Origin of the sequence: Roseiconus lacunae (assembly GCF_008312935.1) — a bacterium.
GTDB classification, from domain to species: Bacteria; Planctomycetota; Planctomycetia; order Pirellulales; family Pirellulaceae; genus Stieleria; species Stieleria lacunae.
The window spans coordinates 1-57,671 of sequence record NZ_VSZO01000001.1 but is presented as its reverse complement, the minus strand read 5'-3'; the positions used below and the strand labels follow the sequence as shown (position 1 = coordinate 57,671).

The window sequence follows — 57,671 nt, the reverse complement described above, 5'->3', positions numbered from 1 at the left end:
CCATTTCCAGCGACAGCTCAACCGTTTCCGTGACACTTGGGCTGCCTGCTTGTTCGGTTGCACGAACAATCGATTCGGCTTGGCGATTCACATCATCGCGACGGTTGACCCAAAAGTTCTGAAGCTGTTCAAGAACGACGATGAAACGTTGCTTTGGAAAATACGTTCCGGCCATCCACGGATCACCGTCGGGAGTGAGCCAAACGGAATTCGGCCAACCACCACGACTGGTCAACAGTTGCGTCGCCAACATGTATTGCTCGTCGATATCCGGCCGCTCTTCGCGATCGACCTTGATTGCGATGAAGTGCTCGTTAATGACCTTGGCAACATCCGGGTCTTCGAACGATTCTTTCTCCATCACATGGCACCAGTAGCACGTGGAGTATCCGACCGATAGAAAGATCGGCTTGTTCTCTTCTTTAGCTTTCGCGAATGCTTCTTCGCCCCACGGATACCAGTCGACCGGGTTGTGGGCGTGCTGCAACAGGTAGGGACTGGTTTCGCTGATCAGTCGATTCGTGTGCATGTGCGAATGCCCTTGTTCGGTACTCTGTTGGCCGAAACCTTGTGGTGAATTGTAGGCCAACGCGACAAACGCCACCGCGAGTGAGAAAATGACGCTTCGTTTTGGGTGGGCAACCAAATGAGACATACAAAACAGTGGGGTAGGAAGATGCTTGGGGAGCGCTTTGATGGGGATGGCCGGCGGCATTGAGCCGTTCATTGTAACGGCCCGAACATCATTCTGATTCTGTCCGCTTTCATCGTGTCATTTCTGACCTAAGCTGCATTTGCATCGTCCGCACAAAACCGGGCATCGGATCGGCTGTTCTAGCGCACTGATGGGAACTTGACGAAACGAACCCGATTTAGACTTGGCCTCCGATGGCGAATGAGCAGCTTTCTTGAGAGCCGACGACTCCGTTCTCCGGCTCGTGCGGTCGTGTGCCGTGCCGCCTGAGGGGCCACCCGCAGAAGCGGTCGATGGTGCCGTTGACGATGGTCCTTTGCCACGGCCCGGGACAGGCGTCACTGAAGCATCCCCCGAAGACTCGAGAGAAACAACAAGATGTCGTTAATTGCTGGTTACATGAAAGACAAAGGCACCGGGATTGGTGGTGGCTATGAAATCCGAACGGTGCCGTTTCTGAAGATGATTGGACTTACCCCTTCGAACGGAAAATTCATCATTCAGGGAACCCAGAAGCAGATCAAGGGGTGGCTGGGTGAGCACGGAAATCTGGTCGTTAAAACTGACGAGCACTTCGATACGTTCCATGTCACCGTGGGCAAATTGAGCTCGTCGAATGCCGCCAAGATCTACTTGGAAGAGTTCTTCAAAGGTTTCGTCCCCAATGGAGGCGCGATCGCCCGCGTCGCCAGCTTTTTCCGAAAGGATAACTGGGCATTGATTCTTCGGATTGGCGCGATCAACGCGCGGATTCCGCACAAGACCTTCCCTACCAACACACGCGTTTCGGAAGTTGTTTCCGCCGGTCGAGGCTTAAAATTGGCCAGCGATGTCGACGCCGTCGGAGTCGTCGGTGACGCCCTCGATGCCGCATCGTTGCTTGGCTAAATCGACGAGGAAACCAATCCCGATGAGGTGTTTTAGGGTTGTTTTTTCGGCAACGGCGATACTTCACCATAACTTGGCTTGTGGCCGAAAGCCGCTGTATGCTACCTGAACCGTTGGTGTGTCAGACACAGCGTCTTGGAAAGAGTCTCCCGTGTCGACCTGACGTCCAGTTCACGGTAATAGAATGCCCCATCGATCCGCTCGCCATTTACGAATCGCGACCGCGAAAGGTCTCGCGTTAGCGAATGGGCTACTGATCGCGGTAACGCTGGTGTCCGGCTGCGCGATGCCGACGGGGATCTTGAAATCGAGGTGGGCGATGGACGACGCCGACTACGCCGCTAAGTACTGCGACGGCGCCGAACGCTGGGACATCCCGGGAAAACTTAAGCAAGCGTTGGATGCTCGATTCCTTGACGGAGCAACCGGGATGTTTGCCTCCGGAGGCTACACCTACCGCCCCGACTCGGACCATAGTTTGATGTCGCTCGATGTAGGGGGGGAAGCCTACATGACGAGCTACTTGACCGGGCGTGCTTCGTTGATGGGAATGGTCAACGAAGACGATTGGTTTACCGGTGCCGATGTCGGGCTACGTGTGCAAACCCCCAGTCGACTCGCTCCCTTTGTCGGAACTGGCGTCTACGCGGGAGCGGCACGAGAAACCGTCGATGCTTCCGATGATGGTATCGACAACGACGATGACGGCTGGGTCGACGAAAACCGAGAAAAGAAAAAACGCTTTTCGGGGGCGTTCGCGGCGGTTTATCCCGAAGTCGGCGCCCACTTTTGGTGGACCCCTCGCATTCGCCTAACGAGCTACGGGCGATACATGATCGCGACAGAAGGCCGCGAGGCCGACGATTGGATGCTAGGCGTCGGACTCGCGGTATTTTCAAAAAACTAAATCGATGTTCGGGCAATTCTCGAATCAAGCCCGATCTTTAAGTTGATTTCGAAACCCTTGCGACTTTCGCCCGACAGCAATGAATTCGCGAGGTCATCGCCGACGATTTCGCGTTTGGCGGGAACCCACTGCACGAAATGCGACCTACGCCTCTGCGGCGGCTTCTTCTGTTTCAGCCTCGATCACGTTCTCAGCGAACGAGGCGTACGCTTGACCAATCTGCACGGCCATCGAATCCGGGAACGCGTGAAATTGCCCGTTCTGAAGTGCCTCGACGATCGCGTCAGCAACAAGGCTTGGCGGTTCTGCCATCTCATGCAACCCGGCGTCGGTTGCCATGTCAGTATCGATCGGCCCTGGGTGAACGCTAACGACGTCAACGCCTTCCGGTTTGAGCTGAGCGCGGAGACCTTGGGTGATCGAATAAGACGCTGCCTTCGATGCCGAGTACGTGGCAAAGTCGGGAAAGTTGGTTAGCGATGCCACCGAATTGAGCTGAACGAGCGCCGCACCTGCGTGACCAGTCCCGGCCGCGGCGTTGCGTTTAAGTACGGGGGCGAACGCTTGCGCGACACGAATCAGTCCGTAGACATTCACATTCATTTCAAACTGAAATGATTCGATCGCATCATCGGAAAGCGCACTTGCGGCCTTCAAGACCCCTGCGTTGTTGACCACCAGCGTCACGTCGGACGCCGAACCCGCAGCCGCTGCGATGGTTTCCGGGCGGGTCAAATCGATCTCCAGGGCAACCACTTTGTCGCCATGAGCCTGGCGTAGTGGCTCGACCGAAGAAACATCGCGGACGGCGGCATATACCTTGGCAGCCCCATTTGCGAGCAATGCTTCTAGAATTGCCTTGCCAATTCCGCGATTTGCACCCGTGACCAATGCGACTGAATCTTTGATTTGAAATGTCATTTCCTTGTTCCTTCGGCGAGTGATTACGTTTCTACAGGCAGGGTGTGCTTACCTGTTTTGCTTACCTGCTGTGGAGTACCGCACCGGTGCATCAACCTTTCAATACGAGAAAAGTTTTTCGCGATCAGCGCGTCTGAGAGCATGATTCGTCGATTGCGGCTCGTTAGCCGACGGGCATCAGTCCTGATACGGAAGATTTAGCCGTAGTCAATTGCAAGCGGCGTCGACGGCAAGCGGCTCAACCACTCAGACAAACGCCCTCAGTGCGAATCAAAATATCTATCGGTATGCAAATCCTAATTCAGGATGCAAATCGTGAGCCGAAGCGACCGATGGCGTCCGTCCGCAAGCCGGCACGCAGGGGTCTGCCGTCGGTTTCTAAGTAGATCCCGAAGCTGATACCAAATCCTCAGTCGCTGCCAAGGTCCACCGGTAATTACACCATCGATGGCGAAAAGGGTGAAGCTACGTCGCTTGATACCCCTGCAAAAACATGGACACCGTTTGCTTGATGAAGGTCGCTTGCTTGACATCCAGCGATGTTTTTTCGACGCCGCACAAGGCTGGCCAGAACCCGTATCCCATCAACATCCCGACCAACTGATCTGCGGCGACTTCGGGGCGGGGCACCTTCAAACGCTTGTCGCGGTGTGCGGCCCGTAGCCAATCGGCCAACATGGTATTTATCTGCTCGGTGTGTTCAGAAATGATCCGACTGTACTGGGGGACGATCATCAATCGTGAAAGCACCACACGAGCGAGATCCCTGTACCCCTCGTCCGTCAGGACACTCAAGATCTCTTCTGAAATCGATTTCAACTGCCGGGCGAGCGGCAATTCCGAGTCATAACGAAATTCCATTAGCTGATCCGCCCGTGACATCATCTCGTGGACCATCGCCTCGAACATTTGGTCCTTGCTGCCAAAGTGGTTGTAGACCGTGCGCTTCGATGCGCCGGCGGCTTCGGCAATGCGGTCCATGCTGGTGCTGTCGTAACCGGACGCACGAAACTCAGAGACCGCCGCAGCCAAGATGTCTGCTCGCTTGCGTTCGGAGTACTTCATCACCATCCAACCCGGCGGCTCGCCGCCATGTGTGACACGAATGCCCATCTGCCCAGGGCGAATCAAACGAAAAGGGCGATGCAATTGCCCATAACCAATAATTTACACTCAGGGGTTTACCTGCGCAATACCGAAAACTACACTCGGCAGTGTAACTTTTAGCTTGGCGGATGCCGTGCGTGCGAAAGCCCCTTGTCGTCAAGGCTGGAATCATAGCGGTCTGTTCGCATCCTGCGACGAAGAGAAATCGTAGATCACCTTTCCCACGAAAGAGTTGCGTTGGGTCGATAAAGCCAAACCGGCAAGGCACCAGAAGGTGTGTTGTCATCATTCCAGTCGTGCGCTTCATTCGTCTCTCAGCGACCTTTCCGAGCAACTTCTCATGACAAATTCGCTCGCGTTCATGAATCAAACCGGATTGCGATGGGCCTTTGTGGGCATCTTAGCGTTCTGTGGTTGCTCCAAAAGCGAACCGGATCTTCCGCCCAAATCGCCGCGTCCGGTGACAGCGATGGAAGTCACGAAGTTTGTCCCCGAAAACTCGTTCACCGTTTCTGGATCCGTTACTTCTTGGAAAACCGAGCAGATCGGATTCGAAGTCAGGGGACGAGTCATGTGGGTGCTCGAACCGGGAAGGAACATCGAAGGCCGAACGGTTGACGTCGATGGGACGATTATCCAGGAAGGCACCCCGTTGGCCGCCCTCGATCCTGAGCAATACGAGGTGGCCGTTGATTCTGCCCAAGCTTCGCTGGAAGCAGCTCAGTTGGATTCGCAAGTCATCGCCGAGCGAATTAGCGAATCCATCCCAGCGGATATTCGATCGGCCGAAGCGGATCTAAAACTTGCCAAGAACGAATTTGATCGTATCGCGCAGCTACGCAAGTCCAACGCTGCGTCGATCTCTGAATACGAAGATGCGGCGAACCGGATCGCGACAGAGGAAGCTCGGCTCGATCGACTCAAGGCATCGAGTAGCCAAGCGAAAGTCGAATTGAAAGCCGCCGAGGCTCGTGTCAAAGCAGCCAAGCAGACGCTACGTAACGCACAGCGAGACTTGGAAAACACCGTGCTCTATGGATCCTATCCCGGTCAGATCTCCGAAGTAGATGTGGTTCCCGGTAGCGTTGTTTCGGCGGGGGCTCCGGTGCTGACTTTGCAGATGATCAACCCCATTAAAGTGGAGATCGAGGTGTCAGCCGAGCAGTCGCGTTCACTGGAACGGCGACGGCAACTGAGTGTTTCATTTGTGATGCCCGACGGTGAACCGGCGGAACGAAACGCGATGGTCTACAACGTTTCCCCGAGTGCCGATCCTTCGACACGAACCTTCAGCGTGTCGCTATTGATTATGAATGAGCAATACCGTTCTCCCTTGTCCCAAATCCCCGGTGGCGAGGCCTACGCACGAACCGAAGACATTTGGCCGATGAAGCTTAACAAGATCATCGGCGCCCCCGAAAACATCTTGCTTGTCGAAGAAAACTCGATCGACCACGACGACAGCGGTGACTACGTTTGGGTTGCGACCAACGCCCGATTCGGTGAGCGGCTTCAAGAGGTCACCAAGGTTCGTAGGCACTACATCACCGTGCTAGATGCAAAGATTCCATTTCTCGGCAACTGGGTCTTTCGGCCGGTGATTTTCAACACGGTCGACTCGACTGATTCGCCCACCGTGAATCAGGAGTCATTAATCATTGGCGAATTGGAATTCCCCGCGGGCGATCGCAATCGATGGGATGGTGAGTCCGTGGTGGTCGACGGCGGTCCACACTGGATGCTACGTCCCGGTGACTTGGCAAACGCAAGCTTGTCCGATGGTAAGCCGAAACTGGGGTACTACATCCCGGTCGAAGCGATCTATCAAGAATCCGGTCGAACGTATGTGTTTGTTGTCGAGGATGGCCGGGCAAAGAAGACCGAGGTTCGAACCGAGCTTCCCGATAATCTTGACACCGGTTCGTTGGTACTGATCGAATCGACCGACCAAGGCGATTTTCCAGACGGAACCCAGATCGTAGTCGGCGGTGTCCATTTCTTGATGGATGGGGAACGCGTCAACGTGATCACGAGCGAACTGCCAGAGGAAACTCGTTCCATCGAAGTCGCCGCAACTGATCTTGCAGCGGGTGGAACGGCGAAGAATGACGAATCGGAGGTACCGCAATGAACCTCCCTCAGCTTGCCGTTCGTTACCGTCCGATTGTCTTCTCCGCCACACTATTGCTGATGGCTTGGGGCGTGATGACGTATTTCACGATTCCCAGACGCGAAGATCCCGAGTTTACGATCCGAGTGTGCGTGATTTCGACTTCATGGCCCGGTGCGCCGGCGGAAAAGGTCGAGGAACTGATCACCGACAAGCTCGAGCAGCAGGTCATCAGCATTGAAGAAGTTGACCACATTCGATCGACCACCCTGACCGGCCAATCGACGGTCTTTGTGGAACTCGATGATCGGGTACCTCCAGATGAAATCCAGTCCGTTTGGGACAAAGTTCGCACTCGTGTCGAATCCGTCCGAATGCCCGAAGATTCGATCAAACCGATCGTCAATGACGAATTCGGTGACACCGCGATCCTGGTCCTCGCCGTTCACCAGACCCCCGTTCACGGTCGCGACTCCGTACGCCCGGAAGACCAATACACTCTTCGCGAATTAGAAGAATTCGCCGAAGACATTCAAGACGACTTACGATTGCTTCCTGGGATCGCCAAAGTCGAGATGTTCGGCGTGCGCGACGAAGCCATCTTTATCGAAACCGATTTAGCCAATTGGGCGCAGCTGAACCTGACCACTCAGCAGCTCGAACAGCTTGCCACCGATCGCAACATCATTCAGCCCGGTGGTGAAATTGATACGCCAGCGGGCCACTTCTCCGTAAAACCGGCAGGTGAGTTCAACGCGATTAATGAGATCAATCAAATCGCCAGCGTCGTCAAGACGGACGAAGGTGGAAACAGCGTTTACCTAACTGACTTGGGGCTATCTGTCCGCCGCGCCTACGAAGATCCGGCAAAGTATTATTGTCGTTATGGGGATCCCGACCGGAGCACATCAGCGGTGACGCTGGGGGTGACCATGAAGTCGGGTTCCAACATCATCGATATCTGTGATTCCGTCAAACGGCGTCTCCAGGAACTGACCGATGTCGAAAAACGGCTCCCACCAGACATTGCGGTGACGCCGGTTAGTGATCAGTCGGAAAACGTCTCCGCCAAGATCAGCGAAGTCGTGCTCAACGTCATCGAAGCGGTTCTGATTGTTGTCGTCGTTGTCTTCCTTGTCGTCGGGATGCGGACCTCGTTTGTGATGGCTGCGAATATTCCGATCGTCGTGTTGATGTCGATCGGCTTCATTTCGATCTTCGGCGTCCAGCTCGAACAGATTTCTTTGGCCGCACTCATCATTTCACTGGGGCTACTGGTGGACAACGCGGTCCAGGTTTGCGACCAAGCTCGCACCAATCAAATCGCCGGGATGGCTCCGTTCCCGGCAGCCATCGAAGGAGCCAACACGCTTGCGATTCCCATGATGGTCGGAACGTTGACGACGATGGCGGCATTTGTTCCGATGCTGATCGCGCTCGAAGGCGGCGGTAAAGAATACGTCTACAGCCTACCCGTAACGGTCTCAACGACGCTGGCACTCAGTTGGCTGTTGGCGATGTCGCTGTGTGTAATCTTGGCGGGACTATTCATTCGGCCGCCCGAAAACGATCGACCGGCGTCTCCGGTCGTCAGACTGTTTTGGACATTTAGCGAGCGCATACCGCGTCTCGGTCGACGTCAGCGATGGGGGAAGGGATCGAGTGATGGCGGCGGTGAACGCAATCTGCTGTTCCGTGTTTACGAGCGTACGGGGATGGTCGCCCTGCGATTGAAATGGGGCACACTGGCAGCCACGCTCGGTCTATTCGGCTTCGTCATGTCGCTGCCGGTCAGCTCCGAATTCTTTCCCGATGCGAACCGGGATCAATTTGCGGTCAAAGTCCATTTGCCCGAAACGGCGACCATCGAACAAACCAATGAAGTCGCCAAACAGGTCGAAGAAATTATTCGCCGGCTTAGCCCGGTCGGTGCAGACGAACCGGTCTACGGCGGACATCATGAAAAACTTCGCGCGATGCGTACGCTTGTCGGTGGCGGTGGTTCACGTTGGCATCTGGCTTGGTCGCCCGAACCTCCGGCACGCAACTTTGCCGAAATCTTGGTCCGGACGACCGACGGCCGTTACACGGCGGAGTATGCACACCGGTTGCGGATGATTTGCGAACAAGGCGATCCAGAACGTCAGATCAATCCGGTCGTAGGTGCGAGAATCGTGCCGGTGAAACTCGCCCTCGGACCTCCCGCCGACCCGTTGGTCTTTCGTGTCATCGGAAGTGGCTTTGCCGATCCGGCGTTGCTGCGGCAAGCGGCCGACCGTTTGAAACGGATCGTCAATCAGCAGCCTGAAACTTGGAATGTGCACGACTCTTGGGGCGTCGATGGATATCAAGTGCTGGTCAACATCCAAAAAGATCGTGCTACCTTGTCCGGAGTCACAAACGCCCAAGTCGCCAAAACGCTGAACTCCTACTACTCCGGTTTACAGTTAACGACATTTCGCGAAGGCGATCACCAAGTCCCGATCTATTTCAAACTACGCCCCGACGCAACACGATCGATCAGTGAACTGCAAGAGTCCTTTGTCGAAGGCGACAACGGAAAAATCCCCTTGTCGTCACTGGCGGGCTTTCGCTTTTCGTGGGAGCCGGCTCGAATCGAACGTCGTGACATGAACCGCGTGATCAAAGTCTCGGCGCAAATGGCTCCGGGCGTGACCGGAAACGATGTGGTCAATCGCGTGTTGAGCCTTGAAGCTTTTCGGCGACTGGAGGCATCATTGCCGGTCGGTTTTAAGATTGAAACCGGGGGATCCTATGAAGAGAGTCAGGAGGCTGGCGGCCAAATGATGACGTCCTTTGCGATTTCGTTTCTACTGATCGTGATGTGCCTGATCGTTCAGTACAACGGATGGTCCAAGCCGTTGATGATCTTAGCGACCTTACCGCTCGCCCTGGCCGGTGCTTGGTTAGGCTTGTTCCTGTCCGGAAACTCTCTTGGTTTCATGCCCCAACTCGGAATTTTGGCCCTGTTTGGCATTGTACTTAACACGGCGATCATCTTTATCGAGTTTGCCGATATCCTGATTGCCGAAAGGGTGAAAAGTTCGGATGGAACCGGCGTGATCGCAGGCATCGACCGCGAGACGTTTCGCCGAAGCCTGCTGGATGCGGGGAAGCAGCGGATGCTGCCGATCTTTTTGACGACGGCGACGACAGTCGGAGGTTTAATTCCGTTGGCACTCAGTGGTGGACCGCTTTGGGCGGGACTCGCTTGGTGCATGATCGCGGGGCTGTTATTGACCACGCTGCTGACGCTCTATTTGGTTCCCGTCTTGTACGCCATCATCGTCGAGACCTTTGGTATCACTCCGGTGCCAGAATCAGTGATCGTCACCGCTGGTGACACCTAGCGGAATCGCGTCAGAGTCTTGTGCGGTGGACGTGTGTCCGAGAAAAAAGCTGGGATGAGGCGGCTTATTGTACGAGACGTTCTGCCAAACGAGGCTTAGTCGATACTGATGGTCTTGCAATAAAGTCGGCAGACGCTCTTCGGTCGGAATGGTTGTCGAGTAAAGGCGCAACGCATCACCCTCCGGTGAGACGAGGAAAAACTCTTCACGCCAATCCCCTAGCAGATCCCCGATCAAGTTCGGGCCACGAGGCGCTCCGCGTCCTTCTGGCGAATACAGCGACACCTCTCGCTCCCGCTCCCAGTCCCACTTGGTGATTCGTCCTCGCCGGCTGATCAACTCTCGCAAACGATCGCCGTCCCACCAGATCGCAAACTCCGAATTCCTCGGGGCTCGTCCGATCGATTGTCCCGATTGATCTCGCAGTCCTCCCGGACCTCCCCATGCTTCACAGCCTGAGTAGCGAGGATCGATATCGGCAACCAATCCCGATCCGACATCGCGACCGGGACTGTGACTCCAGAGGATCTCACCAGTTCGAGCATCTCGCATCGCCGCGCCCGGTGTTTGAAAACGTTCACTGCGTTCTTCGTTTTCTTGAACCGTAAACACTTCCAAGCCAGGGCGTTGCGGGTACCAGTCGCTGACATGCATCGCATCACCATGGCGTAGGCCTGTCGAATAAAGTCCGCTTCCGTCGTCGTCGACAACCATGGCTTGGTAAACGATTTCGTCACGACCATCCTGGTCAACATCTGCGACGGCCAGTGAATGACCGCCCATGCCCGAGTAAGGCGAGGCATCTCGATAGGGTGGCGCATTGATTCCCGAATCGAATACCCATCGCTGCGAAAGTCCTCCCGATTGCCAATCCCATGCCGCCATCACCGTGCGACCATAGACGCCGCGGCACATCACCAAGCTTGGATGCACGCCATCGAGATAGGCGACACAGGCCAAAAATCGATCGCAGCGATTTCCATAGTCGTCATTGCCCGCATTACCACCGATGCCTCCCCAGCCATCGATCGGCTCACGCCCGGGGACGTAGTCGACTGTTGCGACTGCTTTACCAGTCTTCCCATCGAACACCGTCAAAAATTCTGGCCCTCGAAGCACACGACCATACGAACGCGAGCGTCGGTCAAGATCACGATGGTCCTGTTCCGGATCTCCAATCGCGTCGCCGTTGCCATCGACGGTTCCGTCAGCTGTTTTACAAGCCACTTCGGCACAACCGTCTCCGTCCAGGTCGTAAACAAGGAACTGAGTGTAATGCTCACCTTCACGGATGTTGCGTCCCAAGTCGATCCGCCACAGGTGCTCACCATCAAGCTCAAATGCATCCAGAATCGGCGTACCGGTCAGACCGCTGTGTGAGTTGTCCCTGGGGGTGTTGATCTGATGCAGCACCAACTCGTACTGACCGTCGCCATCGAGGTCGCCGATCGACAAATCGCCGGCACGATATCCCTCGGCCAGACGTAGCGGAATCTCTAAGTATCCGTCCATCCATACCGATGCCGTGTCCGTCCCATCGGTCGGTGCGGCTTCACCGGCCGTCCGCACCGCATAGACGGTTCGGCTGCTGACCTCAGCGGAAGAGTCGACATAGTTCGTCCCGGCCGCGAGCGATTCGTCGCTGAGCTTCCGGAACGGGCCGTCACCCTCGCGACGATAGAGATCGAACGCGACATCCTCAGTATCGGTGCTCAATAGTCGCCAACTGACAAACGCACCGCCGGGCTGTCTGATCGCCACCAACCCGCGATCGATCCGTTCCATTGGGCGACCGGAGAAGAGATCCGCACCCCGCACCTGCGTTCCGCTTGCTTTAATCTGGGCACGCAGTGGCAACGGGAAAAACGCGACAACCATTGTCGCAATCGGAAGCAACGAGTGTTTTGCAAACATCAAAGTTTTTTCAAAGCGGCCAGGGCCGAAAAAGGGGAGGCAACGGGACGAAACTTGTCACGCAATAGACGTCGTGATTGCGCAACATGCCGCCCCCTTCACGTTACTTGAAGTTTATGCCCCGGGAAGGTGTAAGGCGGGGCGGGGCCGAAAGTACTCTCCCGGAGAACAAGGACTACCGAACACTCCCCAAACAGACTCGCTTCATGAATCGCAACACATTGACTTCTAGTGGCCTGCTTTTGCTCCGCGTCACCTTTGGATTGCTAATGCTCAACCACGGCTGGCAAAAACTCAGTGGATTTAGCGAAATGGCAGAAACCTTTCCTGATCCCTTGGGGATGGGGAACCAACTCAGCCTGATCGCGGCGATCGGCGCCGAATTGGGGTGTTCGCTACTCTTGATCGCGGGACTGGGAACACGCCTCGCCTCATTGCCGCTGGCGTTTACGATGGTGATTGCTCTGTTTGTCATCCATGGCGATGATCCCTGGCAAAAGAAAGAACTCGCGGCGTGCTACTTGGCGGTTTACGCGGTCATCCTGTTGACCGGACCGGGAAACTTTTCGATCGATGCGATCATCAAACGACGCTCGGATCGGCCGACGATCTCGCCCAAGCTGACGGAAGAAGCATGAGCGAGAGTTCGATCGATTAGCGGTACACTATTCGGCGTCTTCATCCCCCGTGTCTTCGTTGTCTTCGGCCGCGGTCACCGCAGCTAAGTCGGCTTCGTACTGGGCGAAGTCGTCGGCCGAAGCACCGTCGGTCGCGAGTGAGTTGCCTTCGCTATCGTCGCAACCGCAAAGTGTCCCGACGAGCAAGAATACGGAAAGGAAATGGAATGTGATTTTCATAGGTTTCATTGGAAAGCGTAGCGGATGATGGTGAATTAGGGGCCGCCGCGATTGTGACCGCGAGCGGCGAAAGCGGTGAACTATGATGGACGCGTCATTGATTGAGTTGCTCGTCAATCACTTCGTTGCTTGCTCGTGTGCCAAGCGCGCCCCAGAGCCCATAGGGACTTGGCGACCCTGGCATCGCTTCTCCGGTACCGTTCAGCCACACCATCGGAGCCCGTGCATCGCCCGCTTCGACCGAGTCCGTCATAAAGACGACCGCACCGTCCCCCATTAAAACGTGCGCCCCTCCCTGGTGACGACTCGATGGTGGTGCGACCAACGTCGTGCCCAACGCGTTGTAACGACCGCAGGCTTCGCGATTCGGCGGCAAGATCGTCGTGACGCCCGACATCAACGGATAGACACTCGCCCATCGGTGGCCGCGGGCAAAGTTACGGCGATTCTTTTGCTGAAATTCCGGTAGCCAAAAACGAGGGCGTTCAGGGTTGATGTATCCGTTGTCGGTACAAATCGAAGGATTGTCTCGCAAGGCAGCCAGCCCGAACGGTCCCGAGTTACCGCCGTTGGTGGCGACACCATTGCCACGAATGTCACCGTCTTGAAGTGCCGTAATAATCTCGCCCATTGCGATGGTGTTCGATAGACCGTCCAGCGTGTCGCGAAATTTTGAATCCTGAAACGGCTTGAAGAAACCACGGTGGGCAGCTCGCGCATGACGGGCGCGACCGTTGGTGATCGCGGTGCGGTCGTTGTTGTAAGGGGCGACGTGTAAGAGCCATATCGAATCACCCAGGCAGGCCGCATAGTTGGTTCGCCCCAAGGCAGGCAAGCCGATCCCGGGATCACTGGGACAGCGAAAGGTGGGGATCTCATTGACCCACGGAATGTATTGAATCTGATCCGGTGTCGGCCCCATCGGCGGCCAGGGTGGATCCTGCGTACCGCCGTCAGTCCGTGTCAAACTGGGATTGGCGATGTGATCCCACAACGCCTGCTGTTCGATAAACGGCACCATCGACACGAGCGCATTGAGGCGGAACCGATTGCCCATGGTCGACGTGCGGTACCAAGCGTCTGGCGGATTGGGCTGTGTCCCTGTGCCGTGCCGCGGTGCTTCCTTGTACGTCGAATGATAGTTGTGCATCGCCAAGCCGATCTGCTTGAAGTTGTTGCTACAACTCATTCGCCGCGCCGCTTCACGGGCTGCTTGGACTGCTGGGAGCAGCAATCCGACCAAAATTCCAATGATCGCGATCACCACCAGAAGCTCGACCAACGTAAAGCCACCCGTCCGTTTCGAACATTTCATTGCAATCTCCACCCCACAAATGAGTTCGGAATCGCATCAAGGCCACCAACGATCAAACATCAGCAAAGTTACCTCAACGGAACCGAAGGCACCGATCGAGCGTCACTAAGGGACGTCAGGGCAACCTGACACACCCTCGAGGCTATCACTGCCCCACCCGGCGAACAACCAAATTTCATGGCTCACACTAAGGAAACCGCACTGCAACTTGCCTCGCTTGCCTAAACAAGAACGTTGGTTCACCGAGGTTGCACCCGACCGGTGCTCATTGGTCCAGTGCTCGCACGAAAAGCGAATCCCAACGGCGGCTTGTAGCCCAATCGATCGCCGTCCACTCTCAGGTGTTCGATGGATGAAGGGCTAATGCGCCGTCCAGCCTCCGTCGACGGTGAGCATGCTTCCGGTCACGTAGCTTGACGCCGAGCTGGCGAGAAAGATCGCTGCGCCCTGGATCTCATTCAGTTCGCCCCATCGCTGAAGCGCAGTCGCACCGACGATGAACTGCTTCGCTTCTTCCGTTTCAGCGATCGGAAGATTCATCGGTGTGAGAAATGGTCCCGGGCAGATCGCATTGACCGTGATGTGATCGGCGGCGAGTTCGATCGCAAGGGCTCGGGTCAAGTTAACGACCGCGCCTTTGCTTGCCGCGTAAGGTGTCCGATTCGCCAAACCGACGAGGCCCAACGTGCTCGCCAAATTGATAATCCGCCCGCATCGCTGACGTTTCATGATCGGCGTCACGTGTTTGGCGCACAGCCACAACGCATCGACGTTGACTTGCTGAACTTTCCGAAAGTCATCGAGTGAAAGTTGATCGATCGGACCGCGGATATTGATCCCCGCATTGTTGATCAACGTATCGATACGACCAAATTCGGCATCGGCAAATTCGACCATCCGTGTTACGTCAGATTCGGAAGTCACGTCCGCAGCAATCCCGATCGACTTAACCGGGTATTCGTCGCTGATCTTAGCCGCCGCTGCCTGTGCTTCATCTTCATGTCGACTGACCAACAGAACGTTCGATCCGGCCGAGGCCAGACCGGCGGCAATCGCTTCACCAAGCCCCTTCGAACCGCCAGTGACGATGGCGACATTGTCGGTCAACTCAAATTGCGAAAGTCCTGGCCAGCGTGTCATCGCGTGTCCTTGCGGGTAGGGTTTTGAAGAGGCAATTTCAACTTCAGGTCGTGGGTTTTCGCGGCACTAAATTTTGTCGCCTTCGCGGCGTCCTCCGCCATCGTCACTCGGACGGCTGACGACGTTGTTCAAAAAGCTCTCGCCGCTGATCAGCTTACCGTTCAAAATGTCTTTTTCAGTGACCTTTGACAGAAAAATCGTATGCTGCCCGATCACACCACGGCCCTGATCGTAGACGATGTAGATCGCGTCGTCGTTCCCCAGCGTTGCAGACGGGTAGCTGATTTGCCCGTCGTCGCATAACAACAGCTTGTGCGGAAAAGTCTTGCCGTCGTCATCACTCAGATAAGCGGTCATCCGAGTCCGTACCGTTCGGTTCGTTTTCAGTTCGCGTTCGCGGCCGTTCTCGTCCGTATAAAGATAGACGCGCTTGCCGCCATCGTGCCTTAACTGGACATCGTTGGCGACCAACAAGACTCTCCCCGAAGGTAGCGTTTTAAGGATGCATTTGGTGTTGACCGAAAACTGCATCGGGTAGTAACCGCCCAGTTTCCAGGTCCGTCCACCGTCGAACGACTCTGCAAACTTCTGTCCGTTTTTGGCGCGGTAAAACGTAAACAAGCTCCCGTCTTTCCGAATGATTGGCATCTGTTCGGCAAATCCGGCATCGTTGTCGACGGGCAACTGCGAGACAAACATTGGCTCTCCGTCGGCGTCTTCTTTCAAAAACCGAATTCGCACTTGGTCAGGCTTTCCTACCAATTTGAAATCGTCCATCGATCGCATGATCGTCCCATCGGGAAAGATCAAAGGCTTCATGACGGACATGTTTTTATTGCCTAACAGCCGCGGCTCTGACCAAGCGGTATGCTCGTCTTCGGGATCAAGCATCGTGAACTCCCAAGCCGACGTTGCGAAGTCGTCTTTCCCCTTGAAGTCGATATTGCGAAGGGCGACGAAGCGGACGTTGCCTTTGGCGTCTTTCCATAACAACGGATCAGAAGCTCCGCCTCCGAGAAGATCACTCGGATCGAAAATGAAAACCTCTTTCCAAGTTTTACCACCGTCGGCTGACGTCGAGATGACCGAGAATTGATCTTGATGGAAGGGCGCACGTTCGGCTTGGATGTTTGAGCCGAACCAAGTCGCCCAAAGTCGACCGCCGTCGGAGACCTCGACCTGAGGGCAGCCCTGAAAGAGTCGCAGGTTGATACGGTGCTTGTGATAAGGCTTCTGCCCCTTGAAGTTAACCTTCGTCAATGAAGGCGGTGTCTTGCCTGTGATGCCATATGGAAATACCTGAGAGACGGCACTCGATGCGGGCATCGAGGTATCCCCCAAAACGGACTCCACCGTAACAGTCTGGGCGTCGACCTTCGGGGCAATGCAAATCAAACAACTGGCTCCGAAGACAAGCGAGAGCAAACAAGTGCCCGCGGGTCGGCTTAGGCCGGGTTGACTCTCAACGGATTGACTCAGTCTGGTCAGTTTCAATCGGCGTAGCGTCATGGAAGGACAGTCTCGGGGAGGGAGGGCTGGAGGGGGTGGTCAGTGCTAGATTCCTTGAAAGGATTGCGTTCGACCGGTTGGCCTATGGTAACAACTCCCACCCCATGGTGCGGATGACGTGCGATTCCTACCGGCCGCATTGTCCATCGACCACGAAGAAAAGAGGGGATGGAAAAAAATCATCACATGGTAAATTACTCAACGACCTGCGGACTCTGAGGCCCGCGGTTTGCGGCATCCCGTTCCGGAGACATCGTACGCCGAAGGCGTGGCAACTCTTGGAGCTTGTAATTGCCGTATGGTTCCTTTGATGAAGCAAACGGGAGATCCGTATGAATCTTCAAACGACCAGTTGCCCGTGATCACCAGCGCGTCAGGTTGACGTCTTGATCGCTTCAGAATCCACGTTCCCCATCAAAGCTAGGAAATTCCATGCGTCGTATTTTTGCATTGTTGTTCTTGATCGTTCCCGCGTTGCTCATCGGTTGTGGTTCCGGTGAATCAGAAGCAGTTGTCGACAGCGGCGATGCCGACGCGATTGCTGAATATGAACAAATGATCGCAGATGAGGAAAAGGCCGCATCGAAGGCGATGGAAGGCGCTCAGTGATTGCCCCAAAGAAGCGGTTTAGTCACCACTTCTTGGTCGTCCGCGATACTGCGCCGCCATCCCATTGAGTCACCACCCCATTACGTGGCGACCGTGGCGTAGCGATTTTTTGAATCAGCATTCTGATGAATCCAACAACCGCGTTGATTCGGCCTCGGACCAATGCTGACCCTGCAGCCGACAAATGAAAACAGCCCCTGAGAATTATCTCAGGGGCTGTTTTCGTTGAAAGATAGTCGCTAAATCGGGCCAGGTTTAACTGAACCTGATTTCGCAAAGACGCAACTTAGAGTGCTTCATCGATCACTTCTTTAGCGGCGCGGCTTCCCAAAGCCCCCCACAAGCCGAACGGGCTTTGCGATCCGGGAACGTTCTTGTTCGCGGCGGTGCCGTTGATAAATACAACCGGGTTGTTCTGGTTCCCAGCTTCGATGGAATCGGTGATGAAAGTCACCGCACCGTCACCCATCAAGACGTGAATACCGCCTTGGTGCCGGCTCGAGCCGCCTGCGATCGAAGGACCATTTGAATCGTGAGGAATACAAACGGGCTTGTTCGGCGGGTGGATGGTGAAAGCCATCGACTGCATCAATTGATCGTCGGCCCAGCGGAGTCCGCGACCTTTGGAGGCACCTTCCATGCTACCGCCCGTCCAGAACAGGGGACGCTCCGGGTCGACCATTGTGGGATCTTCGCGACACAGATTTGGATTGTCACGAATTTGTGTTTGAGCCGACTGACCGCTGGGGTGAATCTTCCCAATCGTTCGGGTATCAAAATCTCCGAGGTCGGTCGCAATTTCCATCATCGCCACGGTGTTGGAGAGACCGTCCAGGATGTCACGGAATTTCATCGCCTTGTGACGAACGAAGAATCCACGGTTGGCGGCACGAGATTCTTGGGCGTAGCCGGCATTGGTCGGCCCGACATCGGGATCTAAGTCACCGTGCTGTGCGCGCCAGAACGAATCCCCCATGCAGGAGGCGTAGTTCGACCGCCCGAGGCCAGGCAACCCAGTTCCAGGGTCACTGGGACAGCGCAGTGTCGGAAGCTCTGTCGCCCATGGAATGTACTGGATATTTTGGGGGGTTGGACCCATCGGCGGCCAAGGTGCCGTCGGCGTTCCGATCGCGGCACCGGTGTTGCCATCGGTTCGCTCCGCGTTCGGGTTGGTGATCGAATCCCACAACCCTTGCTGTTCGATGAAGGGTGTCATCGCGACAAGTGAGCTCAACCGCCAGTGATTGTTGGTGTTATAGCTGGTCCACCAATTTTGGGCGTTGTCAGTCTTGTCATCAGTCCCCGCGCCATGCATAGGGATCTGCTTGTAGGCGGAGTGATAGTTGTGAATTGCCAAACCAATTTGCTTGAAATTATTGCTGCAGCTCATCCGGCGTGCCGCTTCCCGAGCCGCCTGAACGGCCGGCAAAAGCAGCCCCACAAGGATGCCGATAATGGCAATCACGACGAGTAGTTCCACCAAGGTGAAACCTCTCTCAGTACTTCTTCGCATTCAATTCATCTCCTGGAAAAAAATGTCCTCATCAAACCTCGAACCTGCTTGGTCGAGAATGAGGTGGGTAAGCACGCATTAACGTCGCCACACTAAACCCTTATCTGAATTTAGTGTAGTGCCAAATTTCCTTCATTACTTATAAACCGTAGGTATTCTGCAACCAACGATCTCCACCTGGGTGCCTTCGATTACCCAGGCGTGACAGTCATGAAGAGTGACTGATGAAGTTTTGATCGTTCTTTAATGTAAGTCGCACTTTGGCTCTTGCCACATCGAACGCACCCAACGGGCAATCGTGCCGATTGAGCGTCTTTCCAAATACCGCGCGACGCACGCGTTGGCGGCGGACCAGTGCTATGACGACCGGTCAATTCAGGGGGATTTGGCCAGCATGGTCGGTCGAAAGTAGGTTGATGCTGGTTCCCTGATCGGCTCTGAATGACGTCATGAACATGGGACGAACCGTCAAACCTATGGGAAAGTATTTTGACGTCTTTCTAATGCCGAATCTAAGTCGAAACCCCCATAAGAGGCGTAGCTAAGCAATAGCACGTTTGGTCCCAAATTGGGGACTCGCCGGTTTTATCAAGAACATAATCTTATGAGGTAGCGTCCCCCCTCATCTAGAAGCCTTAAGAGTTCGCTTGCATGCAGCAATGGTCACAATTGCGCAGGGATCGGGGTTCGCATAGTAGAAGATCGGTGCGCCTTAAGGAAAGCGACCGACTATTTATTAACACTTCTAGAGCTAGACCAAAGCTGCCGCATGTGAGGTTGCGATGCATCCGAAACGGTGTTCCCCCAACACTGCATGCCGGGCGTCCCCCCGCACCGACTGGCGCCGCAGCAACAGAGCTTATTCGTTGCCGAGCAATTGCTTCAAACGCCGATACTCGTTCCGCGCCGCGGCAACATTCTTGCGAACGGCTTCCGCTTGATCGGCGCTACGGCGATTCCAATAGTCGAGCAGCCCGGCACCGGACCGGATCAGACGCTCGGATTTGGAGATTTCGAATTCAATTTCTTCGAGGACGTTCAATTGCTTTTCCAGCAGAGCCCCGGCTTTATCTCGGTCCCAGTGGCGGTAGCCTTCTCGGGTGAGGTAGATCGGTGTCGTATGTGCTTCTGCGCCGTCATGGGAAACGGCGTGGGCTGCGATCCAGCAGCCGCGCCCTACTTCGATTTCCACGTCTAGATTCAGCGAGTCTGCATTGGGTTCGTTTGCTACGGCCTCACGCTCCACTTCGCCAAGTTTGATCAAACGAAGTCTTGCCGGCGCGGCTGCCCCTTCATCACCCCAGGCTTTGGCGGTGACCTGCAGTCGTCGGTTTCGGTCAGAGCAAATTTCATCGCCGGGCAATGCGTCCTCGCCATTGGGCAACGCCGCTTGGACTCGAAAGTCTAGCATCGGCCCGTTGGTAACAAAGGTCCGTCCGCGTTTGATGGCCGCGAACCAGGCATCTGGAGAACATTCCTCGGTGTCACCGGTGTAGGCATAGGTTCGGACGGCACCAATCGTTCCACCATACGGGGTGTCCGCTCCTGCGGTTGCCGTCATCTTGAAACCGAGGTTCAGAAAGTCGTAGTACAGTTCAGTCCCAAGTTGAGCCTGCATGATGCTGTTGAAATCGACGATTCCAAACGGCGTGAACAAGGCCATTTGCCGATGCACAAAACAAGCGTTGGCGCCGACGTGAGTGTGACCATACAAACCGCCTTGCTGATGGATCTGTTCGGCAATCCACTCATTAGACAGGTAGCGGTCAAGGTCACGAACTTTCGAACTTAGGTTTAATCCGATCGCATGACCGAGAATTGATCGTGGATCTTCCTGACCGGGGACCAACCAGTGATTCTGGTCTCGAACTCGAAAGTCTTTTCCGAACCCACGTTGAGGATAGTAGGTGCGCATCACGTCGCCCATTTCCAACACGTTTGCGACATTGATGTCGACAGCCCGCGTGTAGTCCATCAACTTGCGAGCGTCTTCACTATTGATTAATTGCGCGTGGACATGGTCATCGCCGGAGTACCACCCTCGGCGATTCATATCGGTCCAGCGTTTCGGTTGAAGCGTTGTTCGCGTCCACTCGTGGGGGACGACGGCCACGGTCTTTTTGATCGGCGTAAATTCCAGGCCACGCAACACCTTGATGTCCCATCGTCCGGCCGGCAGCGTCATCTCGATCGGCGGCCTGACGACCCAATACCTGCCCCTTCGCTTTCCCGGCAGATAGAACATGTAGCCTCGCCCAGATGAACTGAGGTGTGGAACGATGTCATTGAAAACCGTTGTCAGATCAACTGCCTCAGCCGGTTCCCATAGCCTTCCGCCCTCCTCTGTCGCAAGACTCATCAGTACCGGTATCGATTGGCCGTTTTGATCGACCACATCGATCGCCAGGTGACCCTTGGGCGCCGCACGCAACGTCAGGGCAAACGTTTGTAAATCATCCCCCGTTGCTTTGTCGACGAAACGCAAGTGGGAAATGGTCTGATCGTCGGGCAAACGACGAAGATCGATGAGGGCATAGGTTACGCCCGTGTCAGCGATGTCGATAGCGAAATGTGATTGCGGACGTTCACTGGCCAGATCCCAAGTCGCGACCGTGAGGTGATCAGGCGAGACTGTGTTCCCTCGGCTACTTTCTCCGCGTCGCACCCGAAGCAACAACATGTCATCTTGTCCGTCGACCATGATCCTCGCATCGGGAGAGCGACGGGGAAGTCCGTTCCGAAAGTCCAACTCGATTACGTCGGGCGACGTCAGCTGGTTCAAGACTTCGAACAAAGCTTGCTCGGTGCGCCAGCGATAGTAGTCAACTAACCGAGCCTTTGAAATCGTTGTTTTTTGCTGATCGCTTCCCAAATAACCTGCATCGACACGACTCATCATTTCAAGATGGTGTCGGACGTGGTCGAGTTGATGCAGTTGTGACGCATTGAGTCGATGACGAAAGTGCGTGACAATCTTGCGAGCGACTGGTATGGATTGTCCCACAGCGGGTTGAACGCGTTGCAATTGATCCTCTGTCGGCCATGCAACTGGCGTTTGGTGAGCAATCGCGATATGCGGTGTCATCGCCGTCGCGAGCAATCCGGTAGCCAGACAAACGACATCTCGAAGACTAAAACGGGCGGTGATCACGGCGTGGCCTCGTCGGTCGTATCGTTTTCAAGCGTACCGAAGTGTTGGAGTTCCCTGTAGTGCTCGATCGCCTGACGATACTCATCAATCGAAGACTCATCGATCAAACCTTCTAGGTCGGCAATCTCGTTTTCAAGTTGACTGATGAAGTAGCCGAGGGCTTCTTTCCGCGGGCGGATGTGACTTCCGGGGACATCGACGAAGACCGGATTGGTGTGTGCGAATCGCACTCGGTCGGTCGGGTGTTCTTCGAAGCAACGCACCGCCGCCCAATAGGAATGCTCTTTGGCCAATTCAAGATCTATTTCGCTCACATAGGCTCCGCTGTCACTGCGGCGGTTGTCCGGGTGGATCGCCCGTTCGACGTTGCCGTTGACGATGACCTCGATAAGTTTCAGTGGGCGTCGGCTTATCGCAGACCCTTGAATCCGAACGCTGGCGTCTGTTGGGTTAGTTGGCTGGAAGTGTTCGCCGGCATCTCGATCGTTGAAGCGTAGATCCAACATCGGACCGGTCGTGACAAAACTTTGGCCGGCATTGAGTCCGTTGACCCAATCTTGATGACTGAATCCATTGGGCAATCGGACATACACCCTCCCGAAGCCGAGTTGGACAGGGTGAACTCCCGAGGCAGTCCCGGCGGTCACCCGCATGCGAAACCCGCAATTGATAAGTTCGTAATAGGTTTGCATTCCGAAATCGATCCATCCCCATTCGGTCAAGCCTCGCTCGTCACGCTGGACCCGCATGTAGGGTGGTACGGCGTCGATCGTCCATTGATGAAACCCGAACTCGGTTTGCCAAACATGGTTATTGGAAAGCTCGAAAAAGTCGATGCCCATCGTCGGAACGATCATCAATGACCACGGCCACGAATGTTTGTCCAGGTCCAATAGCGCGCCTTGCGACCTGGCTTGCTCGGCGATTGGGACAAGCGGCGGCGCAGATAAATCCAGCCCTGAAGTCTGGTTGAGAATTAGAACGGCGCCGAGTGTCCGCGGGCGACCGTTCACGGCAAATATTTCGTATTCGGTATTTCGCGGTACGATCACATGTGTCGCATCGACCTCGATCGTCCCGGAGGCGTTCTGTCGGTTGAGTGGCCCAAGCTCAAACGGAGAAGGCTGGTCGGCCGTATCGCGAACCCAAGACGTGATCGGGAAAGCCACGTTCAAGTCCTCGGCCAGCATAACGTTAGGCAATTCATCGATGTCACGATGAACGTGAGTGTCACCGCTATACCAACCTCGGTCGGCCATATCGATCCAGCGACGGAGCGTGATTGTCTGACACAGCGGTTCGTCGCTTACCTGAAATTCGACGTGTGCAGGATGGTATTCTTTGCCACGTTCCACTCGAAGCTGATAGCTGCCCGGGGGAAGTTCGGCAAAAAAAGACGCTGCCGTTACCGTCGTATGGACTTCGGGGCTGCTTGGTAAATGCGGCATCTGACGCCGGTAGGCGATCGCTTGGCCGTCAGCGGAATCGACATGAAACCAATCGCCACGATCATTCCGGAGGTGAACCCGGCAAGCCAGCGGTCGATGGCTCGCCGCATCAACTACGTCGAGTTCCAGACGAACCGTCGGAGCGGCTGGCGCGACGACTTTCGACGCACCGCCCTCCTCCGCGGTAACCGTGATGCCTAGGACCAAAAGCGAAACGAGGAATAACTGTCGATCGAAAGACAAAAAACGCGACACTTCAATACCGCCTCTGATTGATTGATTCTGAAGGATCTTATCGAAGCTCGCCGACTATTGGTCGATCGCCGACTCGGCGGCGGTCGACTCGGCTGAATATCTGAACGGCTCGATGTCTGGATAAGCAGTCCAGGGTTGCCATTTCTCCGCGATCGTTTGGTAGACCTCCGGACGTCGCTGATGAAGCATTCGGTTGTTGCGACGTTGGATTCGAATTTCTTTCAAATCAAGATCGCCGACCAGGAACGCTTCTTCACCCGGTGCAGGTGCGGCATGATCCAACCGCCAACCTGGATACGAACAAATCGCAGAGCCACAACCGACGGATTGATTGGACGCGACGACATGGGTGCAGGTGATAAAGCTCGCCGCCTGAATCACGTGGGGCTCGACCATTCCACCACGAGCATTGACCCAAACCAGCACTTCCGCACCGCGCAGAGAGGGCATTTGGAAGCTCTCGAAAAAGTAACCGTCGTAACAGGTGAGCAAACCGATTCGACCGAAGTCCAAATCGATCACGCCATTTTCGTTACCGAGCACCATCGTGTGCTCACCTCGCTCTCCAGGTTCCGGTGGCCAGCAGTAAGGTGAGTTTGCCCCCAAGGCGGGATGCATTTTGCGATGCTTTCCAGCAACATTCCCTCCACGGTCGATTACCAACACCGTGTTGGCGTACGTCTTTGGTTTTGGTGGGTGTTTGATGATCTGACCGGGCAAATACTCCCACCCTCCGACGATCACATTGAGATTTCGCTTGCGAACTTGATCACGCAGTTTTTTGATCATCGGGTCATCAATGTGATAGGCGCCGAGAAGGTACTCCGGGAACACCAACAAATCTGCGTGGGCTTTCTCAGCACGGTCCATCCATGGGATGAGTTCGTCGACCGGATCATTTTCGTCGTTGAGTTTTGCCTGGTCGATCATCATCTGTGCCACCGCAACCTTCACGGTGTCCTGACGGCGTTTTAGTTCAGGAACTTGCTTCGCCTGCCTGGCGTGCGTCTCCTGGGCCTGGACTTCATCGGCGGCCCCCCAGCCAGTGATGACGCCGGCGGTGATCGCGATCGATAAACTCACCCATGCCAGTCGGTAGGTCAACATTCCTAAATCCTCCATCGAGTTCGTTCGAAGTCATGCGAGTATTCTCGGTCGAGACGCGACGACTTTGCTGCCATCCTGTGTGTTGCGACCTCACCGAATGATCGTTGTCACAACGAATGATCTAACGCAACAAACGTCGTGAACGTGGGACTTCGTCGAAAAGCTTGCATCGACGTGTGGGGGGACATCAAAAAAAATACGTTTCTCGCGTTAGTTTTCGCGAAAGCGCAACGATCTAGTCGTGATTGCCCCGCCGTATCCACCGCCTGACGTGTCCCGCCGATCTGAGTGCTTTGAGATGCAATTCGCTTCAGCCAACTCCACCGAACGTACCTGCAAATTATCTAGGCGCAAGTTTGGCCAGCTTGCGGCGGCAGCGGCGGTCGGGACGGCGGCCGAAAGTTCAATGCCTTTGGGAGCTGCTGCAGAGAGCGATGCAAAGCCATTCTCCGATGCCGTGGATCACCCGATCTCGGCGGCGGTGATCGGGTGTGGGGGGATCGCAACGCACCACGCTCGCGTCAATTTTGCGCCCTGGTTCCAAATCGATGCGTTATGCGATGTCGACCGCCGGCGCGCAGAGATGTACCGCGCGGTTGCCCCGGACGCGAAGACTGTGTGCTCAGACTATCGAGAGCTACTCGAACGTGATGACATCGAAGCATTCTTTGTTTGCACGCCCGATCACTGGCACACCAAGGTAACCATTGACGCGATGCGTCACGGCAAAAACGTCTACTGCGAAAAACCGCTGACGTTCTCGGTCGACGAAGGCCGTGTTGTGCGGCAGGTAGCAAATGAAACAGGCCGAGTGCTACAAGTCGGCACCCAGCAGCGGAGCGATCCGAAGTTTCAAACCGCCGTCGCGTTGGCCCGATCGGGGCGACTCGGTGATGTGAAGCGAGTCACCGTTGCGATCGGCGGTGGGCCATCGGGCGGCCCTTTCGAGACCGCCGACGTGCCCGATGGCCTCGACTGGGATCGATGGCTGGGGCAAGCACCGATGACCGACTACCTTGCCCAACGCTGCCACGGTTCCTTTCGGTGGTGGTACGAATACTCGGGCGGAAAGCTAACGGACTGGGGCGCGCATCATGTCGACATTGCGCTCTGGGCCCTCGGCTGGGATGCGGAAAAGTCAATCGAAATCGAAGTCCTTGACGTCGTGCACCCCGTCGCGATGAAGGACGGCTGGCCGACTGATCGGCAGAGTTTTAACACCGCGAATCGATTCACCGTTCGCTGCGTTCTTCCCGGTGACGCTGAGCTGATCATACGTGATAACGCCGCGGACCTCGGCTTTGACAATGGTATCCTCTTTGAATGCGAACGAGGCCGCTTCTTTGTTAACCGAAATCGCCTCGCGGGGAAACCGATCGAAGACTTGCGTCGCATACCGCTTACTTCACGAGAACGCGCCGACATCGGACTCGGGAACGACGCGGTCTCCCACATGGAAAATTTCTATCGAAGTTGTCACGGCCACGCGGTGCCGATCTCAGATTTTGAAAGCCATATACGTCATTTGAATGTGTGTCATGTCGCCAACATCGGACTGCGACTTGGCGAGAACCTTCGCTGGTCCGCCGCCGAGGCTCGTATCACGAATCATCCCCAAGCGAACGATTTTCTGGTTCGTCCTCAGCGATCCGGTTTTGAAGTTGTCTGAGTGAATCACCTCAAGAAGGACGAGGTAATCACCCGGATCATTACGAATGAAAACCCAACATATACCGGCGGCTAGCGCCTTGCCGCTCAGGATTCACTTACCGGCGGCTATCGCCTTGCCGCTCAGGATTCACTTACCGGCGGCTAGCGCCTTGCCGCTTAGGATTCACTTACCGGCGGCTAACGCCTTGCCGCTGAATCGGTGAGAACATCAAAAATGTGCGTTAGGTTGTTAGCATTGCCTACGAAAGGTTCTGTAGCCGAAGCATTCCCGTGGAGAAACGATGAATCGTGAACACCAATCCGATCATTCTCACCAAGATGATTTCGCGCTTTATTACATCAAGAATCAAGGCCGCGTTTATGCCTATATCGCGACATTGGTTCCCAATCGATCTGACGCCGAAGATTTGCTGCAACGAACCAGTCTCGTGATGTGGCAAAAATGGGATCGTTTTGACCCACGATACGGTTTCTTGCCCTGGGCGCGTGGTATCGCGCTCAATGAAATTCGCAACTACCTACGGAGAAGTGAACGGCGAAATGTGCAGTTGTCCGAAGCGGTGGTCTCGATGTTGGCCGAGCACTCTGAACAAGTCGCCGACTCGGATCGCAGTGAAGCTTTGTCGGTCTGTCTGCAATCGCTTGAGGAAAAGCAGCGGGCGTTGCTCGAAGGTTGCTACCTCGAATCGGCCGGTTGTAAGTCGACAGCGGAGTCGATGGGAATTTCAGTCGATGCGGTTTACATGCGACTCCATCGGATACGTCGCTTTCTGGTTCAATGCATCGAAGGGCGCGTCTCGGACGGTCTAGCGACCCAAGGAGTGACCGAGCAGATCACCAAACAAATCACCAAGCAAGGAGGTTTGAGCTGATGAGTGGATCACATCGTCGAGAGATGAGCCCACAAGAAGATGAGTTGATGGTGTTGGCAGGGCGTCACTGCGACGGCACGCTCTCACCGGATGACCTGAGCCGTTTGGAGGACCTTCTTGTTGAAGCTCCTGAGCTGCGGTCAAAGTACCTCGCGTACATGGAACTGAATGCCAGTTTGATGTGGCGTTATCGAACCGGCGAAGGCTTGCCCGCCGACGCTGCCGATGTTCGGCCGGATTCTTCGTCTCGGCCGTCGGAGCGGCGGCCGTATAGCTATCGAAATCCGTCCTGGATAAGACTCGCCGCTGCCGCCGTGATTCTTGCCATGTTCGTCAGTGTGGCCTACTGGGTGGGGCCAACGATCGATCGTTGGGTCGGTGTGAACGCAGATCAAACTACGGGGCAGAGATTGACCGGTGATTCACAAGAGATTCAGGTCGCGGTGCAACCAATAACTTCATCGCACGCCAATCCTTTTGTCGCGACGCTGTTGGATGCATCGTCAGCGGTTTGGGCGGGCGATGGCGACGCCGTCGATGTCGGGACGCGGATCCGTGCCGGAGAGATTCGTTTGGAATCGGGTGACGCCGAACTTGTTTTTGACTCCGGCGCAAAACTCGTCCTTTCCGGGCCGGCTCAATTGACACTTGAAACATCCTTGTCTGCTTCTCTAACGTCCGGTGCATTGGTCGCCCACATGCCAGAGACGGCAACGGGATTCCGATTGCGAACCGAATCGGCCGAGTTTGTCGATCAAGGAACTGAATTCGGCGTGATTGTCGAATCGGGGGGCCCTGCCGAAGTCCATGTGTTTCGCGGTCAGGTTGATGTCCATGGCGAAGGTTCATCGGAAGTCGTCGAATTGGTCGATGGCGAGGCGATGCGAATTGCTCATGCCGGTGACCAAGGCGAGCGGATCACTTATTCGAAGTCTCGGTTCGGCGGGCTCGCTTCTCGTGTCACGGCACCGATTCATTGGCCGATCAAAGCGGGCGGCAACGGGCATTACTATCAATTGATCTTGACCGATCATCCGGTGAGCTGGCACCAAGCCGCCCGTGATTCTATGAGCAGGCATCACCTGGGCATGCCGGGGCACCTCGCGACGGTCACCAGTGCCGAAGAAGATCGGTTCATCATCGAGAAGTTAATCGGAGAATCAATACCGCGTGGGATCTGGATCGGATTGACCGATGTTCTTCGTGAATCCCAATTCCGTTGGGTGACGGGAGAACCGGTCGGATATACCAATTGGGCGGCATCACCGGAGCAGCAACCGGACAACTATCGTGAAGCGGATTGGCATGGCGGAGAAGACTACGGCATGTACACCGCGACGGTCGGTAGCGAACGATCATGGGCTTGGAACGATCTAAGTATCGATAGTATCCACGAAACGATTTCAGCCTATTTGGTCGAGTATGAACCTCAGGTTGATGCATTGACGCAACGCACGATCACGCAGCCTCCCATTGAATGGTCGACCGCAAGCGGAGGCAACGGGCATCACTATCAATTGGTCTTATCGCTCGAGCCGGTCAACTGGAATGTTGTCCGAGAGCGCGCCGAACAATCCATGTTCAACGGACAGCACGGACACCTAGTCACGCTTGAGTCTCCCGGAGAAACCGCTTTCGTCGTCGACGAAGTTTTGCGTGTCTGCGGGATCTCCGAAAACATGATCGGCCTGACCGGTTCGAATCTGACCGGTTCAAAAGCGGAAGGCTTGCGTTGGATCAACGGAAATCCAGTCACCGACATCGCGGTCGGGAAACCGTATTTGCCCGCTGACCGGGTCTATGGCTTGTTGCGTTGGAACAACAACGAGGCTCGCTGGGAAGTCCAATCAAGAGCCATCGAGGTCCAGCCGGGAGCCTGGTTTGGATACATCATCGAATATCCCTAATTCCCATTGATCCGACACCGTGGTGCTCGCTGGGAGCCCACATCTTTTTCCGACTGCAGGAGTTTGAAATGCCGAATCGCCGATCCAAACGTGGCTTTACCCTCGTCGAATTACTGGTGGTGATCGCCATCATTGGAATCCTCGTGGGACTATTACTTCCCGCAGTTCAGGCTGCCCGCGAGGCAGCTCGAAGGATGAGTTGCAGCAATAACTTTCGGCAACTTGGATTGGCCCTTCACAACTATCACGCGAGCTACAAGCAGCTTCCCAAACATGGAACAGGAACTGGGCTCGCACCAGGATCGGGCGGCTGGGGAGAACCAACACCAATCGAACAGGCCTCTCACGAACGCTTGAGCATGCTGGTCGGCTTGATGCCCTTTGTCGAACAACAAGGGCTTTGGGATCAGATCTCGAATCCCAACCAAGACTATCTGACCACGCCTCCGGCAACAGGGCGGTGGAACCCCATGGGACCAGTACCACAGGACGAATTCGACTATATCCCTTGGATGACCGAGATTCCGATGTTGCGTTGTCCCAGCGACCCTGGTGTTGGTGCCCCGGCTCAAGGCCGCACCAACTACGGCCCCTGCATGGGCGACTCGTGTCATTCCGGTCTTGCACATGGTTGGAGTAACTGGTCGCTGACGGGAATCGATGCGAACATGGCCCCCTTCGTTCGATCGGCCGATCGCGGAACGTTCGCCTTTCGCCGAGCGACGAAGTTTCGAGATATCCTCGACGGACTTTCCAACACGATCGCGATGGGTGAAATCGTGACTGAGTTGGGCGACCGAGACATCCGCACCGCGGTATCGCTTGGCAATGGCGAAGATAACTTTGCGGTCGGTACCAACATGCCGCAAGCCAATCCGAATCATTGTGCCGACCAACGCCAAATCAGCCCCGAACGTCCGCGTTTCTGGTCCGATGGCACCGACGGAGGCACCCCGCCACCGTTCCTCGTATCGGACTATCCCGTGACACGTGGAATGATGTGGGCAAGCTACCTGCCCTCGGTTCAACAGGTCATGACAATCCTTCCCCCGAACCGTGAACTCTGCGGACCCAACTTGTTGGTCGTTCCCGGTGTCTACGGTCCCAGCAGTCATCATCAAGGCGGTTGCCACGTATTGATGGGTGACGGTGCGGTCAAATTTATCACCGATTCGATCGAGGCAGGAACGTCAAATGCTCCCGTGATCAGCCAACCTAATCGACCCGGGAGCCAAAGCCCTTATGGGTTGTGGGGATCCTTAGGAACCCGTGCGGCCAAAGAAACGATCGGCGAGGAGATCTAGGCCTTCGTTCCATTTGAAAAGGCGGGTTACTGTCTTCAGCCGACGGGCGTTAGCCCCGGTTATTGGACCGGATCCGCGGCTAACGCCATGCGGCTAATCCTAAAATCGAATGGGGACGAAGCACTAGTCCTTCGACGACAGTTTACTCGAACCACTTCTTCCACATCCCTTCATCCACCTCGTGATGTTCAAATCAATCTGCACGTTGTCTCTGTTTTGTTTTTCCCTAGCCATCGTCAGTGGTTGTGGTGGCAGTGGTAATCAAGTGGTCGAACCTCCTGATGAACAAAAGCTCGAAGCGAAACGGCAAGAGTTTGCCAAGTTTCAGGAAAAGATGGCTCGGCAATCCAATTTGCCCGGCCAACGATAACGCCCCGTAACAGAGCCTATGGATCAGGTGCGTCAATGTCAGCCGACGGCGCTAGCCGAGGTCCCCATCTTTTCGGGCCGCTGCCAACAAGCTGCTGGGCGATCAGCAGACATCACCGAACCATTGACACCATGACCTTTCAAACGAAGGAAACGCCATTGTTTAGACGGCTCATTAAGTCCGGCGTGCTTTGCCTTGGCCTCTTGGTGGGGCCGATCGCTTGCGGAGAATCACCTCAACCCTTCGCGGACTCTTATGTCCAGCAAATCAAGATTCGATTCGTCGATACAGAATCGGCGAAACAAGCCAATGTCAAGCCGTTGCCGCTCTTCGACGGGCATCATCGCGCGGTTTCCTGCCGCTGGGATGACAACTGGACCAGCGATAATCTTGGTGCCCGAACGGAAATGGAAGCGTTCGGTATTCGAGGAACGTGGTATCTCAACGGACGTACGTTTTCACCAGAGAACAAGCCCGCCGACTACTTGCCAGTGGCACAAAAACTCCTGTCTGGCGGAAACTCCATCGGAGGTCACTCTGAAACCCATCCTTTCATCACATACTTCCACAGCAACCGGACGTTCGCCGAAATGTCGAACGTTCGAATCGCCTGGGAAGCCGCACTCGACAGGCCGGTGATTTCCTATGCGTACTCCTTTGTTGATCTCGCGCCGCCCCCGGAAGGGAATGTCGTCCTCGATCGGACGCTGCGAACCCTTTCTCGGGCCGGGTACTATCACATCGCAGAATTTGTCGGATTCTTTGACAAGGTGGATCTACCGCATGAACTCAGTCCGATCATGCCCCCGGAAAATCAAACCTTCGAGCAATTCGAACAAGCGGTTCAATGGGCCTACGATGATCCGGAAGTCGGCGATCGTTCCCCGATGATTTCGAACTCGATGCATGCTTGGTACGGAACGCAACGCCTGCATTACGATTATTCCGAGCTTCGCAAACGCCTGAAATTCCTAGCTGATTTGAAAGATGTTTGGCACTGCAATCAAAACCAGTACGCAGCCTATCGCCGCCAGTATCGTAAGACATCGATCGAGCAAGTTTCTCGAAACAAAAAACAGATCGTCGTCCAAATACGTCGACCCAGATTATTGGACCTCAACGATACGACCCCGCTGACGTTTGAAGTCATCGGGGTCGACGCGAGTGATATTGAATTGATCGATGTGTCCGATGCAACCGTCACGCGTTCGTCAAACGATGATCGAACGCGAGTGATGTTCCACCTCGGCCATCCAAACGATGAAACACTCCCCGAAAAAATTGCTCACATCGCCAATCCAAGCAACCAACGCGATCGGCAAGGTTCCTCCGAAGACAACGACTTTCCATCGCTTCGAGGCCGCTTGGCAATCGACGGGAACACGTTGAAGATTCGAATGTCCTGGGACGAAGACGAACCGGTCCGGATCAATCGAATTCGGTGGCGTGTTCCGATCGCCTATCGAGTCGTCACCGAAACTCAACGAGCCGACCAAACCGTACCCCAGTCACTCATCGCCCAAGTTCAATTACGTCCCACCGACGCGTCTGACTTGTCCTGGGGAAACGAACACTTCGCCGCAGAAATTGACTTCGAATCCGAAGGTCAGTGTGGTCGGGTTCATTTGACCTGCCAGCGATCCGGAGAATCCCCGGATGAGTCGCTTCCACTAAATGGGTTTGCAATCCTTGGGCCTGTTCCGGCGCAAGCCAACTCAGAAGAAGAACTGATTCGTTTGGCTCAACAGAACTTTGCTGCCGAACGATGGGAAATACTAGATAGCCAAAGCTTGAGTTGGCGAACGAATGCCCGCGACGGATACATCAATCAAGAATGGATGAATCCAGAATACGTTCGCACGACGGGAACGTGGGATGCCGAATCGCCGACCTATGCGTTGCGAACGGTCGTCACTTCTCCCGATGATCGTCAAGCCGACTTGGTGGTCAGCCATCCGTCAATCACCACTGTCGTCATCAATGGCGAAGTGATTGAACCGTCGCACAATCACTCCGCACGCGTCACACTCAAGTCCGGTGAAAATACGATTGCAATTGTCTATCCGGGATGCCGATTGAACGTCGGCACGCAGCGTCTTTCTGCATGTTTCTTCCGTCTCGCGGACCCCGCGACCAGAGAACGTTTTCGTGACATCAAATATGCCGCCAATTGACGGTCAAAGGTTTTTGACTGTCCGTTCCCTTTCATTCATTTCCCACCCACTGCCTCGCCAGATCGTCTCCTACCGATGCTTCTGATACAGAATCCGACCGATCTCGACTTCGTACCTTCACCGTCAATGCACTCTTGGCGGGCGATGATAGCCGCAACACTTGTTTGTCTTAGCTGTGGCGTCTGCGCCGAGGATGCGTCGCAAACGTCCATCGCTGACGATGGATCAACCACGGTGAATGCGCCAGAACTTTGGCTCGGACATTATAACCCTGAACGACTGGGGAATCCGACCGAACGCTGGCCGGCGGCGAGCAAGGCGATCGATGGCATTGAGTTCTACATCAACATGATCGCTTACAAAGTCCCACGCGAGAACTTGACTGCTTTTTGTCAGTCACTTCGCATACATAAAATTCAAGTCGGCGTCAGTGGCGGCTACTTCGATTGGGAATCGATTCCCGAGGTGTTCACCGGTCAGTCAACCCAAACACCGATTCAGGAGAAGGTTCGCTTAAACGTCACATCCGGCGTGGGTGAATTGACCGCACGCGTAGAGATGAAAAAGTTGCAAAACCTGATCGATGCCGCCGGCGGAATCGATTTGATTGCGTTGGACGGCCCGATTCGCCGTTTGCTTTATCCGGGAGCGGACAATGGTCGGACAACTCCGAAGGGTGAAGCGGTCGGACTGAAGGACACGTCGCAAGCGGTCGAAGAAATCATCCGCTATATGCAAGTTTGGCAGGAGTCTCATCCGCAAATCAGATTTGTCGTCCTCACGAACTTTCCGAACTGGGGATGGCGAGGCGACATCGCCTATTGGGCCAGTGGTCCAGAGGGAGCTTATTGGGGCGATTACAAACCGGCGGTGGAACTCTTGATTCAACGTTGCCAGCAAGCCGGTGTGCGTTTGGAAGGCTTACGTGTCGACCATCCCTACGAATTCACAACGGGCGAATTCAAGCTGGCGGGGACCAAATGGCCGACTCCAATCCGTGATCCTAAAACGGTTGATTGGATGGCTCGTATTCGCGAACTTGAACAAATCACCCGTAAGGCTGGATTGCGATTTGAATTGATTGTCAACTCGGAATACGGCGGTGCAACCTCAAACGAAGCCTTCGCAAAACGCTCCCTCGAATACCTGCACCGTTACCACGAACACGGCGGACGTCCGGATCGCTACGTTCTTGAAGGCTGGTATCAGTATCCAAATCGCGTGGCCCCCGACACAGAAATGCATACGCTCAGCCACACGGCGTTAGAGTTTGATCGTCAAATCAACGCATTATCGCTGCCCGCTGCCCAATGATATTCCCTTGCGACAATCCCGGTGATTCGATGACCGCCTTCCTTTCACCAGTTGAAGCGGATCCAAGCAGCCGCACCACGCAACGACTGTCACGTCCGATCGGTACGCTAAGACGGTTTGGTGCGATGCTCCTTACCCTCGTGCTGCTCGCGCCCGCCGCGGTCGCACATGAAGGACACCTCGCGAAAAATCACTCGGGTGATGCGCCCCACGAACGTCGTGCCTATGAGCAATCCGAACAAGCGTTTCAGTTGTTTTCTTTCCTGCTTTCGCACTGGCCCTCCGACCTTCATGACGCCTTGATTCGACAGGCCTGGGAAGAACGCCAGTGGCTTCGCCAATCACCCGATGCGTTGACAGAGCAATCACTGCGCGACAAACGTGAACGCGTGGTACGGCAACTGCACGCGACCTTACCAGCGATCAAACTACGATGGGACGGTCGATCGTTGGCACCGCTCGATCCATCGACGAAACTTTCGTTCTGCCGAACGATCCCATCACCGCTGCTCGTCACAATCATTAACGATGATCATCGTGAGTTGCGACTTCGGATCAAAAACGCGACTGACTCCGCCATCGAAGCGACTTCGGCAGAGCAGTTCAACGTGTCGTCGCATACCGCGTCCAGCGTTTGCTTGACGCTACGCTACGACGCCGAAGCGGTGACTGACACCTTGCCTCTGCCGATGGTCGCATCGTCCGGTCAGCGTTTACGAGATGTCACGGTACCGATCGAGTTGACCGATCCGGCAACAATTCATGCAAGTGTCACTCTCAACGGACAGCCAACCGCATCGCGCGTCTTAGTGCGGTGCAGCGATGGCGTCTATCGCCACGGGGGAAGTTTGGCTAACAAGTCGACACTGACCGAAAAGCTGGTGGTCTACCCGCCGATCGATGTCTGGAAGAAAGTTCGCCACTTTTATGTCGATGGCGACGTATCGATGACTGTTCCACCGGGCCTTACTACCGTCACCGCCGAACAAGGATTCGAAGTTGAGCGTCAGCGAGTGGTAATCGATGCACAATCACGCCGGACAGGACGGCTACAGCTTCAATGCCAACCGATCAAAGACCTACCGCAAACCGACTGGGTTTCCGGAGACACGCACGTGCACTGGGTCACCAACCAATGGAACGTCGATGAACCGCTGGAACTTCTGTCTGTCGTCCAACGGGCTGAGGGAGTGCAAGTGGTCAATAATTTGACGTTGTTACAACGGCAAGCAAGCCATGCATTTATCAAACCATCTCAAGCACCGATGGGACCGATCGATGCGATCAGCGATTCCATTTATCACGTCCAGATGGGCGAAGAGTACCGAAACGAAGATCTGTACGGTCACCTTTGTTTTCTCAACCTCGATTGGCTGGTTCAGCCGATCGGAACTGGTGCGATCATCGCCGGTCCGGACGCGTTGGATTATCCACTGAATCGAACCGCAATCGAATCCTGTCGGCAGCAGGGGGGAATCAGCATTGAAGCTCACGGCACCGGTGGCAACAAAGATGTTCCCGTCAACGTAATCCATCGATTGACCGATTCACTTGATCAGATGGAACCCTCGGAATACTACCGGTTGCTGGACTGCGGTTTCCGTCTGCCGCTCAGCAACGGAAGCGATCATCCGGCGAGAACACTTGGTGCCGCCCGAACCTTTGTCAACGTCGAACCGCCGCTCTCATACAGTCGGTGGATCGAAGGGATTCGCGAGGGACGCACGTTCACAACCTCGGGGCCGATGATTTATCTCTCGGTCAGCGATGGCAAAATCGGTGATGTATTCGACACGGGACCGCAAGAACCGCTAAAGATCGTTGCCAAGTTCGTTTCACGCGACCGAATTGGCGTCGCACAGATTGTTTCTAACGGAACCGTCGTCGCTGAAAAACGGATCGATGCGAACCGAGGTGAACTAAAGCTGACGATCCCTGCAGAACACAGCCGCTGGATCGTGGCCCGATGCAGCAATCGAAACGACGGGCGATCCGACTTCGGGTTCGGGAATTTCAATGCGATTCTCGGTCCGGGAATCGGACACACCAGTCCGATTTACGTCACCGTCGATGGACAACCCCGTTTCGATCCAGCAGCTGCTGCCTATTGGCGGTCTCGAATCCGAGAGCACATTCGGGATATCCAAACCAAAGGACGTTTCGCAACCGATGCGCAGTTACATGAAGCGATCACGTACATGGAAGACGGCATCGCGATGTACGAACAGCTTGAATTGCAACGCAAGTCGGCTCGGTCACTTGTCGAGCCGTGGCAAACGATGCGAGACCGTTTGATCAACGTGATTCGTCGGTTCGGAGATCCCACGCGAACTGTCCAAACGATCCAACAATTGCATCAAGCCACCGGTCCACGAACGACTAAGAAGGCACTGGAGGAACTAACGCTACTGAAGGTTTCCGTTAATCCTGAATCGCGTGTCAAGATCGCATCGACACGCGATCGCATTGAGCTTCGTCAGGACCGTCCGCAGCGGTTTCTTATTGAAGTCGAAAACATCGCCGGAGTGACGGCGCCTCTGAATATCACCGGTTTTGATCTTTCGTTTGCCTCGCCGCTACCAGCCGATTGGTGTTCTATTCGAGTCATCGATAGCCCATTCACATCGATTTATCTCACCGGAAACCCAAACGAATACAAGGTAGTGGAGTTGACCGCCCACAAAGCCGGCCTTCGCGAGATCCGCTTGGTCGGTGATGCCGGCCAAGGAACCCAAGACCTCGGTTTCCGAGCGACAACGGATCTGTTGCTCGACGTAAAACCACGGCGTTGGGGATCGGCACCGTAGCGTTGTGATGCCGTCTATGATCTCGCCGTTTCACCTCGACCTATCCCACTCGATCCGATTCACTATGAACGCACTCGCCCTTTCCCATACGTTCTTACGACGAACCGTGGGGTTGCTCGCCTCGCTGACAATCGTCGTTTCTTCCGGCCTAGTCGCAGTGGCGGATGAACCGATCGCCGTTCCTGCCCAACCGATGCTTTCACAGGTGCATCGGTTGACCGAAGCGTTGGATGTGATCGGAAAACCGATCAGTGAGGCCGATCGGGAAATGCTCCAAGCAGCCCGGCAACTGAAGTCGGACCATCAAGTTACCCAAGCGGTCGAAAAGATTTTTGATCCGCTTTGCTTGGTGACCGTTCGGGTTCCACATTCTGGACCGGTGAATGTTCAGCCGGGAGCGGCCAATCCGGAACTATTAGAACAAGGTTGGCGGACATTTTTGGTCAAAGTTTTTAACCCGCATGGCCGTACCGGGCGTTTGTTTGTCGAAAGTCCAAACGCCCGTCCGCTACCGTATGCACCGGAATCCGAAGTCGGTTCGCGTTGGATGCAGGTATCGTCTTTCGAAGGCCAACCGATGCGTGCCAATCTGAGTGGACTGGCAATTGAATACCGGATCATTCAAATCTATAGCCGAGATGCAGGCCCGAAGTCGGCGATCCTTGAGTTCAATGTTACCGGTGATCCGAACGGCGATCGCGACTTGATTCGCGAATGGCGATTTGATGAGTCGACTGACGGCTGGAATGCGATGAACCAAGTCGATGTCCGTCAGGACAAGGGAGCACTCCTTTTCGACTCCAACGGCCCCGACCCTTTCATGGGATCCGAAGTCCAAGCGGAAGGCGGCCCGATGGTACTCCGTTTTTGGGCCCAAACCGAAGCCGAAGGGATAGGCCAAATGTATTGGTGGACCAAGGACGTTTCCTATGCTACCCCCGATCGGATCGCCAACTTCATCCTTGAACCAGGTGTCGCCCATCTTTATGAGATTCCGTTTCATGTCGACGGTGAACTCGCCGGCGTGCGTTTAGACCCGTTAATGAAACCGGGGACGATGCGAATCGATTGGATCGATCTCTATTCGGCCGAGCGAACTGAAAACTGGGTAAAGCATGAACTGAATTTCGCCTGCGAACCGGCGACGCAGGTTACGTTTCGTGTAATCGACGAAGAAGGCTTGCCGGCGGTGGCCAAGTTCGAAGTCCGTGATGATGAAGGTCGTATTTATCCGGCCCAGTCGAAACGCTTGGCACCCGATTTTTTCTTCCAACGCCATATCTATCGAGCCGACGGAGAATCTTTGCCACTACCACCCGGACAATACACGATCACTTGTTCGCGTGGTCCCGAAACGATTCCTGAAACTCAAACGATCACGGTCGATGAGCAACCGATTGAACTCGTCTACCGAGTCCGTCGTTGGGTCGATCCGTCAACTTTGGGGTGGTGGTCGGGGGATCATCACATCCATGCCGCCGGTTGCTTGCACTATGACAATCCCACACAGGGCGTTAAACCGAACGATATGATCCGCCACATTATGGGTGAGGACTTGAAGGTTGGCTGCTGCCTCACTTGGGGCCCTTGTTTTGACTATCAGAAACGATTCTTCACCGGCGAAGTTGCCGAACAGTCCGAGTATCCGTACACGCTGCGATACGACGTCGAGGTCTCTGGGTTTGGGTCGCACATGTCCGGACATCTGAATTTGTTGAACCTAAAACAGCAAATCTATCCCGGTGGTGAATCAAAAGACCACTGGCCGACGCTAGGACTGAACACCCTACGATGGGCAAAAAGTCAAGGTGCGGTCTGTGGGCCGGCGCACTCTTCGATCGGTCTGAATCGCTTCGTCGGTCGGCTTCCGGAAACGGAAGGCAAGGACGGCGAGCACCAGTTACCCAACTACAACATCCCCGCTTATGACGGGATTGGTGCCAACGAATTCATCGTGGACGTCACCCATCAAGTTCCCGGTCCAGACGGCAAACCGATTCCAGCGGTCGACTTCATTTCCGCGATGAATACCGAACGAGTCGCCGAATGGAACATGTGGTACCACGTCCTCAACTGTGGTCTTCGTGTCGCCGTCAGTGGAGAAACCGATTTTCCCTGCGTCAGCGGAGAACGGGTGGGGATCGGCCGTGTCTACGCCCAAGTTGATGGTGAGTTAACGTTCGCCAAGTGGGTTCAATCGATCGCCAATGGACGCAGCTATGTCAGCGATGGGTTCTGTCATTTGCTAGGTTTTGAAGCATCCAACGCAAGCGGTGATCAGGTGCAACTGGGAATCAAAGGCAGTGAACTCTCTGTCAAAGCTGGCGAGACAGCTAACTTTTCGGTCGACGCCTCAGCTTTACTTGAGTACACCGAGGCAACCGAAGTCGAGTTGATCGTCAATGGGCAACTGATGGCTCGTCAGACTCTTCCGACCGATGGATCCTTAGAAACGCTTTCATTCGATCACCAATTCGACGAAAGCGGATGGGTGGCATTGCGCGTTTTCCCGCACGCACACACGAATCCTATCTATGTCGTCGTCGACGGCACACCGATTCGAGGACCAATCGAAAGTGTTCGCTGGTGCCTTGCGGGTGTTGAGCAATGTTGGAAATCAAAACGTGACACCTATGCCGCCGCAGAACAGGCCGACGCGAAAGCCGCCTACGATCATGCTCGCGAATTTTACCAATCACTGCTGCGGTTGTATTCCAAGGACGACTAAACGCGAGAATTCGGAAATCAATGCAGACTTCCTAGTTGGCAGCGAAGATTCGGTACAATCACCGCTTTACCACTGCACCGCTAGCTCAACATGATTTTCTCGATGCGTTATTGTTTGCTTCTGACGTCATTCGTTTTGACCACATCGATCGGTTTTGGTGCGTTCCCACTTCGCGATGCGGTCGAATGCCATCCTCGCGACGGACTGCCTCACTTCATCAACAAAGCTAACGCCGGTGAAACCGTGCGGGTCGCGTATCTTGGCGGTAGCATCACTGCCGCGCCGGGGTGGCGAATTCAGTCGCGTCAATGGCTACAGGAACAATACCCTGACGCTACATTCAACGAAATTCATGCGGCGATCGGCGGAACCGGTTCCGACCTTGGTGTGTTTCGATTGCAGCGTGACGTGTTGCAACATCATCCCGATTTACTGTTCGTCGAATTTGCGGTCAACGACGGTGGGGCGCCACCAGAGAGAATCCATCAAGCGATGGAAGGAATCGTACGCCAGACTTGGAAGTTCGATCCGTCCATTGATATCTGTTTTGTTTACACGTTGACCGAAGCGATGTTGCCGGATCTTCAATCAGGGAAGATGCCTCGCGCGGCGAGCGCAATGGAAGAACTAGCGGATCGATATGGAATCCCCTCGATTCACTTCGGAGTCGAAGTTGCCCGCTTGGAAAGTGTGGGAGAGTTGGTTTTCAAATCTACCAAGCGAACTGACATGAACGCCAAGCCAATGGTTTTTTCGTCCGACGGTGTGCATCCCCACGTCGAAACGGGACATCGAATCTATACCCAAACCATCGCACGTTCCTGGCCAGCGATATCCGCGGCAAGTGGTGAACCTCGTGAACACCAACTTGGCCCACCACTTCGCGAAGACAATTGGGAGCAAGCCAAGATGGTCGCGATTCGTCCGGACATGTTGAAAGGCAACTGGAGAAAACTTCCCGGTGATCATGTCCTAGCCAAACGATTCCGACGCAACATGCCGGTGATCTACCAAGCGGTAGAATCGGGAGCCAGCTTGGAATTTTCGTTCGCGGGGACCTCGGCAGGAGTCTTCGATGTATTGGGGCCTGACGGGGGACAAGTCACGGTAAATCTTGATGACCGTGACACCGTCGATCGGAATCGGATCGACGGCTACTGTACTTATCACCGCATGGCAACCTTGCGTATTGGAAACGCTTTAATGCCGGGCACGCATGTGGTCAAAATTGAGTTAGCGCCCACGCAACTCGACAAACGAGAGGTCTTGTTCGAACGAAACCGAGATGACTTCGATTCCAAGCCGGAAAAATACGATGCGCATACCTGGTATGCGTCGTCGTTGATGTTGATCGGCGATTTGATCGAGCAATGACGTTGTCAGTCTCTGTTACGACACCAACCGCTTCCACTTCATCCGCCCGTGTCATTGATTGGTTGGGGTGTAGCATGCTCTTCGCCGGCATGTTCCTACACTGCCCGATCGTTCGGTCCGATGATCGGGGTTTGAGCAGTGACTTAGTGACACCGGAAATGTCCGACGGTTCACCGAAGTCCGGGCGGCGAGTTCGTGTGGCATCCCCCGAGTACGTGGGCACCGATGTCTATCATGCGCTCTACTTGCCACAAAACTGGGAGCCCCGCGGACGCTATCCGGTGATTGTCGAATACACCGGAAATAAGCACCCCGTGTCCGGCTCCAGCGGTGAAGTCAAGGATGCCAATCTCGGCTACGGTATCAGCGGCGGACGCGACTACATCTGGGTGTCGATGCCCTACATCGAACAAGATGGTAAAAGGAACGCGACGACTTGGTGGGGTGACAAAGAACGCACGATCGAGTATTGCAAAGTGAACGTTCCTCGCATCTGTCGGCAGTACGGCGGAGATCCGGACAACGTCTTTCTTTGTGGGTTTTCACGTGGAGCGATCGCGATTAGCTACATCGGCTTAGCCGACGATCAGATCGCGTCGCTCTGGAAAGGCTTTTTTGCTCACGACCATTTCGATGGCCAACGGATGTGGGCTTACCCGGACAGCGATCGCGGATCAGCACTTCGGCGACTCGCTCGATTACGAGGACGTCCGGTATTGGTCAGCGGATCGGGAAATGACTTCCTACGCGATCACGAGTCGCTAGCTGATTTCACGTTCCTTCCGGTTCCCGTGGTGGAAATATTTGATGTGCCCGAAGGCAAGGTTGTCCACCCGCATACCGATCTTTGGATGCACCGCGATAGCCAGTACCGGACAGCGGCACGACACTGGCTCGAACAACAGCATCAAACCAGTCGCTAACAAGCGAAACGCGACCGGGTACCCCTCCCAGCCTGTTTTCGTTACCGGGCCAGTTTGTCTTCGAATTCCAACTTCGACGAAGAATTCAGTAGCACGTACTCGAATTTTTTGACCGCTTCAAATTTCGAAAGTCGCATGTACCGCGCGTATGCGTCAAAGTCACCGCATGTGGCGAGGTGGTCGAGATCAATCGGTCGTCCTGTATCAAACTGATCGACGCATTCTTTCATGATTTCCGGGTCTAGTGAGGCTAGGAATTGATCCAATAGTGCCCCGTCTCGCGCATCGACGATGTCCATGTGATATGTGTTGCCGCTTTTTGAATCCCCTTCCGACTGGGTCACCAACAGCACTACGCCAAAGGCCGAAGTGGCGAGCATTGTTAGAAGAGCGGTTACGGCACGCATGGGAACTTCCTTCGATCAACCTGAATCGCATTCGAATGAGAAAGAGTGATTGATTTAAGGCTAGGGCGCCCTTCCGCCGTGTCAAAGTTCGGGTGGCAAGAAACCCACACACCAGTGCATCGTTGGTGCGTACTCGCCGACCGAAGTGCCCAGAATGCTAATTTCGAAGAGTTTTCTCGGATAAACTTGAGGGGCGAGTTCCATCATTTCGCAGGTTGTTTCAGCCACCTTTGGCCGTCTTAACAACCAACCGATGGGTATCACAATGCTCCTTCGCCGTCCCTTGCTTCGCTTTATCTCGACGACGTTCCTCGCACTATTCGCCACCTCGGGATTCTTGTCGGCTCAATCACCGAGCGAATCAGACTCTCCAACGGGTCGCCCGGCGACTCTTTTTAACCAGCTCTGCGAACTGAATGAAAACTGGCGTGAGCGCGAAATAAGTTTTGGTGATGCGATATTCACCGCGAAGGTCGATGACGAAGTGAGATTGATCCAGACGCATCTTCGACTGGTGCACCGACAGCTATCAGACGCCAGCGTGGACCATCTGGATGATTCTCTTCGCATCCGGCGAGCTGCCTTGCTGGACACGCTGTACGCTTACATGGAAGAGGGACAGTTTCCGCAGAACGTGTTCGTCTCAGGTCGTCGCCCGGTTTTTATCGACCCATGGGGAGTCCACTGTGCGGTCGGGCATTTGATCGCCGCATCGGGGCATCCGCGATTGGCCAAACGAATCAATGACGAACATCAGCTTTGTTACCTACGTGACATCACGACGGCGGGTCTAGAAAACTGGCAACAACGATCGGGGTTTAGCTTTGAAGAACTGGCATTGATCCAGCCAAGCTATCACTTCCGGCTGAGAACCAGGCTGAATTATCCCGAGGACATCGAATCACTGATCTTGGGTGATTCAAGCAAACTGATTGCCGCGTTGGAAAACGGCGAACGTGATCTCGATGACCGCTGCGGCGGCAAAACGATTTTGCACTTCGCCGCGGCTGCCGGTGACCTGAAACTGGTCAAGTTGCTGTTTGAAAAAGGGGCCAACCTGAACGCGTTGTCACGATCGGGATTGGAGCATGCCGATACTGCGACCAAGCAAATGTACAGACAAATCAAAGTCCAATGGGGGCATCCGACAACGGCAATCGGGCCCAACAATACGGGATACGGGGTCACTGGCGCTGTCTTTAACTCCGTACATGGTCGATTCATCGCCGATGTCTTATCGGATGTTCGAGGCGGAGTCGCCGGGCTCAATGCGTTGGACTATGCGATGCGAGCCCCCGTTCCCAGTGGCCTACACTACCGGACGAACGGAAGCGTGATTGGAGTGGGCTTCGGCAAGCACCCGTCCCAACGAGTTGATCCGCTAAAAGATCTGAAACAAAATCGTGCCGCCGTCGCCGCATGGCTTCAATCGCAAGGCTTGACAAAGACTAAAGCAATTGATCATTGATTCTTGCTTTGGTAGCTCGTTTGAAGCAAGGTTGGCGTCAAGCGAAACGGATTGAGTTTATTTAATCCGCTGTCGTCACTTGCTAGGTTCCAACCGGTGGTCCTGGCAGGTTGAATGGTCGGGATCCGGTAACAACTCTTCCACATTTGGAAAGGTGTGGAAGGACGCGTAACCCCACGACATCTCGCTCAGGGTGTTGGCACAGTGCCTGCGATCGCTTGAAGCGCCTTCGATTGCAAGCTTTCAAGTCGACCATTGATATCGATTTGGCGATGGGCGATCTCTTGACTTGCTTTCCGATAGTTGATCAGAAAATCCAACCAGTCGAACCACGGCATGTTGGGCGTAAAATCCCGTCGCTCCTCGGCCAAGGCCAAGAACTTTTCCATGATGGAATCGCATTCGCTCAGCATCTTCATCGCTTGTTCGTGTTCGCCTTGGCGTTCATAGGCGAGCGCGATCAGGGGGGCCGAGATACCGCTTCCGCGCCAATCAAACGTCTCCATTTCAGCTTGCTTCAGACGTGTGATCGCTTGTGAATAGTTCTTTGCTTCTAAGTGAGCCCAACCGGCGAGATAGAGCTGTGCACCGAGTGGAGCGCCCATTTGACGACGACGCATCGCCGACCAATCCTGCGGATCTGGCATTCGATCCCAATCACCGTAGCCTCCCACTTTCAGTTTTGACTCTGCAAAGCTTGCTAGTTCGGCGGCGTCATCTCGGCTGATTTGATTGACCAGTCGTCCGCGGGCTTCGACGGAGAAACGATCTTCTTCGAGAGCTGACAATTTGTCGTAGATTTCGCCGTAAATTTCGCGCTCGCCGACAAACCACAGCAATTGTGGGACTCCCAAAAAATCGGGTTGGTTGGTGACACCGCCCAGTTCGACCGCCCGGATGAAGTCGTTTGCTGCGAGTTTCCAAAGACCGTGCCTAGCGTAGAATGATCCCCGTTCGGCCCAGGTTTGATAGAAGTGTGGTTGGGTTTCGATCGCTTCTCCATATACTGCAAACGCATCACCAAGCCGCCCCGCTTCGACATGGGCTCGGCCGATCGCCAGCAGCGAATTCGCTCGTTTGAGGCGATCGACGAACTCCTGCAAGTCCTGCCGAGCTTGAATCGCAAAACTTTCCGATCGGCGGGCTTTACCCAAGGCATCGGTCGCTCGATCACGCTGCTCGGTCGCCACCGAAGCTTGCCAAGCACTGACCGCCGTCCCGACCATCAAAGACAACGCGATCAGTGCCGTTGAGACAATGGTAACTTTGTTTCGTTTGGCAAACCGAGACAACCGATACGCGAGCGTTGGGGGCCGAGCTAGCACGGGATCCCCGGTCAAATAACGTGTCAAATCTTCGGCTAGTTCCGCGGCCGTTGCGTAACGGCGTTCACGGTTTTTCTCGAGTGCCTTCATTGCGATCCAGTCCAAGTCGCCTTGCAACATGCTTTCTAATCGCGTCGGATCGGTGTGACGCACCATCGATACCGTCGTTCGACGAGCTTGGTCAAGCGAACTCACACGCTTGCTCGGGCGTTCGGGTTCCTCTTCACGAATCATTCGCCGCAATTCATCAAACCCAGCGGTTTGCAGTCGCTCGCTGGAAAGCGGTGGGGATCCGGTGAGCAATTCGTACATCAAGACCCCCAACGCATAGATATCGCATCGGGTGTCGACGCCGGCGTTTGTCATCTCCGCCTGTTCGGGACTCATGTATGCAGGCGTACCGACCATCGCGGTGAAGCGTGTGTAAATCGTTTCAGAAGCGAGCCGCTGACCAATTGCTTTGGCGACGCCAAAGTCAATGACCTTGGGAAGTGGCTTTCCGTCCTGAAGTGTGACCAACACATTGTTAGGTTTAAGGTCGCGATGGATGATACCCTTTTGATGGGCATGCAGGACGGCATGACAGATCTTGATCAACAAATCCAGTCGATCATCCATCCCCAACCGATGGTTATCACAAAAGGTAGTGAGGGGAATGCCACGAACGAGTTCCATAACAAAGTATGGCTGTCCCGTATCGGTGGCCCCCGCATCAAACACTCGTGCGATGCTGGGATGATCCATCATGGCAAGTGCCTGACGTTCGGCTTCGAAGCGATTGAGGACCTCCTGCGATTCCATTCCAGGCTTCACTAACTTCAGTGCGACCCGGCGTTTGACCGGCTTGAGCTGATCGGCCACGAACACCAACCCGAACCCACCTTCCCCGATCAGTTCACGCAGTTTGTAGTTGCCAATGAGGGTGCCGGCATCGAAGTGTGATGAGAAATCATGGTGGAATGGCTGGTCAATGGTTTCATCGCCTTGTGTCGGGGAGCCAAACTCACCGACGATCGGTCGGTCGATACAGATAGATGCCCCTTCATGCCGATTCAACAAATCCGTGACGGAGTCATAAAGTGCATCGTCGTGATCACAAACACGCCGTAAGAACGCATCTCGCTGGGCCGGATGATCGATTTCGAGAGCTTCAAAAAAGATTGATTTTTCAGTTCGGTTTGACATCACGATCACTATTTATCAACGTCCATGGCTCGCGCTAGCCAGACTCGAGCGTAGGCCCAATGCCGCTTCACCGAACGAGGCGACATTGCCAGCACTTCGGCGGCTTCCTCGACCGAAAGGCCGGCGAAATAGCGCAGTTCCACCAACTTGGCAAGTTCTGGTTCGTCGACGGCAAGCTGAGTCAGTGCCGCATCAAGGTCGAGCAGTTCGTCCGCGTTCTCGACGTTGACAACCCCGTCGGATCGATCGATTTCGAATCGTTGGCGATCACCACCTCGTTTCAGTGTGTTTCGCCGTCGCGCGTGTTCGATCAAAATCCGGCGCATCGCCTCGGCCGCCGCGGCAAAGAAGTGTGACTTTCCGTCCCAACGAACGTGCTCGCGTCCGATCAGCCGCAAGTATGCTTCGTGCACCAATGCCGTCGGCTGCAGCGTCTGCGCCGCGTTCTCTCGCCTCATTCGTGACGAAGCGAGCCGACGTAGTTCTTCGTATACCAGCGGCAGTAATTCGCTTGCCGCCGCCGGGTCGCCATGTTCAAGGTTGCTGAGAATGCGTGAGATTTCAGAGTCCATTTCCGCATTTTAGGACGGACGAAACGCGTTTGCAGTCTTTTCGCGAAGATCGATCACCAGACTAAAAAACAGCGGCACGATCAACAGGGTGAAAAAGGTCGACGTCGTTAGGCCGCCGACCACGATCGCTCCAAGTCCGCGGTACAGTTCGCTGCCGGCCCCCGGTGCGATCACCAACGGCAACATGCCGAACACGCTGGTGCAAGTCGTCATGAAAATCGGTCTCGCCCGTGTCTGGACGGACATTGCGATGGCCTCTCGCGGACTCATCGGTTCTCTCTGACCGGCATCCACCTCATCACTTTCGCCCCGCATAAAATTCAACGCTTGATGCACGATCAATATCGCGTTGTTGACAACCACCCCAATCAGTATCACGAAACCGAGCATCGTCAGCACGTCCAACTGCTGCGTCGGATCAATCGAGTGAACGATCGCCAGACCGGCAAAACCACCGACGGTGGCTAACGGTACGGTCAATAGGATCACCAACGGGTAGATAAAGTTTTCGAAGAGTGCGGCTAGCAACAAATAAGTAATCAGCAGCGCGATAAAGAATCGACTGGTCACCACACTCAACAACGAATCGCGGTTCCAACCGTCCCAATTTCCCATCAGCAGTTTTCGCACATCGGACAAACGATCAGCGTTCCCGGATAACGAAACGAACATGTCGTTGCCAAGTTTTCCCGAAGTTCGAGCTTGGTCGACAATTTCCAAGATCCGCGTCTGAGCCTCTTCGAGCGCCACGTCCTTCGGAGGCGTGACGGTCAAAGCGATCGCCCGCTGTTGTTCGACTCGGCGTATTTCCTGTGAGGCTTCACTACGATTGAAGGTCACGATTTGACCAAACGGCACCGTCATTGGCGTTCCCACCGAATCGCGAACGGTCACAGGGACGTCCGCGATTTCCTCGGGAGTTAGCTCGATCGCCGGATCGCGAATCAAAATCAGATCGATGTTATCCCCTTCGAAATCAAAGTCACCGACGAACGCGCCATCGATGATTGATCGGGCCGCGGTCGATAGCTCGGTGGCATTGAGCCCCAACCGTTTCGCGACTTCCTCATTCACCTGGATTTGCAGCTCCGGGCCAGCTTCGTTGAAGTTTCCCGGGGACGTTCGCACGGAAAAACGCGAAAACTCTCGCTGTAGTTCCGACTCTAGGTGGCTACATGCCTCTTTTAGTCGCTTCATTTCGTTGCCGCGAACTTCAATGTCAACGGCGTTTGAACTACCCGACCCTCGGCCAAAAATCGATGCTTGTGAAGTCACACCCTTGCTAGCCGGCACGACGCCGAAGGCGCGATTGAAGACAGCCGCGATCGGTTCGACGTTTTCCGGATCGTCGCTGATGCCGATCATGAACACGCTGCCCCGGGCGACGACGAAGAAAAATTCTTTGAGCGCCGGAATGTCCGTGTAGATTTTGCCTGATCGTTGATCCGTGATCGGCCCATGCGACGACGCTTCTTCGCTGGTCGTCGCATTCCAAAACGGTCGTAACTCTTGCTCAATCCGCTGGCCGACGGAATAGTTTTCCATGACGGAATATCCCGCCGGAGTCGACATTCTGCAGAACGTGAAGTTCTTGTTGCCGTTGGGCAGATAACTTGCCGGCGGCATCCACCACAGACTAAGCAATACCGACAGAGCCATCGTCGACGAGATTAGCAGTAGCCGTAGCCATGCACTCGACAAGCTTCGGAACGTTAGCAGATGAATCAATCCAGCCCATCGATCGGTCAGCCACGCAAACACGGATGCCAATCCAAATAGGTTATGAATTCCAAATGTCCCGTGGATGATTCGACCGCTCGTTGTTGGCGTGGCTAGGTCGTCGTTATTGGTGACCGGACGAAGAATCAACGACGCCGCCATCGGGATAGCGGTGATCGAGACGATCAACGAAAACCCGACTGCGGCGCAGATGGCGAGTACTAGATCGTAGAACAGTTGTCCTGCTTCATCTTGGATCGTTAGCACAGGCGCGAACACCGCGATCGTTGTCAAAGTCGATGCTAGGATCGCCCCCCAAACTTCGCGGGCGCCGCGCAGTGTCGCCGTTCGAACGTCCAAGCCGGACTTTAGATATCGATCGATGTTTTCCAAAACCACGATGGCATTGTCGACGACCATCCCAACGGCGAAGCTCAGGCCCGCCAGTGAAATCACATTCAGATTACGACCGGTCAGCCAGAGAACAACAAAGGTTCCGATCACCGAAATGGGGATCGCGAGTGAAACGATCATCGTCGATCGAATACTGCGCAGAAACAGCAACAACACTGCGATCGCCAACCCGCCACCGATAAACAAGTTGTCTCGGACCAAACTGATTGCGCTATGGATGTAGTGTGAATCATCAAACGCGTTGCGAAGTCGTAAACCGTAGCGATCATTTTTAAAGGACCGCAAGACACCGCCCTCGGCATTCATTTCATTGACCACTCGATTGACATCTTCGATGATGTCGAGCACGTTACTTCCGGTTTTACGTTTGACAAAAATCGTCATCGACGTCTTGCCTTTGCATTGGTCAAAGTGAACTGTCTTTTCCAGTACTAAATTGACCCTGGCGACGTCGGCAACGCGAATCGGGCTCCCGGCGTCGTCATACTTGATCACCGTTTCGCGTAGACGTGTCAACGAATCGAACTGTTCGACGACGCGGAAACGGACATCTTGTCGGCCGCCGGCCATGTCACCGGCCGAAACGTTGATGTTATCTTGGCGAAGCGCCGCAGCGACGTCGGAAATCGCGAGGTCACGTCGGGCGAGTTCTTTCGGATCGAAACGGACTTGAACCTGATGCTCGCGACCGCCTTTGATGTCGATTTCGGCGACCCCGTCGATCCGTTCCAAGCTGGGCTTCAAAAAACGATCGGCGTAGTCGTAGAACGTTGCGACCTGAAACTCAGGATCGTCAGCTTGAAGCAGAAGGTAGGCGATTGCGTTGTCACTGGCGGTGTCGGCCATGTCGATGACCGGACGATCCGCGTCCTCAGGATACTCGGATACTTCGTCAAGTTTGTTGGCGACATCTTGAAGCACACGATCGGAGGCGGCACCGACGTTGAACTCCAGGGTAATCGTTGAACTGCCCAAGCTTGCCAGTGAAGTCATCTTCCAAAGGCCTTGAACGGATTTCAGCTTTTCCTCTTGTTCAATGATGATCGACCGTTCGATCTCTTCGGGGCTCCGCCCGGGCCAATTCGTTCGAACAGTGATCACCGGTCGATCAACGTCGGGGGTGAGTTGGACAGGGATCGCGCTCAATGCGAGTGCCCCGAAGAGCAAGACCATCAAGATTCCGACCGCTGTTTTGACAGGGTTGTCGATTGCGAAGCGTATGGGATCCATGGCGATAACTTATTCCGATAGCACCGAAGGTGTGTTCCGTTGCACGATGAGTGAGCTATTTGGGGCGGCGGGTCGGTTCAGTCCAGCTTCTGCTGGCCATCGGCATACGATCCCGGCACCGGCACAAGCGGCTGCGAGTCCAAATCGACTCGAACCGGAATGCCGGGAACCAAGCGTTCTAGTCCTTCGGTGACCACACGCGTTCCGGGACGGAGTGCCGATTCATCGGCCGCTCGAACACTCCTGATCGCGTAGTGCTCCGTCGAATGCGAAAGAATCTTGACGGGCACCGGCCGTGTTGTCAGTGGTTTGTGGAGCGCCGATTGCTTGGAAGATCGCTCCATCGCTCGGGTATCAACCTCGACCACCCAAACCACTGACTCATCTGGTTTCGTGAGTACGGCATCACGAGGCACCAATAACTCGGTAGAAGCCTTCCCGGTCGGCACGTCAACGCTGACTCCCATTCCAGGCTTCAAGAATCCGTCTTGATCATGCAATGCGATGCGAACGGGGAACGTTCGACTACCGAGTGAACCTTGCGAGTTGATTGCGATCACTTCGCCGTTCAATTCAAGGTCGGAATGATCGACCCGCACCGAGACCAAATCGCCATCCCTTAGCAGCCCAATGTTCTGCTGTGGGACCATCGTTCTCGCATCGATCCGACCGGTGGAGACGATATCGACAATCGGAGCGCCGACGGCGATGTACTCACCCACTTCGGTGTGTTTGGTGATGACTTTGCCACTGAATGGCGCCAGGATTTCCAAACGTTGCTGACGCTCGCGGACTTCACCTAAGCTTGCGGTAAGTTCGTCGATACTGGCAACGGTTTGTTCGACGACCGCCGATTTTGCATCGACTTCACTGGTCGAAGCGGCTTGCTGGGCAAGCAGTTGTTTCAATCGCGACGCCTCAGCTTTTTCAAATCGCAACGTCGCTTTGGCTTGCGCGATTTGTGCGGTGATCTTCTTTTCTTGGAGATCTTCCCAAGTCCCGTCGATTCGAGCCAGAACAGTTTTCCCGCCAATGACCGTCGAGCCTTCGTCCACGAATACTTCCGCCACTCGGCCGGGGACTTCACTGGCAACCGACGCGGTGCGGACCGCGATCAGGTCACCGAGAAGGGTACGAATCGGTGAAATCTGATCGCGTTTAATCTCACCAACCCGGATCAACATCGCTTGAGTCGGTGGGGGGCCCTTTTTGCCTGGCCCAGCAGATCCGCCGGTCGTGACTTCGGCACCATCGCTACGTCCCCAGGCCCAGTAACCGATCGCGACGCCGATTAACAGCGTCGTGACTGCGGTTGATAACGCAAAAACCACCTGATTTTCGGCGGGAGTGGCGACCTTTTTGAGGCGTCGAAGCATATCAGCAAGCGTGTTGAGAGCCAGTTTTTTTGTGCGGTCTGGCAATGCGTCAACGCCGAACAGGCGGGGCCAATAATTCTCAACTTTGGCAAATCTTTTCCATCGGACTTCGCAAACGCGAATTTTAGATCGCAGTCATCGGTGCCGGCCTGCCATAAAAATAACCTTGGCCGAGTTCGATCCCCAATTCACAACAACAGTGATGTTCGCCTTCCGTCTCGACACCTTCGGCGAGCGTCGTTGAGCCGGCATCGCGGGCAAGTTTGACGAGTGACCGAAGCAGGTCAATGCGCGTCGATGGCGCCGAATCGATACTGCGGATTAGCCCCATGTCAAACTTCAACACGTCCGGCGGAACCTCGGCGAGTTCCAGCAATCGACCTTGCCCGGCACCGAAATCATCGTAAGACAGCTTCATGTCCAGTTCTCGTAATACGGCACGAAATCTCCGCATCGAATTCGGATCGGTAATCGAGGACTCATGAATCTCGATGGTCATTGAAGCGTCTGGGAACTCGGCTCGTAAATCCCGCAATGATTGAATCAGCCGATCGGTAATCACTTCACTCGGATGCGTGTTTAAGAACAATTCTGTCGATCCGAGCGACGAATCAGCGGCGATCCGCAAGCCCTCTTCCCGCATCAATTCACTGAGCGCGCACTGCTGCCCAAGACGTTCGGCGGCACCAAACATGAGTGCCGGATTCGAGAGGTTCTCTAAGTCGCTACGGGCGAGGACCTCAAATGCAATCGTCGCCTGGTCCTTCAGGGTCACGATGGGCTGATAAAATGGAACGACCGCGCGATCGGTCATCAGCCGATCGAATAGCAACAACGTCTGCGCCCACGGAACGATTCCTTCTTCCATGGTGCCATCGGCAACCGAGTCACCACGTCGGCCTACTTTGAACAACGCATTGGCGAATTGGATCAGGTCTCCGGCAACGACGGTCGAACAGTCGATCCGATGACCGTTCAAATACGTGCCGTTGGTGCTCCCCAGATCTTTAACCAGCATCTCTCCTTCGAGAAAAGAAATCTGAGCGTGCCGTTTAGAGATCCCTTTGGCCGCGACGGTCAAATCAGCTTCCCCGGATCGCCCGATCACTACCGTACGATTGGGAAGGTCAAACGTTCGTTGCTGGTGGTCACCCTGGCCAAATTCGGTCAATGTCCAGCGGTGGTTGGTCGATAGTGGAATCGACAAAGCTTCGTTTGAAACGGATTGGTTAGACACCGACATGGCGAGATACCTCAGTTGGAAATCGTTGTACCAACCGGTTTTTGCCGCCGGAAAGATCAACGGAATGATGTCGTGGGGACGTCGTCGCTGACGCGATTCGTTCTTGAACGGCAGGATCGGTGAAGACACTGTCGGTCAACGAAATGCCATCGGCGAATTCGTTTGCTAACGCGAGCACCTGACGCGCAGTGGTTCCGAAATAATCAAGACGTCCGTTCTGCGTCGTCACTAGCAACGTCCCTCGATGAATCGCCCGACTGAACGTGATCGCTGAAAGGTCCTCGCGTTTTTCCAACCGTTGCCCGATCGTGATTGCGGTGGACAACGCACGCGCAGGATCCCGGAAAGATGCCAGGACCGTTTCGCCTAATGACTTGATTGTCGCGCCGTCATGGCAGGCAACACTTTCTTCGATCAGCCCGATCGCTTGCTGAATGATCGCGTACGCTTGGGCATCACCCTTCGATTCGTAAAGTGATTCGCCGCCACCGATACGAATCGCGAGTAGGGTCAAATCGTCCGACGTGATTGCCCCGTCACGGCTGAGCACTTGGTCGGGAAATAGCTCACGAAAACGAGGCAGTGCCGATGCGACCGCGGCTGTCAACACATTGGACCGACGGATCGTCCGCTCTACGCGAACAAGTTCTTGATGATCGAGATCGTTTTGAAAGATCAAGTTCGCATTTCCAGACCGGACCAACGGCAATGGCCTTGGGCCACCGAGCTTGCTGAACCAAATCTCCACGCTACTCGATGCCGATCGTGTTTGCACTTGTAAGTTCTGTACGTTCCCGACTCCCGACCGACGTATCAGGTAGTCTCCCTTGGTCAGTGGAACATTGATCTCCAATCGTTCGCCCGGTTTTAGACGCGACTGCGCGACGACATGCGGTGAATGTTCGGGACCTCCGACGCAGTACTGACCTTGGTCCACTTGACGGATTTCCGCATGAGCCTGAAAGACCAATTCGATCGCTGAGGAAATGTCCGACTGGAACTCGGCGTCACAAGCCTCGCAGTGCGTGTGACGCTCGATTTCGGTAAGAATACTTGCTTGCGATGCGGGGGCCCGGCAACTCGGGCAAAGAATGTCCCAACGGAGTTGCATCACCCCACAGTGGGCCGCGACCAAGCAAGCGTCTGCCACCGCTTCACCAGAAAGGCCCAATCGGTCGGCAAGCTCGATGGGGCGAATTTGTGCGAGAGATTGTGGTGACGCATCGCGAATATAGGCGACCAGTGGTGTGGCAATCTCGACCGGAACACCCATTTCAATCATTTGATCGAGCCGCCGATCGAGACGACGGCGGGCTGTTTGTTTCAAGGATTCGGATTTTTCGAACGGGTCAAACAGCGGATTCGTTTTCTCTTTCTGAAGTGAGCGATCGATCCGTCGGTAAATCCGATCGAGCGCGCGACCGCCTTTCCATCCTGCTTCAATCGTCGCGACGCAGCGGCCTAGAAAGTTGCGTGGTGCAATGCGAACCGTATGAGTCAAACGCGTACCGCCGCAGGGAAGCGTTTGCAATTCGACAAGACTCAGGAACCACCGAAACGGTCCTGATTGAAATTCACGGAGAATCCCCATTCGTCGACCTTCAATCCATTCAAACGGATGTTCTTCCCATTCGATCCGCATTCCGGCGAGTTTAAAACTTCCAAATTTTCTTAGCCCGTGGTGAGGATCTTTCTCGGTTCGATAGTCAACCGACTGTAAACCGGCGGCACGGTTCAAGCGATCGGTGTTTGACACATGTGGCCAAAGCTGACGAGAAGAACTTTGCAAATCCCACTCAAACGTTCGCTCCCACAGTGGGCCATCGGGTGCCTCAGGTAAATGTGGGTGTTGTTGGAAATCATTGATCTGCCCACGGAGAAGACGGTCAATTTCGTGAACCAATTGACCGGCATCGGCTGGGCGATCGGCAGGAGCCTTCGCCAGCATTCGACTGAGTAGTGCCGCGGTCGATTCGGACACCGATTGATTGCGTTTACGAATATCCGCTGGACTATCAAAACAGTGCTTCGCCGCCAAGTTCATCGGATCATCGGATTGAAACGGCGGTTCACCGGCAAGCATCGCATAGAGCGTGATTCCGATGGCATAGATGTCAGCTGCCGGCGTAACCGTGCCTTCACCTTTGAATTGTTCCGGCGCCATGTAAGTGGGCGTTCCCAACAACGCTCCTGCTTTTGTGACTTCCATCGAAGCGGTTTGTTGCATCGCCCTTGCGATTCCAAAATCAGTCAACTTCAGCTCAAACGCATGAGGCGTTAACTGCGTCGCATCTTCCGAAGCGAGAAGGATGTTTTCGGGTTTGATGTCTCGATGAACAATTTCGAGTTGGTGGGCCTCGACCAGTGCCCGCGCAAGATCGGCAACGAGATGTAACGCAGTCGCTTCGTCCATCGGCCCGAGCGTTTTCATCCAGCGTTTCAAGTCCATCCCGTCGACAAACTCGAGGGCAAGGTAATGCACCCCACGATCGACACCTGAATCGAACAACCGTGTGACGAAGGGATTGTTCAAGCCGGCAAGAAGACGAGCTTCCTTTTTAAACCGTCGCACCGCTTGAGCGATATCACCACCGGTCGGGCGCAGCAGCTTAATGGCTACGTCGGTTTGGTTGATCGAATCGGTTGCCCGATAAACCATTCCCATCCCACCTTCCCCAAGCAGAGCGTCGAGACGGTAATGGGCAACCGTGTCGCCAATACCGGGAAGCGAAATGGTTGGCCGCGTCTGAACGCGCGAACCGACTTCAACGATTCCGGTTTGGTCTTCGTTGATTTCGGTGGGATCGTCTCCCGAGTCGACGAAAATTTCACATGTAGAATCCTCTATGCTTTCCTCTGGTCGCTCTTCCTCAGGCTCCCCGAACCTAACCGTGAATATCGCCGGATCATCTTCGGTTGCAGGATTCGGTCCCGTTTCGACCACATTGGTCAACAGCGTGGACCAGCGATCAAGCAATTCGATCGGTGCCTGCGAACTAACTTCTGCACGCATTAGGCTACGAAACTGCCCACGTCGCTGTCCGTCGCCAAGGATGGACTTATCGTCAAGAACAGGACACAGCAAGTCACGCAACAACGCCGTGGTCGCAATCGCATCGGTCTGGGCTGAAAACGAAGCGTCTTCGGATTCCGCCGAATAAAAACGGGCGAAGTAATCGATCAAGACAATTCCTTGATCATTGCGAACGATGTTTTCCATCGAAATCGCGCCGTGGATAAGACCGCCTAGTAAAGCTCTCTCAACGGAACCGATGATCTGAGCGGCGCACGCCAAACGCTCTCGGTTTGACAACTGATCGACGAACGCTGACAACGAGACATTCGCGAGGCTGATCAGCTTGGGGGGTGTCTGATCTAAATCGACCGAGACCAACGGGCGGGACGCGACGCCGGCGATCAGTTGTGTTAATCGCTGTTGTTCGCGAAGTTTGGCTTGCCAAGTAGATTGCACGCCCCAAGGGACCAAGCGAATTTCATAGTCAACATCGGTGGCCCGATCCCTTGCCCAGAACGCGTTGCAATGAACGTCATTTGGCAACGGACGCCAATCGGTCAAGACCAACATCGATGGCGGCATCGACCGGGCTGGATCGTCTGACGGATGGGCTCCAGCGGAAGACGCATCAAAGGTGACGGATCCCGTTGGCAATGCCGGGAGAGGTGGCACGACGACCGAGGGGATGTTTGGCACTTTTGAGCTCCGGAGGGCTGGGCGGCTGCCACTCCCAAATCCTCTGTTCTTCGCAGAAGCAGTCAGTATCGCAGAATCGTTTTATGGGAGAGAACGCCGAACCTGTATTGATCTTGAGTCAGGCCGCGCGATCTTGACTTCGCGCTTCGAGTTTGACGCCATCCATGTCCATTGACGTACCTTCGCGAAACTGGGTCGCCTAGTCACATCGCGCCGCAGTCGCCAGGATGTTGGGCGACGGATCCACTGATAACGCCTATGCGGATATCAACGGCATAAGTCGTGGTCGGCATTCTCTTGGCGAGGGCTCGATGACACTTGCTTTCGGATTCTCGCACGCGTGAACATTCTTGGCACGAGACCTGCGCCAGCGTTGCTCGTCGTCTTAACAGGAGTCAGATTGTTGTGGCGGAAAAGTGTCCGGAAATCAAAACTGGAATTACCTTCGCCAAAAACGCCGATACCTCCACGAATGAGCTTCAAACGGCTCTAGATAACCCTGCAACCAGAAAATGGTTGATCGCGATCTAGCCCAAGTACCTCTAAGCGTTCGTTCCGGTAGTATCAACCGAGTGAAAGTGGGACCTGGTGGATTGCGGAACATCGCGATGAGGGCGGTCGCTTTGGGGTGACCGCGGGCGCATAAAAAAAGCCCTTTGGTTTGAGAACCAAAGGGCTTTTAAAAAAATGGCGAGACCTACTTTCACGCTGGTGGGCACTATCATCGGCTCGGAAAGCTTAACTGCTGTGTTCGGGATGG

37 protein-coding genes (1 of these 37 running past the window's edge) are annotated in these 57,671 nt (G+C 54.9%); 18 read left to right on the top strand and 19 right to left on the bottom strand.

Features of this window, described 5'->3' with window-relative positions; genetic code table 11:
• A protein-coding gene (locus FYC48_RS00180; RefSeq protein ID WP_160149243.1) for a DUF255 domain-containing protein crosses the window boundary here: on the bottom strand, nt 1-655 show its beginning. 1,760 nt of this gene lie to the left of the window's left edge; the window shows 655 of its 2,415 coding nt (coding positions 1-655); the start codon lies at nt 653-655; its stop codon lies beyond the left edge, outside the window.
• A 417-nt stretch (nt 656-1,072) separates the two neighbouring features.
• On the opposite strand from FYC48_RS00180, the gene FYC48_RS00175 reads away from it, so the two are divergent.
• Nucleotides 1,073-1,582, top strand: coding sequence for a hypothetical protein (locus tag FYC48_RS00175; protein WP_149494701.1), 510 nt, complete (start codon nt 1,073-1,075; stop codon nt 1,580-1,582).
• A 184-nt stretch (nt 1,583-1,766) separates the two neighbouring features.
• On the top strand, nt 1,767-2,489 hold the full coding sequence (locus FYC48_RS00170; RefSeq protein ID WP_230627302.1) for a hypothetical protein: 723 nt from the start codon (nt 1,767-1,769) through the stop codon (nt 2,487-2,489).
• Nucleotides 2,490-2,633: 144 nt separating this feature from the next.
• Here the strand turns inward: FYC48_RS00170 and FYC48_RS00165 are convergent, their stop codons facing one another.
• Entirely contained in the window at nt 2,634-3,410 is a 777-nt protein-coding gene (locus tag FYC48_RS00165; protein ID WP_149494700.1) for an SDR family oxidoreductase, read from the bottom strand.
• Nucleotides 3,411-3,875: 465 nt separating this feature from the next.
• Entirely contained in the window at nt 3,876-4,559 is a 684-nt protein-coding gene (locus FYC48_RS00160) for a TetR/AcrR family transcriptional regulator (protein WP_149494699.1), read from the bottom strand.
• Between the two features lie 298 nt (nt 4,560-4,857).
• On the opposite strand from FYC48_RS00160, the gene FYC48_RS00155 reads away from it, so the two are divergent.
• Nucleotides 4,858-6,648 (top strand): HlyD family efflux transporter periplasmic adaptor subunit, encoded by a 1,791-nt coding sequence (locus tag FYC48_RS00155; protein ID WP_149494698.1) that lies wholly within the window; start codon nt 4,858-4,860, stop codon nt 6,646-6,648.
• Nucleotides 6,645-9,998, top strand: a complete 3,354-nt coding sequence (locus FYC48_RS00150; protein WP_149494697.1) for an efflux RND transporter permease subunit — start codon at nt 6,645-6,647, stop codon at nt 9,996-9,998. The genes FYC48_RS00155 and FYC48_RS00150 overlap by 4 nt, the downstream gene beginning before the upstream one ends.
• On the opposite strand, the gene FYC48_RS00145 is transcribed toward FYC48_RS00150, so the two are convergent.
• Nucleotides 9,969-11,912, bottom strand: a complete 1,944-nt coding sequence (locus tag FYC48_RS00145) for a rhamnogalacturonan lyase (protein ID WP_160149242.1) — start codon at nt 11,910-11,912, stop codon at nt 9,969-9,971. The genes FYC48_RS00150 and FYC48_RS00145 overlap by 30 nt on opposite strands.
• Before the next feature lie 206 nt (nt 11,913-12,118).
• Between FYC48_RS00145 and FYC48_RS00140 the strand changes: the two genes are divergently transcribed.
• Nucleotides 12,119-12,550 (top strand): DoxX family protein, encoded by a 432-nt coding sequence (locus FYC48_RS00140; RefSeq protein ID WP_149494696.1) that lies wholly within the window; start codon nt 12,119-12,121, stop codon nt 12,548-12,550.
• 27 nt (nt 12,551-12,577) lie between these two features.
• On the opposite strand, the gene FYC48_RS00135 is transcribed toward FYC48_RS00140, so the two are convergent.
• From FYC48_RS00135 to FYC48_RS00120, 4 genes are all read right to left on the bottom strand, one after another.
• A complete protein-coding gene (locus FYC48_RS00135) occupies nt 12,578-12,769 on the bottom strand; it encodes a hypothetical protein (RefSeq protein ID WP_149494695.1) in 192 nt (63 codons plus the stop codon).
• 94 nt (nt 12,770-12,863) lie between these two features.
• Nucleotides 12,864-14,084, bottom strand: coding sequence for a DUF1559 domain-containing protein (locus tag FYC48_RS00130; protein ID WP_149494694.1), 1,221 nt, complete (start codon nt 14,082-14,084; stop codon nt 12,864-12,866).
• A gap of 360 nt (nt 14,085-14,444) precedes the next feature.
• Nucleotides 14,445-15,224, bottom strand: coding sequence for an SDR family NAD(P)-dependent oxidoreductase (locus FYC48_RS00125; protein ID WP_149494693.1), 780 nt, complete (start codon nt 15,222-15,224; stop codon nt 14,445-14,447).
• A 66-nt stretch (nt 15,225-15,290) separates the two neighbouring features.
• The gene (locus FYC48_RS00120; protein WP_160149241.1) at nt 15,291-16,550 is read right to left on the bottom strand and encodes a sialidase family protein; all 1,260 of its coding nucleotides are present in this window, start codon (nt 16,548-16,550) and stop codon (nt 15,291-15,293) included.
• A gap of 615 nt (nt 16,551-17,165) precedes the next feature.
• On the opposite strand from FYC48_RS00120, the gene FYC48_RS28080 reads away from it, so the two are divergent.
• The gene (locus tag FYC48_RS28080) at nt 17,166-17,342 is read left to right on the top strand and encodes a hypothetical protein (RefSeq protein ID WP_200836501.1); all 177 of its coding nucleotides are present in this window, start codon (nt 17,166-17,168) and stop codon (nt 17,340-17,342) included.
• A 286-nt stretch (nt 17,343-17,628) separates the two neighbouring features.
• On the opposite strand, the gene FYC48_RS00115 is transcribed toward FYC48_RS28080, so the two are convergent.
• From FYC48_RS00115 to FYC48_RS00100, 4 genes are all read right to left on the bottom strand, one after another.
• The gene (locus tag FYC48_RS00115; protein WP_149494691.1) at nt 17,629-18,855 is read right to left on the bottom strand and encodes a DUF1559 domain-containing protein; all 1,227 of its coding nucleotides are present in this window, start codon (nt 18,853-18,855) and stop codon (nt 17,629-17,631) included.
• A gap of 859 nt (nt 18,856-19,714) precedes the next feature.
• Nucleotides 19,715-22,006: a CehA/McbA family metallohydrolase gene (locus tag FYC48_RS00110; RefSeq protein ID WP_149494690.1), complete on the bottom strand. Its 2,292-nt coding sequence runs from the start codon at nt 22,004-22,006 to the stop codon at nt 19,715-19,717.
• Entirely contained in the window at nt 22,003-23,709 is a 1,707-nt protein-coding gene (locus FYC48_RS00105) for a CehA/McbA family metallohydrolase (RefSeq protein WP_149494689.1), read from the bottom strand. Before FYC48_RS00105 ends, FYC48_RS00110 begins: the two co-directional genes overlap by 4 nt.
• Before the next feature lie 54 nt (nt 23,710-23,763).
• Nucleotides 23,764-24,816, bottom strand: coding sequence for a carbon-nitrogen hydrolase family protein (locus FYC48_RS00100; protein ID WP_160149240.1), 1,053 nt, complete (start codon nt 24,814-24,816; stop codon nt 23,764-23,766).
• A gap of 406 nt (nt 24,817-25,222) precedes the next feature.
• On the opposite strand from FYC48_RS00100, the gene FYC48_RS00095 reads away from it, so the two are divergent.
• The 11 genes from FYC48_RS00095 to FYC48_RS00045 all read left to right on the top strand — a co-directional run bounded on the left by FYC48_RS00095 (nt 25,223) and on the right by FYC48_RS00045 (nt 42,260).
• Nucleotides 25,223-26,485 (top strand): Gfo/Idh/MocA family protein, encoded by a 1,263-nt coding sequence (locus FYC48_RS00095; RefSeq protein WP_160149239.1) that lies wholly within the window; start codon nt 25,223-25,225, stop codon nt 26,483-26,485.
• A gap of 283 nt (nt 26,486-26,768) precedes the next feature.
• Nucleotides 26,769-27,359 (top strand): sigma-70 family RNA polymerase sigma factor, encoded by a 591-nt coding sequence (locus FYC48_RS00090; RefSeq protein ID WP_149494686.1) that lies wholly within the window; start codon nt 26,769-26,771, stop codon nt 27,357-27,359.
• Entirely contained in the window at nt 27,359-29,266 is a 1,908-nt protein-coding gene (locus FYC48_RS00085; RefSeq protein WP_160149238.1) for a lectin-like protein, read from the top strand. The genes FYC48_RS00090 and FYC48_RS00085 overlap by 1 nt, the downstream gene beginning before the upstream one ends.
• A gap of 68 nt (nt 29,267-29,334) precedes the next feature.
• The gene (locus tag FYC48_RS00080; protein ID WP_149494684.1) at nt 29,335-30,570 is read left to right on the top strand and encodes a DUF1559 domain-containing protein; all 1,236 of its coding nucleotides are present in this window, start codon (nt 29,335-29,337) and stop codon (nt 30,568-30,570) included.
• A 184-nt stretch (nt 30,571-30,754) separates the two neighbouring features.
• The gene (locus FYC48_RS00075; RefSeq protein ID WP_149494683.1) at nt 30,755-30,940 is read left to right on the top strand and encodes a hypothetical protein; all 186 of its coding nucleotides are present in this window, start codon (nt 30,755-30,757) and stop codon (nt 30,938-30,940) included.
• A gap of 131 nt (nt 30,941-31,071) precedes the next feature.
• The gene (locus FYC48_RS00070) at nt 31,072-33,114 is read left to right on the top strand and encodes a polysaccharide deacetylase family protein (RefSeq protein ID WP_149494682.1); all 2,043 of its coding nucleotides are present in this window, start codon (nt 31,072-31,074) and stop codon (nt 33,112-33,114) included.
• A 75-nt stretch (nt 33,115-33,189) separates the two neighbouring features.
• Complete coding sequence (locus FYC48_RS00065) at nt 33,190-34,428, top strand: hypothetical protein (RefSeq protein WP_160149237.1); 1,239 nt, start codon at nt 33,190-33,192, stop codon at nt 34,426-34,428.
• Entirely contained in the window at nt 34,425-37,235 is a 2,811-nt protein-coding gene (locus FYC48_RS00060; RefSeq protein WP_160149236.1) for a CehA/McbA family metallohydrolase, read from the top strand. The genes FYC48_RS00065 and FYC48_RS00060 overlap by 4 nt, the downstream gene beginning before the upstream one ends.
• 64 nt (nt 37,236-37,299) lie before the next feature.
• On the top strand, nt 37,300-39,963 hold the full coding sequence (locus tag FYC48_RS00055; protein WP_149494679.1) for a CehA/McbA family metallohydrolase: 2,664 nt from the start codon (nt 37,300-37,302) through the stop codon (nt 39,961-39,963).
• A gap of 102 nt (nt 39,964-40,065) precedes the next feature.
• On the top strand, nt 40,066-41,337 hold the full coding sequence (locus FYC48_RS00050; RefSeq protein ID WP_235034002.1) for an SGNH/GDSL hydrolase family protein: 1,272 nt from the start codon (nt 40,066-40,068) through the stop codon (nt 41,335-41,337).
• Entirely contained in the window at nt 41,334-42,260 is a 927-nt protein-coding gene (locus FYC48_RS00045; RefSeq protein WP_149494677.1) for a hypothetical protein, read from the top strand. Before FYC48_RS00050 ends, FYC48_RS00045 begins: the two co-directional genes overlap by 4 nt.
• 41 nt (nt 42,261-42,301) lie before the next feature.
• On the opposite strand, the gene FYC48_RS00040 is transcribed toward FYC48_RS00045, so the two are convergent.
• The gene (locus tag FYC48_RS00040) at nt 42,302-42,667 is read right to left on the bottom strand and encodes a hypothetical protein (RefSeq protein WP_149494676.1); all 366 of its coding nucleotides are present in this window, start codon (nt 42,665-42,667) and stop codon (nt 42,302-42,304) included.
• 265 nt (nt 42,668-42,932) lie between these two features.
• On the opposite strand from FYC48_RS00040, the gene FYC48_RS00035 reads away from it, so the two are divergent.
• Entirely contained in the window at nt 42,933-44,135 is a 1,203-nt protein-coding gene (locus FYC48_RS00035; protein ID WP_149494675.1) for an ankyrin repeat domain-containing protein, read from the top strand.
• Nucleotides 44,136-44,323: 188 nt separating this feature from the next.
• On the opposite strand, the gene FYC48_RS00030 is transcribed toward FYC48_RS00035, so the two are convergent.
• From FYC48_RS00030 to FYC48_RS00005, 6 genes are all read right to left on the bottom strand, one after another.
• Nucleotides 44,324-46,645, bottom strand: a complete 2,322-nt coding sequence (locus tag FYC48_RS00030; protein ID WP_149494674.1) for a serine/threonine-protein kinase — start codon at nt 46,643-46,645, stop codon at nt 44,324-44,326.
• A gap of 8 nt (nt 46,646-46,653) precedes the next feature.
• Nucleotides 46,654-47,217 carry a sigma-70 family RNA polymerase sigma factor gene (locus FYC48_RS00025; RefSeq protein ID WP_149494673.1) on the bottom strand — a complete coding sequence of 188 codons (564 nt, stop codon included), beginning with the start codon at nt 47,215-47,217 and terminating at the stop codon, nt 46,654-46,656.
• 9 nt (nt 47,218-47,226) lie between these two features.
• Nucleotides 47,227-50,580, bottom strand: coding sequence for an efflux RND transporter permease subunit (locus tag FYC48_RS00020; RefSeq protein ID WP_149494672.1), 3,354 nt, complete (start codon nt 50,578-50,580; stop codon nt 47,227-47,229).
• A gap of 77 nt (nt 50,581-50,657) precedes the next feature.
• On the bottom strand, nt 50,658-51,956 hold the full coding sequence (locus tag FYC48_RS00015; protein ID WP_149494671.1) for an efflux RND transporter periplasmic adaptor subunit: 1,299 nt from the start codon (nt 51,954-51,956) through the stop codon (nt 50,658-50,660).
• Nucleotides 51,957-52,080: 124 nt separating this feature from the next.
• Nucleotides 52,081-53,199 (bottom strand): EAL domain-containing protein, encoded by a 1,119-nt coding sequence (locus tag FYC48_RS00010; protein ID WP_149494670.1) that lies wholly within the window; start codon nt 53,197-53,199, stop codon nt 52,081-52,083.
• Nucleotides 53,186-56,911, bottom strand: coding sequence for a protein kinase domain-containing protein (locus FYC48_RS00005; protein WP_149494669.1), 3,726 nt, complete (start codon nt 56,909-56,911; stop codon nt 53,186-53,188). Before FYC48_RS00005 ends, FYC48_RS00010 begins: the two co-directional genes overlap by 14 nt.
• Between the last annotated feature and the right edge of the window lie 760 nt (nt 56,912-57,671).

Bases quoted from the DNA above. Each gene is read 5' to 3' on its own strand.
- FYC48_RS00175 (WP_149494701.1), top strand. From the start codon at position 1,073: ATGTCGTTAATTGCTGGTTACATGAAAGACAAAGGCACCGGGATTGGT.
- FYC48_RS00170 (WP_230627302.1), top strand. From the start codon at position 1,767: ATGCCCCATCGATCCGCTCGCCATTTACGAATCGCGACCGCGAAAGGT.
- FYC48_RS00165 (WP_149494700.1), bottom strand. From the start codon at position 3,410: ATGACATTTCAAATCAAAGATTCAGTCGCATTGGTCACGGGTGCAAAT.
- FYC48_RS00155 (WP_149494698.1), top strand. From the start codon at position 4,858: ATGACAAATTCGCTCGCGTTCATGAATCAAACCGGATTGCGATGGGCC.
- FYC48_RS00150 (WP_149494697.1), top strand. From the start codon at position 6,645: ATGAACCTCCCTCAGCTTGCCGTTCGTTACCGTCCGATTGTCTTCTCC.
- FYC48_RS00145 (WP_160149242.1), bottom strand. From the start codon at position 11,912: ATGTTTGCAAAACACTCGTTGCTTCCGATTGCGACAATGGTTGTCGCG.
- FYC48_RS00140 (WP_149494696.1), top strand. From the start codon at position 12,119: ATGAATCGCAACACATTGACTTCTAGTGGCCTGCTTTTGCTCCGCGTC.
- FYC48_RS00135 (WP_149494695.1), bottom strand. From the start codon at position 12,769: ATGAAAATCACATTCCATTTCCTTTCCGTATTCTTGCTCGTCGGGACA.
- FYC48_RS00130 (WP_149494694.1), bottom strand. From the start codon at position 14,084: ATGAAATGTTCGAAACGGACGGGTGGCTTTACGTTGGTCGAGCTTCTG.
- FYC48_RS00125 (WP_149494693.1), bottom strand. From the start codon at position 15,224: ATGACACGCTGGCCAGGACTTTCGCAATTTGAGTTGACCGACAATGTC.
- FYC48_RS00120 (WP_160149241.1), bottom strand. From the start codon at position 16,550: ATGCCCGCATCGAGTGCCGTCTCTCAGGTATTTCCATATGGCATCACA.
- FYC48_RS28080 (WP_200836501.1), top strand. From the start codon at position 17,166: ATGCGTCGTATTTTTGCATTGTTGTTCTTGATCGTTCCCGCGTTGCTC.
- FYC48_RS00115 (WP_149494691.1), bottom strand. From the start codon at position 18,855: ATGCGAAGAAGTACTGAGAGAGGTTTCACCTTGGTGGAACTACTCGTC.
- FYC48_RS00100 (WP_160149240.1), bottom strand. From the start codon at position 24,816: ATGTTGACCTACCGACTGGCATGGGTGAGTTTATCGATCGCGATCACC.
- FYC48_RS00095 (WP_160149239.1), top strand. From the start codon at position 25,223: ATGCCTTTGGGAGCTGCTGCAGAGAGCGATGCAAAGCCATTCTCCGAT.
- FYC48_RS00090 (WP_149494686.1), top strand. From the start codon at position 26,769: ATGAATCGTGAACACCAATCCGATCATTCTCACCAAGATGATTTCGCG.
- FYC48_RS00085 (WP_160149238.1), top strand. From the start codon at position 27,359: ATGAGTGGATCACATCGTCGAGAGATGAGCCCACAAGAAGATGAGTTG.
- FYC48_RS00080 (WP_149494684.1), top strand. From the start codon at position 29,335: ATGCCGAATCGCCGATCCAAACGTGGCTTTACCCTCGTCGAATTACTG.
- FYC48_RS00075 (WP_149494683.1), top strand. From the start codon at position 30,755: ATGTTCAAATCAATCTGCACGTTGTCTCTGTTTTGTTTTTCCCTAGCC.
- FYC48_RS00070 (WP_149494682.1), top strand. From the start codon at position 31,072: ATGACCTTTCAAACGAAGGAAACGCCATTGTTTAGACGGCTCATTAAG.
- FYC48_RS00065 (WP_160149237.1), top strand. From the start codon at position 33,190: ATGCTTCTGATACAGAATCCGACCGATCTCGACTTCGTACCTTCACCG.
- FYC48_RS00060 (WP_160149236.1), top strand. From the start codon at position 34,425: ATGATATTCCCTTGCGACAATCCCGGTGATTCGATGACCGCCTTCCTT.
- FYC48_RS00055 (WP_149494679.1), top strand. From the start codon at position 37,300: ATGAACGCACTCGCCCTTTCCCATACGTTCTTACGACGAACCGTGGGG.
- FYC48_RS00050 (WP_235034002.1), top strand. From the start codon at position 40,066: ATGCGTTATTGTTTGCTTCTGACGTCATTCGTTTTGACCACATCGATC.
- FYC48_RS00045 (WP_149494677.1), top strand. From the start codon at position 41,334: ATGACGTTGTCAGTCTCTGTTACGACACCAACCGCTTCCACTTCATCC.
- FYC48_RS00040 (WP_149494676.1), bottom strand. From the start codon at position 42,667: ATGCGTGCCGTAACCGCTCTTCTAACAATGCTCGCCACTTCGGCCTTT.
- FYC48_RS00035 (WP_149494675.1), top strand. From the start codon at position 42,933: ATGCTCCTTCGCCGTCCCTTGCTTCGCTTTATCTCGACGACGTTCCTC.
- FYC48_RS00030 (WP_149494674.1), bottom strand. From the start codon at position 46,645: ATGTCAAACCGAACTGAAAAATCAATCTTTTTTGAAGCTCTCGAAATC.
- FYC48_RS00025 (WP_149494673.1), bottom strand. From the start codon at position 47,217: ATGGACTCTGAAATCTCACGCATTCTCAGCAACCTTGAACATGGCGAC.
- FYC48_RS00020 (WP_149494672.1), bottom strand. From the start codon at position 50,580: ATGGATCCCATACGCTTCGCAATCGACAACCCTGTCAAAACAGCGGTC.
- FYC48_RS00015 (WP_149494671.1), bottom strand. From the start codon at position 51,956: ATGCTTCGACGCCTCAAAAAGGTCGCCACTCCCGCCGAAAATCAGGTG.
- FYC48_RS00010 (WP_149494670.1), bottom strand. From the start codon at position 53,199: ATGTCGGTGTCTAACCAATCCGTTTCAAACGAAGCTTTGTCGATTCCA.